At 56.1% G+C, this 57,671-nt stretch carries 45 protein-coding genes and 1 pseudogene (2 of these 46 cut by a window edge); 15 read left to right on the top strand and 31 right to left on the bottom strand.

Features of this window, described 5'->3' with window-relative positions; genetic code table 11:
• Positions 1 to 551: the 3' portion of an LrgB family protein gene (locus VAE57_RS00865; RefSeq protein ID WP_322820028.1), read on the top strand. It extends 172 nt beyond the left edge of the window; 551 of the gene's 723 nt are visible here — the last part of the coding sequence; its start codon lies beyond the left edge, outside the window; the stop codon is at positions 549 to 551.
• A gap of 116 nt (positions 552 to 667) precedes the next feature.
• On the opposite strand, the gene VAE57_RS00860 is transcribed toward VAE57_RS00865, so the two are convergent.
• The 6 genes from VAE57_RS00860 to VAE57_RS00835 all read right to left on the bottom strand — a co-directional run bounded on the left by VAE57_RS00860 (position 668) and on the right by VAE57_RS00835 (position 5,339).
• On the bottom strand, positions 668 to 1,075 hold the full coding sequence (locus VAE57_RS00860; protein ID WP_012258955.1) for a hypothetical protein: 408 nt from the start codon (positions 1,073 to 1,075) through the stop codon (positions 668 to 670).
• 270 nt (positions 1,076 to 1,345) lie between these two features.
• On the bottom strand, positions 1,346 to 1,606 hold the full coding sequence (locus tag VAE57_RS00855; RefSeq protein ID WP_322820027.1) for a YkgJ family cysteine cluster protein: 261 nt from the start codon (positions 1,604 to 1,606) through the stop codon (positions 1,346 to 1,348).
• A gap of 448 nt (positions 1,607 to 2,054) precedes the next feature.
• Entirely contained in the window at positions 2,055 to 2,771 is a 717-nt protein-coding gene (gene trmB / locus VAE57_RS00850; RefSeq protein ID WP_322820026.1) for a tRNA (guanine(46)-N(7))-methyltransferase TrmB, read from the bottom strand.
• Positions 2,772 to 2,833: 62 nt separating this feature from the next.
• The gene (locus VAE57_RS00845; protein WP_322820025.1) at positions 2,834 to 3,376 is read right to left on the bottom strand and encodes an NUDIX hydrolase; all 543 of its coding nucleotides are present in this window, start codon (positions 3,374 to 3,376) and stop codon (positions 2,834 to 2,836) included.
• On the bottom strand, positions 3,348 to 4,655 hold the full coding sequence (locus tag VAE57_RS00840; protein WP_322820024.1) for a HAMP domain-containing sensor histidine kinase: 1,308 nt from the start codon (positions 4,653 to 4,655) through the stop codon (positions 3,348 to 3,350). Before VAE57_RS00840 ends, VAE57_RS00845 begins: the two co-directional genes overlap by 29 nt.
• A gap of 36 nt (positions 4,656 to 4,691) precedes the next feature.
• Positions 4,692 to 5,339, bottom strand: coding sequence for a DedA family protein (locus tag VAE57_RS00835; protein WP_322820023.1), 648 nt, complete (start codon positions 5,337 to 5,339; stop codon positions 4,692 to 4,694).
• Between the two features lie 225 nt (positions 5,340 to 5,564).
• Here VAE57_RS00835 and VAE57_RS00830 point away from each other — a divergent pair, with 225 nt between their 5' ends.
• Complete coding sequence (locus VAE57_RS00830; RefSeq protein WP_322820022.1) at positions 5,565 to 6,650, top strand: zinc ribbon domain-containing protein; 1,086 nt, start codon at positions 5,565 to 5,567, stop codon at positions 6,648 to 6,650.
• A 25-nt stretch (positions 6,651 to 6,675) separates the two neighbouring features.
• On the opposite strand, the gene mfd is transcribed toward VAE57_RS00830, so the two are convergent.
• Both mfd and VAE57_RS00820 read right to left on the bottom strand, forming a co-directional pair.
• A complete protein-coding gene (mfd, locus tag VAE57_RS00825; protein WP_322820021.1) occupies positions 6,676 to 10,233 on the bottom strand; it encodes a transcription-repair coupling factor in 3,558 nt (1,185 codons plus the stop codon).
• Positions 10,234 to 10,325: 92 nt separating this feature from the next.
• The gene (locus VAE57_RS00820; protein WP_322820020.1) at positions 10,326 to 11,240 is read right to left on the bottom strand and encodes a DMT family transporter; all 915 of its coding nucleotides are present in this window, start codon (positions 11,238 to 11,240) and stop codon (positions 10,326 to 10,328) included.
• A gap of 224 nt (positions 11,241 to 11,464) precedes the next feature.
• On the opposite strand from VAE57_RS00820, the gene def reads away from it, so the two are divergent.
• From def to VAE57_RS00795, 5 genes are all read left to right on the top strand, one after another.
• Positions 11,465 to 12,031 carry a peptide deformylase gene (gene def / locus VAE57_RS00815; RefSeq protein ID WP_322820019.1) on the top strand — a complete coding sequence of 189 codons (567 nt, stop codon included), beginning with the start codon at positions 11,465 to 11,467 and terminating at the stop codon, positions 12,029 to 12,031.
• A gap of 44 nt (positions 12,032 to 12,075) precedes the next feature.
• A complete protein-coding gene (locus tag VAE57_RS00810; protein WP_322820018.1) occupies positions 12,076 to 12,627 on the top strand; it encodes an HD domain-containing protein in 552 nt (183 codons plus the stop codon).
• A gap of 27 nt (positions 12,628 to 12,654) precedes the next feature.
• Positions 12,655 to 13,089, top strand: coding sequence for an RpiB/LacA/LacB family sugar-phosphate isomerase (locus tag VAE57_RS00805; RefSeq protein WP_322820017.1), 435 nt, complete (start codon positions 12,655 to 12,657; stop codon positions 13,087 to 13,089).
• A gap of 145 nt (positions 13,090 to 13,234) precedes the next feature.
• Positions 13,235 to 14,098 carry an SDR family oxidoreductase gene (locus VAE57_RS00800; protein WP_322820016.1) on the top strand — a complete coding sequence of 288 codons (864 nt, stop codon included), beginning with the start codon at positions 13,235 to 13,237 and terminating at the stop codon, positions 14,096 to 14,098.
• 903 nt (positions 14,099 to 15,001) lie between these two features.
• Positions 15,002 to 16,075 (top strand): HD domain-containing phosphohydrolase, encoded by a 1,074-nt coding sequence (locus tag VAE57_RS00795; RefSeq protein WP_322820015.1) that lies wholly within the window; start codon positions 15,002 to 15,004, stop codon positions 16,073 to 16,075.
• Positions 16,076 to 16,552: 477 nt separating this feature from the next.
• On the opposite strand, the gene VAE57_RS00790 is transcribed toward VAE57_RS00795, so the two are convergent.
• The 6 genes from VAE57_RS00790 to VAE57_RS00765 all read right to left on the bottom strand — a co-directional run bounded on the left by VAE57_RS00790 (position 16,553) and on the right by VAE57_RS00765 (position 23,701).
• Positions 16,553 to 17,164: an SH3 domain-containing protein gene (locus VAE57_RS00790; protein WP_322820014.1), complete on the bottom strand. Its 612-nt coding sequence runs from the start codon at positions 17,162 to 17,164 to the stop codon at positions 16,553 to 16,555.
• 91 nt (positions 17,165 to 17,255) lie between these two features.
• A complete protein-coding gene (locus tag VAE57_RS00785; protein WP_322820013.1) occupies positions 17,256 to 18,194 on the bottom strand; it encodes a DUF3445 domain-containing protein in 939 nt (312 codons plus the stop codon).
• Positions 18,187 to 19,146, bottom strand: a complete 960-nt coding sequence (gene mmuM / locus VAE57_RS00780) for a homocysteine S-methyltransferase (RefSeq protein WP_322820012.1) — start codon at positions 19,144 to 19,146, stop codon at positions 18,187 to 18,189. The genes VAE57_RS00785 and mmuM overlap by 8 nt, the downstream gene beginning before the upstream one ends.
• Before the next feature lie 851 nt (positions 19,147 to 19,997).
• Positions 19,998 to 20,777, bottom strand: a complete 780-nt coding sequence (locus VAE57_RS00775) for a glycosyltransferase family 2 protein (RefSeq protein ID WP_322820011.1) — start codon at positions 20,775 to 20,777, stop codon at positions 19,998 to 20,000.
• Between the two features lie 2 nt (positions 20,778 to 20,779).
• Positions 20,780 to 21,832 (bottom strand): Holliday junction branch migration DNA helicase RuvB, encoded by a 1,053-nt coding sequence (gene ruvB / locus VAE57_RS00770; protein ID WP_322820010.1) that lies wholly within the window; start codon positions 21,830 to 21,832, stop codon positions 20,780 to 20,782.
• 210 nt (positions 21,833 to 22,042) lie between these two features.
• Complete coding sequence (locus VAE57_RS00765; protein ID WP_322820009.1) at positions 22,043 to 23,701, bottom strand: DEAD/DEAH box helicase; 1,659 nt, start codon at positions 23,699 to 23,701, stop codon at positions 22,043 to 22,045.
• Between the two features lie 239 nt (positions 23,702 to 23,940).
• Between VAE57_RS00765 and VAE57_RS00760 the strand changes: the two genes are divergently transcribed.
• Together VAE57_RS00760 and VAE57_RS00755 are read left to right on the top strand one after the other, a co-directional pair.
• Positions 23,941 to 25,254, top strand: a complete 1,314-nt coding sequence (locus tag VAE57_RS00760) for a response regulator (protein ID WP_322820008.1) — start codon at positions 23,941 to 23,943, stop codon at positions 25,252 to 25,254.
• A gap of 90 nt (positions 25,255 to 25,344) precedes the next feature.
• Positions 25,345 to 25,602: a hypothetical protein gene (locus VAE57_RS00755; RefSeq protein WP_322820007.1), complete on the top strand. Its 258-nt coding sequence runs from the start codon at positions 25,345 to 25,347 to the stop codon at positions 25,600 to 25,602.
• A 269-nt stretch (positions 25,603 to 25,871) separates the two neighbouring features.
• Here VAE57_RS00755 and VAE57_RS00750 read toward each other — a convergent pair whose 3' ends face one another.
• The 4 genes from VAE57_RS00750 to VAE57_RS00735 all read right to left on the bottom strand — a co-directional run bounded on the left by VAE57_RS00750 (position 25,872) and on the right by VAE57_RS00735 (position 34,656).
• Entirely contained in the window at positions 25,872 to 26,213 is a 342-nt protein-coding gene (locus VAE57_RS00750; RefSeq protein ID WP_322820006.1) for a hypothetical protein, read from the bottom strand.
• A 642-nt stretch (positions 26,214 to 26,855) separates the two neighbouring features.
• Positions 26,856 to 30,644 carry an Ig-like domain-containing protein gene (locus VAE57_RS00745; protein ID WP_322820005.1) on the bottom strand — a complete coding sequence of 1,263 codons (3,789 nt, stop codon included), beginning with the start codon at positions 30,642 to 30,644 and terminating at the stop codon, positions 26,856 to 26,858.
• Between the two features lie 207 nt (positions 30,645 to 30,851).
• Complete coding sequence (locus VAE57_RS00740) at positions 30,852 to 31,049, bottom strand: hypothetical protein (RefSeq protein ID WP_322820004.1); 198 nt, start codon at positions 31,047 to 31,049, stop codon at positions 30,852 to 30,854.
• A gap of 79 nt (positions 31,050 to 31,128) precedes the next feature.
• Positions 31,129 to 34,656 (bottom strand): tetratricopeptide repeat protein, encoded by a 3,528-nt coding sequence (locus VAE57_RS00735; protein ID WP_322820003.1) that lies wholly within the window; start codon positions 34,654 to 34,656, stop codon positions 31,129 to 31,131.
• A gap of 267 nt (positions 34,657 to 34,923) precedes the next feature.
• On the opposite strand from VAE57_RS00735, the gene tyrS reads away from it, so the two are divergent.
• Complete coding sequence (tyrS, locus tag VAE57_RS00730; RefSeq protein ID WP_416208417.1) at positions 34,924 to 36,111, top strand: tyrosine--tRNA ligase; 1,188 nt, start codon at positions 34,924 to 34,926, stop codon at positions 36,109 to 36,111.
• Between the two features lie 11 nt (positions 36,112 to 36,122).
• Here the strand turns inward: tyrS and VAE57_RS00725 are convergent.
• From VAE57_RS00725 to VAE57_RS00710, 4 genes and pseudogenes are all read right to left on the bottom strand, one after another.
• Positions 36,123 to 36,450, bottom strand: a pseudogene (locus VAE57_RS00725) (nucleotidyltransferase family protein).
• Entirely contained in the window at positions 36,431 to 36,868 is a 438-nt protein-coding gene (locus VAE57_RS00720; protein ID WP_322820000.1) for an HI0074 family nucleotidyltransferase substrate-binding subunit, read from the bottom strand. Before VAE57_RS00720 ends, VAE57_RS00725 begins: the two are co-directional and overlap by 20 nt.
• 57 nt (positions 36,869 to 36,925) lie before the next feature.
• Complete coding sequence (locus VAE57_RS00715; RefSeq protein ID WP_322819999.1) at positions 36,926 to 37,576, bottom strand: thiamine diphosphokinase; 651 nt, start codon at positions 37,574 to 37,576, stop codon at positions 36,926 to 36,928.
• On the bottom strand, positions 37,576 to 38,193 hold the full coding sequence (locus VAE57_RS00710; RefSeq protein ID WP_322819998.1) for a LysE/ArgO family amino acid transporter: 618 nt from the start codon (positions 38,191 to 38,193) through the stop codon (positions 37,576 to 37,578). The genes VAE57_RS00715 and VAE57_RS00710 overlap by 1 nt, the downstream gene beginning before the upstream one ends.
• Before the next feature lie 110 nt (positions 38,194 to 38,303).
• On the opposite strand from VAE57_RS00710, the gene glgA reads away from it, so the two are divergent.
• Entirely contained in the window at positions 38,304 to 39,530 is a 1,227-nt protein-coding gene (gene glgA / locus VAE57_RS00705) for a glycogen synthase (protein WP_322819997.1), read from the top strand.
• Between the two features lie 678 nt (positions 39,531 to 40,208).
• Here the strand turns inward: glgA and VAE57_RS00700 are convergent.
• A complete protein-coding gene (locus VAE57_RS00700) occupies positions 40,209 to 41,855 on the bottom strand; it encodes a glycosyl hydrolase (RefSeq protein WP_322819996.1) in 1,647 nt (548 codons plus the stop codon).
• A gap of 95 nt (positions 41,856 to 41,950) precedes the next feature.
• Positions 41,951 to 43,828 carry a sigma-54-dependent Fis family transcriptional regulator gene (locus tag VAE57_RS00695; RefSeq protein ID WP_322819995.1) on the bottom strand — a complete coding sequence of 626 codons (1,878 nt, stop codon included), beginning with the start codon at positions 43,826 to 43,828 and terminating at the stop codon, positions 41,951 to 41,953.
• Positions 43,829 to 44,270: 442 nt separating this feature from the next.
• On the opposite strand from VAE57_RS00695, the gene VAE57_RS00690 reads away from it, so the two are divergent.
• The 4 genes from VAE57_RS00690 to VAE57_RS00675 all read left to right on the top strand — a co-directional run bounded on the left by VAE57_RS00690 (position 44,271) and on the right by VAE57_RS00675 (position 48,868).
• Positions 44,271 to 45,521, top strand: a complete 1,251-nt coding sequence (locus VAE57_RS00690) for an SH3 domain-containing protein (protein ID WP_322819994.1) — start codon at positions 44,271 to 44,273, stop codon at positions 45,519 to 45,521.
• Positions 45,518 to 46,354 (top strand): PolC-type DNA polymerase III, encoded by an 837-nt coding sequence (locus VAE57_RS00685; RefSeq protein ID WP_322819993.1) that lies wholly within the window; start codon positions 45,518 to 45,520, stop codon positions 46,352 to 46,354. The genes VAE57_RS00690 and VAE57_RS00685 overlap by 4 nt, the downstream gene beginning before the upstream one ends.
• 395 nt (positions 46,355 to 46,749) lie before the next feature.
• Complete coding sequence (gene rpoD, locus VAE57_RS00680) at positions 46,750 to 47,895, top strand: RNA polymerase sigma factor RpoD (protein WP_322820036.1); 1,146 nt, start codon at positions 46,750 to 46,752, stop codon at positions 47,893 to 47,895.
• Positions 47,896 to 47,974: 79 nt separating this feature from the next.
• The gene (locus VAE57_RS00675; RefSeq protein WP_322819992.1) at positions 47,975 to 48,868 is read left to right on the top strand and encodes a DMT family transporter; all 894 of its coding nucleotides are present in this window, start codon (positions 47,975 to 47,977) and stop codon (positions 48,866 to 48,868) included.
• A gap of 35 nt (positions 48,869 to 48,903) precedes the next feature.
• On the opposite strand, the gene VAE57_RS00670 is transcribed toward VAE57_RS00675, so the two are convergent.
• From VAE57_RS00670 to VAE57_RS00640, 7 genes are all read right to left on the bottom strand, one after another.
• Entirely contained in the window at positions 48,904 to 49,716 is an 813-nt protein-coding gene (locus tag VAE57_RS00670) for a slipin family protein (RefSeq protein ID WP_322819991.1), read from the bottom strand.
• A gap of 53 nt (positions 49,717 to 49,769) precedes the next feature.
• Complete coding sequence (locus VAE57_RS00665) at positions 49,770 to 51,041, bottom strand: NfeD family protein (RefSeq protein ID WP_322819990.1); 1,272 nt, start codon at positions 51,039 to 51,041, stop codon at positions 49,770 to 49,772.
• A 1,113-nt stretch (positions 51,042 to 52,154) separates the two neighbouring features.
• Entirely contained in the window at positions 52,155 to 52,367 is a 213-nt protein-coding gene (locus VAE57_RS00660) for a DUF951 domain-containing protein (RefSeq protein WP_322819989.1), read from the bottom strand.
• Position 52,368: 1 nt separating this feature from the next.
• Positions 52,369 to 53,565: a nucleoside triphosphate pyrophosphohydrolase gene (mazG, locus tag VAE57_RS00655; protein ID WP_322819988.1), complete on the bottom strand. Its 1,197-nt coding sequence runs from the start codon at positions 53,563 to 53,565 to the stop codon at positions 52,369 to 52,371.
• Positions 53,562 to 54,470 (bottom strand): peptidylprolyl isomerase, encoded by a 909-nt coding sequence (locus VAE57_RS00650; RefSeq protein ID WP_322819987.1) that lies wholly within the window; start codon positions 54,468 to 54,470, stop codon positions 53,562 to 53,564. The genes mazG and VAE57_RS00650 overlap by 4 nt, the downstream gene beginning before the upstream one ends.
• Before the next feature lie 115 nt (positions 54,471 to 54,585).
• Positions 54,586 to 56,409 (bottom strand): translation elongation factor 4, encoded by a 1,824-nt coding sequence (gene lepA / locus VAE57_RS00645; protein ID WP_322819986.1) that lies wholly within the window; start codon positions 56,407 to 56,409, stop codon positions 54,586 to 54,588.
• A gap of 551 nt (positions 56,410 to 56,960) precedes the next feature.
• Positions 56,961 to 57,671, bottom strand: partial view of an ABC transporter permease gene (locus VAE57_RS00640; protein WP_322819985.1) — the 3' portion only. It continues 126 nt past the right edge of the window; only the last 711 of its 837 coding nucleotides appear in the window; the start codon falls outside the window, past its right edge — the gene reads right to left on this strand; its stop codon occupies positions 56,961 to 56,963.

The raw sequence follows: 57,671 nt of genomic DNA, 5'->3' as shown, positions 1-57,671 counted from the left end.
TTCTGACCGACACCCCCTACGCAATCTATTTTGACGGAGCGCAATTTGTTCACTTTCTGCTAGGGCCAGCAACAGTCGCGCTGGCGATCCCGCTCTACGAAGCGGAACGAACGCTCCGCAGAATCTTCTGGCCGGCCCTGACCGGGCTGGTCGTTGGCTCAGCAACCGGGATCGTAGTGGCAGTATTGAGCGGAAGGCTTTTCGGGTTATCAGACGTAACTCTACGTTCATTGGCTCCCAAATCGATCACGACGCCCATTGCAATGGGCATCGCCGAGCAGTTGGGTGGACTGCCATCGCTGACAGCGGTGATTGTCATCGTCACCGGGATGGTAGGGGCGCTCTTGGGCTGGGAGCTACTGGGGCTGGTCGGAGTTCGCGACGATAGTGAACGTGGCTTCGCACTTGGCCTTGCCTCACACGGCCTCGGTACTGCCCGGTCGTTACAATTCAGCAGCGAAGCCGGTGCACTGGCTGGCCTGGCAATGGGGCTTAATGGCGCAATGACATCATTACTGGCACCAGTGCTTACACACTGGCTAGGGCTTTAAAAGATTGACAACAATGTCCAACTGAGCGCAGCGTAGAGTATCGAATTGTACCGTCGCTGCGCTCTGACAGCAAAACCAATGGACGGCTTCGGGACAGGCAGCATCAGGCCGCTCGATCACTGGCGCTCCATTGTACCATCAGGCAACCAGCGAATGCGAACACCATTGATCTCCGTCCATCCTTCGAGATCTTCCTCTTCCTCTTCTTGCGGAACGAGCACTGGACCACGATCCTGCGACCAGAGGATTAATTCTTCGATTGTATACCATCCTGCTCGATAACGTACCTGATCGGCAGGGTTGAGCCAGAAGCGAATCTGACCGTCCATCCATTGCCAGCGCTCGAGCGAACGCCATTCCTTACCCTGATCACTCAGGATAATCTTAACCTCCTCCAGCATGCGTAACAGTTCTGGCAACGAACGCGGCGTACTGTAACGCAGTTGGAGCAGGCGCTGATTGATTGCGTCCCGCAGCCGTTCGAGCTCAGGGATGCTCAAACGTTCCAGATCGAAGTCAGTCACTGCGGCTTCCTTTCCTGGGATGTCGATCCGGTCTACCGTAGCTGGTATGGTTCCGGCCCGCCTCGACACCCATACATAGAGAATCCTGGACCCGGTAGAGCGCACTGCGGTGTGCGTTGATCGTCTACCTGATCCTCACATGTATCATACCCCAATTTTGTTACAAGAATCTTTCCATGTGAGGGGGTAGCCACGATCTCTTCTCTGCAATAATAACGCAAATTCGGCCTATTGAGTTGCAACTTACGACCGATCCAGATAACATTTCAGTTATTTTTCAGGTTGGGTTATCAATTCGAGCGCCGTCAGTAACCGCAGCGCCTCTTGAGCGCTACGGCCACACATATCGGGGTGTGGCCGCAGGCTCACACATACCGCCGGACGTTCTGGTTTGCCGTACAGTGCGCACCGGTTATCAGCAGTCAACTGCACACAGCGCACACCAGCCGGTTTACCATTCGGCATCCCAGGAATTGGTGACGAGATTGAAGGTGCAATACAACATGCGCCACAACCAACGCGACACTCCATATCCACCTCCAGCGGTGACCGAGACCGCACTACCCTTACACAGCATCGTGAGTATGTTGGGTAGCCTGCCGGTGATTCCTCTTATACACAGCCAACATACGGTTGCCGACGGAAGCGGAGGCTACGAATGGTATATCTTTGTCTTACCCGTGACCAGCAGGGTCAACAGCGTGACACGCGCCTGGTCCAAAGCACGGCTGCTGCGGCAGCATGGCTGCCGCACTCCAAACACCGCGACACACGCATCGCGGAGCGTAGAAGGTTGCCAGTTCAGTGTGTCATTGAGGTGTGAATGGACGACAGGCTACACCGTTCCTCGCGGTCGATCTGAAAGCAGCATATGCTGTCTAAGGTGCGTTGTCAATATTCACCAAGCCATCACGACAGGATAGCTTGACAAACTCTGGAATTCCCCCCTTCCTCGCTCCTCGTTCCTATTTTCTATTTTCTATTTCCTATTTCCTCTCCCCTCTCCCCTCTCCCCTCTCCCCTTATCCTCCATCACCCGCTCGATCCGCAGACCGCTAATCGTGCGGCCGCGAGCGGCCCAGCGACGATGGTAATGCGACTCGAAGACTGCCAGCTCGTCGACCGAAGCCGGTATAGCACGCAAGACAGGAAAGGCAGGTAAGAGTTCTTGCATCAAGGTGAAGAGGGCTGGATGATCGGTGAGAAAGCTGAGATAGCCGCCAGGAACAAGCGTGCGCGCCGCACACGCCAGCAATTGCGGCGAAACGAGCAACTGATTACGCTGGCGGTTGCGCAGGAGTGGGGGTGGAAAGTGGAGAATAATGCTGTGCAATGCGTCAGTAGGGATGCGTTGATAGATAAGCCGGGCATCGGCATGAATGAACAGGATATTCGAGAGATTTCCTGCCATGGCCCGCTCAACGGCGCGGTAGAGTGGCTTGGCAACAATATCGATGCCCACAAAGCAAGAGGATGGCTGGGCGGCTGCCAGTGCACACAAGTACTCACCAGTTGCACAGCCAAATTCAAGCGTCAGTGGTGCATTGTAGCCAAACAGTCCCTCTGCGCTCACGGGCGGAAAGTGTTCCGGCGTATGGTAAAGTTCTTTTGCTGGCCACGAACGATAGTAGCGCGCCGCAATCTCAGGTGGCGGCACAGTAACGTGCAGGCGAGCTGGATAACGTCCTCTTCCCATAGGATTTAGAAAATAGAATCTAGAAAATAGAAGATAGGGATAGTCGGATGCGGTTTTGGTGATCACCGCCGTAAACGCAGCAGGGCCAGTGCGATGACGGTTGTCCAGGCCAGTACCTTAAACTCACCGGTGGCTAACGCCTGCTGCACATCATCTATCGATAATAACACCAGTTCTTGGGCTTCGAGATCATCGCTCTCGCCTTTGCCGACAAACGTCGCCTGGCGGGCGAGGAAGAGATGCGCGACTCCGGCGCCCCGGTTACCATCAACCGCATAGCGCCCCAGGCATTCCCATTCAGATGCAACGTAGCCGCTCTCTTCGCGTAATTCGCGTTGGGCTGCCAGCAGTGGATCCTCACCAGGTTCAAGGTATCCGCCCACCGGTGCCAGTGACAGCCCTTCCACCGCATACTTCTCTTGCCGAAACAGGACAAACCGCTGATCAACGGTGATCGCTGCCACATTCACATATTCTGGTGTAATGATCCACTGCCAGTCGGGAATTTCACGCCCATCAGGCAATTCGATATGATGACGTTCAACGGTCAGAAATGGCGGTTGATGTAACACAATTTCACGATTGCGGAGTTTCCAGGCCGGCATATCCTCTTCCGTTCTCTTGCTTCCAGCGCGGGATTATCAACTGGACACGGGTACCTCCCGACGAATCAGGGTCAATCCGTAAATGACCATGGTGAACACGAGCGACCTGACGTGCAATTGCCAGCTCCAGTGTGTGGGCACGGCGCTTTTGGGCTGACAACGCACGGAGATCGGTGTTTGGGGGCAATGCGGGATCGATTATCTCGATCCAGACGTTATCATCATCGGCACCTCCACTGACCGTCATGATACTGCCAGCCGGTAATTCCCGTGCAGCCGAGACAATAAGACCAGTCAGTGCTGTGTGCAGTAGGCTTTCATCGCCGACTATCGATGGTAAAACGGGTAGGTTCACTACTACCTGAACCTGATCCGGTTGCGCAAATGCCCGCCGGGCCATCGCTACAGCGGCGAAAGCAACTGTTACCAGGTCTACCGGATGCGCAGCAGCGTGATCAAGCTGGGCAAACCGTTGCAAACGACGGGCACTGCCGGCACCGGTTTCAGCAGCAGTTTCGATCATTTGCAGATCGCTGATCTGCTCGTCGATTGCATCGAGTTCGAGAAGTTGGGCACGACCCAGGATCACCGTCAGCAGATTGTTTAGGTCATGGGCAATGCCGGCGGCTGCCAGACTCAACACCCGTGATCGAGTGATTGCCGGATGGGCAATCGCCAGCGCCAGCTCGATGAAGTGCACCTCGTCAGGCCAAAACGGTCGTAAGCGACCATACTGTTCCCCTTGATGTTCAAAGGTGTACGGAATGGTCACCTGCGCCTTTGTCATCGCTTGTGGGATAAGCCCCAGGCTGCACGATAACACCTCACTCAGTAACGCAAATCGCTCTTCGCCAGCAGCGTAGCGCACGTTGATCTGAGCAAGCAAATGCTGCCAGATAACCTGACGAACTGCCATTCGTCGGATATAGATACCCTCAACCAGCAAGGCAAGCTGGTTGAGCAGCGACGACGATATGGAGGTGTCCGAGGGCAAGATCAGACCGCTGACGGTACGCCCGTGCGAAGTCAGTGGCACCCAGAAGCCATCAAGGTTATCGGCTCCATCGATAGCCGAGGCAACACTCAGAGGCGTTGCTGTTGCCGGCAACGGCCAAAACGGAGTTGGTTGGGCGGCACCATCGGCAATCATCCAGGTCGTCGGCCCAATCACCAGCCACGTTGCTGTCGGTAGCAGCGGAGCCAGTGCACAACACAACTCACGTTCGGTGACCGTAAGGGGTGAGAGCTGCTTCAATCTGGCTTCCTGATCTGTGACCAAACTATCATCCTGGTTCATAACGACGAAGCCAGCCAGTTATTCACTCTGGTTCAGTATCGGTTTGTGCAAACCGCGGAGTCGCTGCACAACAAACACCACTACAGCAATAGCCAGTACCACCAGCACCAGCTTCTGATACTGATCAACGATCTCAATCACAAATTCCCAGTTGGCACCCAGAATAACACCACCAATGGTTAGCAGCGATGTCCAGATCGTCGAACCAATGGTGGTAAAGAGCAAAAATCGGCCCAGCGGCATGCGATTCATACCAGCCGGCAATGAAATCAGGCTGCGAATGATCGGGATGACCCGGCCACCCAACACGATAATATCGCCATGAGTGGTAAAGGCATGAAGGGCTTTATCGAGGTCTTGCTCGGAGAGCAAGAAGAAACGACCATAGTGACGGAAAAAGGGTCGTACCAGCGGTTCACCAGCCAGCATGCCAATGTAGTAGAGAATAATTGCCCCCAGAACTGAACCGAGCGTTCCCGCAGCAATAGCCAGAAAGAGGTTCATCTCTCCGCGTCCTACCAGAAAGCCGGCAAACGGCATTACCAGCTCAGACGGGATAGGCGGAAAGAGGTTTTCGGCCAACATAACCAGTGTGATCCCAGGATAGCCGATAGCAAGGATGATGCTTTCAATCCAAAGTCCGAGTTGTTCCAGTATCTGACCCATTCTATTCTCCGTTTTAGTTATCGTTTCGCACCAGACTGTGCTGTTTGGTATGGTAGATGATGGATCGGTTGGCGTCAAGCGGGCGGGAAGGTGATGAGACTTTACAATACCGTAATGACTGGCCGGACACGATCGTTTATTTATTCACACGTATAGACGGTACGTAACCCAACAGGCAAGTATAATAAAAGCCAATCTAATGTCCCTACCAGCTCACGAGGCCGTATGAACAGCGTTCATCGTTCACCACGCTTTTGCCCAAACTGTGGAGCACTCTTGCCCGCCGGCAACCCGCGCTTTTGTATTGAGTGTGGGCATCAGCTTCAGCCATTGCCGGCATCGGAAGCAACACTGTCTTCTCCAGGCAGTGTCATGACCGTTCGCTTACCGAACGCCCGTGTCGAACAGAGTGTGATCGGTGGCACAATCCGATTGCCCTCGTCTGGAGCTATTCCGCCGGGTATGTGGGTGCTCGATGAACCACCCGGCGCGCAGCATGTTGTAGCCATCTACGCACCATTACGGGCGGTTGTTGGGGGATGGAGCGGCCTGAGCGGCAATGGCTGGCGCCGCGAAGAGCGCTATGCCATCTCCGGTTCACGTATGGTACATACCTTTACTGCTGAACGAGTCTGGTTTCCGGCCCCAGGTTGTGGTGGTGGCCTTCAGCTCCATGTCACGATTGCGGCGACTGCCGAATCCGAAGAGGGCAAAAGTCGGCTCGGCTTTCGTTACCGTGAAGGAAGTAATCCGCCAATGCAGGTAATCCGCGCTGAGTGGCGCAACGCGAATGGAGAGGTGATTCGGCATCAACCGCTACCGGAGATACAAATTATGGCACCACCGCGCGTCTTGCGTGTGTCAGATTTTCGTGAAACTATTAGACAGATGTCTACTGACGAGATGAAGCACTGGCTTGCCGGTAGCGCTGTGCAGGGAACATACCGCCTTGTGGGGGGCAATGTTCAGCAACGAACGCCGGCCGGTAGAGGACTGGTACTGACCGAAGTCACAAGCGACACAACGAAAAGGCGAAGCTGGTGGCAACGCCTGCTGGCGCCCGGTCCTACACGGTATTACATTCGGGTTGAGTATCCGCTTATTATTGGGTTGGGTGAATGGAAGCGACAGGTGAAGCAGATGACGCACGAAGCTGCCGGTCTGGGGCTTGATATCGAGACTGATGCCGTGATTGAGTGGTGGCTTGATCGGTACGCCTATGACGGGGTTATCTTCCACGGCGCTGCGCAGCGCTATCAGTTCGACCAGGTTGTCGTTGTCTTTCGCCGTGGTCAGCTCGCCGAAGTGTAAAGACGGTGGCTGTACTCAATGAGTATCAGGTACCACTGTAGCCGGCCAGTAGCTCTACCACCGCCAGGAGTCGCTCAGGCCATTGCGATCCGAGGAGACGGCGATCAAGACGGATCGATTGCGGCCCAAAGGCAATCGCGGCATCACGCGGAAACCGTCGGCGCAATCGTTCGCGCACGCCCGCAGCGAGCGGTGTTGCCAGCCGGATGAAGAAGACATCGCCTTCGGTTGTAATTGAGGCCACACCGGCCTGTAACGCCAGTAGTCGAATCTGCAACCACAGGATCAGGTGTAACACCGGTTCGGGCAACGGCCCACCGAAGCGGTCGATCAGCTCCTGGCGCAACCCACGAACTTCATCAAGGGTTGTTGCATCAATCATGCGTTGATAGACGGCCAGCCGCACGGTTTCATCGCTGATATAGTCGGGCGGCAAGTAAGCAGTAAGCGGCAGATCAATCGTTACCAGTGGCGCTACCAGCACACGTTCCGACACGTTTGGCGCACGCAGGCTCTCGGCCATTGCCGCTGGCGTAACCGAAGTATCGGTCACCGTTTCTGTCAGTTCATCTACATCCTGCTTCAGTTTTCGCACAGCCTGTTCAAGCAACCGCGAGTAGAGATCAAAACCGACAGCAGCAATGTGACCCGACTGTTCAGCACCAAGAAGATTTCCGGCACCGCGGATTTCCAGGTCGCGCATGGCAATCCGAAAACCGGCGCCGAGTTCGGTTGCTTCCTGAATTGCTTCCAGGCGCAAACGTGCGTCGTTAGTCATGATGCGAGCGACATTGTACAGCAGATAGGCATAGGCGCGGGTTGCACCGCGCCCGACCCGACCACGTAATTGATAGAGCTGGGCCAGGCCGTAATTGGTCGCATCGTCGATGATAATGGTATTGGCATTCGGCACATCAAGACCGCTCTCGATAATCGTGGTACAGACCAACACATCATAGCGACCCTCGAAGAAGTCGATCATTACCTGCTCCAGCTCGCGCTCGGCAAGCTGGCCATGGCCGATTGCAATGCGGGCTTCCGGTACGAGCCGGCGCAACCGCTCGGCCATGTGATAGATACTCTGCACCCGATTGTGGACAACGTACACCTGTCCTTCGCGTTCGAGTTCACGCCGGATCACCTCCTGAATGAGGTGATCATCGGTCGGCACCACGTAGGTCTTGATCGGGATACGGTCTTCGGGAGGCGTGTCAATCACACTCAGATCACGAATACCGGCCAACGCCATATGCAGGGTGCGCGGGATGGGAGTGGCGGTCAGGGTTAAGACATCCACTTCTGTGCGCATCAACTTGAGGCGCTCTTTGTGACGGACACCAAAGCGTTGTTCCTCATCAATAATCACCAGGCCAAGGTTACGAAAGACAACATCGTTGGAGAGCAGCCGATGAGTGCCGATAATAATGTCGATCTTACCCCGCGCCAGATCGCGGATAATTGCATCTTGTTCTTTCGGCGAGCGAAACCGCGAGAGCATTTCAACCGTCACCGGAAAGGCTGCCATGCGCTTGCGGAAGGTGTCGAAATGTTGCTGAGCCAGTACAGTGGTCGGCACCAGGATAGCTACTTGTTTTCCGTCTTGAACCGCCTTGAAGGCAGCACGTAAGGCAACTTCAGTCTTGCCAAAGCCAACATCACCACACACCAGGCGATCCATCGGCGTTGGCTTCTCCATATCGGCCTTGACCTCGGCAATTGCCCGGAGCTGATCATCAGTTTCCAGATAGGGAAAACTGGCTTCGAGTTCACGCTGCCATTCGTTATCGGGGGAAAAGGCGTGGCCGGCTTTAAGCTGACGCTGCGCATAGAGGCGTAGTAACTCTTCGGCCAAATCCTGCACCGCAGCGCGCACTTTGCGTTTGGTACGCTCCCAGTCCTGGGTGCCGAGACGGGTCAGCGCTGGTGGGCCATCACCGGCGCCGATATAACGAGTTACCCGGTCGATCTGATCAACCGGCACGTAGATTTTATCTTCACCCGCATAACGAAGCACCAGATACTCGCGCTCGACTTCACTGACGGTACGACGAATCATGCCGTCGAAGATGGCAATACCGTGCTCGATGTGCACCACATAATCGCCCGGCTTTAGCGTACGCAGAAATGCGGCGCGATCAGTTGTGCCGGTTTTACGACGACGCTCGGCGAGTGGCCGGCGCTGGCGCACACCAAAAATCTCACTGTCGGTGAGCAGGGTCAGGTGAAGATCGGCGAGCGTGAAACCGGCTTCAAGTCCGCCATGAATAGGCACGAAACGTCCACTGACTGTTTCCTGTACCAGCCGCTCATTCACCAATTCTTGCAGGCGCGCCGCCTGTGCCGTAACTGCGACCACCAGCTCACCGCCTCGTACCTGCTCAACAACCGTATCAATCAGGCGGCGCAATTGCCCACCGTATAGCGGCGGAACACCAAACGATAACGGGGGCAAAGCGTCAGGATATGCGTTGTGGCTTAAATCCGCAACGATAAGCGTCGTCGAGTCCCTTAGGTGCAATTCATTCCAGCGCAGGTAAGGGCGCGGAAAGTCAGGCGGCAACTCACCCAGAGCCAGTAGTTGAGCACGGTAGTCAGCAGCCTGCATATCAATTTCATCAGCATGCTGGGCAAGGAGATGACCTTCCGCCAGGGCAACCATGCTCTGCGGTGGCAGGTAATCCAGCAGGGTCGCCGTCTGATTGTAGAAAAACGGGGCATAGAAGGCCCGTCCCTCAAAGCGCTGACCACCGGCGAGTTGTTCACGAGCAACAGCCCATTCATCACGGACTTCGCGACGAAGCTGACTCAGATCAAGAGTATCAATCCGGCGCAGTGCCTCAGCACGGCGCCAGAATGGAATCTCGTGGGGTGGGCCAATCTCGGTCCGCTCCAGGCGCTGCTCGCTGCGCTGGGTTGCCGGATCAAACCGACGCAGACTGTCGATTTCGTCATCAAACCACTCAATGCGCAACGGCAGTTCATCGCCTGGAGGCCAGACATCAAGGATCGCGCCGCGCCGACTCAGCTCACCCGGCTCTTCAACCATCGCCACCCGTTGATAGCCGTTGTCAAGTAGGGTTGCCACGGTCTGCTCAATCGACACCTGCATCTCACGCTGAAGCCTGATCGTGGCGTTCGCCAGATCAGACGGTGGTAATGTCGGTTGCATCAACGCCTTCACCGAAGTTACAATCACCCCGGCAAAGGAAGCTGCCTGCAACCCACGCAACACAGCCAGTCGTTGCACAAGTACATCGCGGCCGGGAGACATCTGCTCGTATGGCAACGCATCAGCAGGAGGGAAGAGCCAGACCTGATCCGACCCTAACCACAGCCGGAGATCGTCGGCTGACCGGAGCGCACTCTCGGCACTGAGGGTGACATAGAGGGTTGGCGTCGTGCGGTAATAGGCCAGTGCAGCAATCAATGCCGGACGGGCAGCCGCCGGCACCGGCGCAATCGTTTGACAGCCAGGGCGCAGCGATGCTGCCAGCGCTGCAATGCCCGGCAGGTCAGCCAACACTTTACCGAGTGACTGAACACTTGTGAGCTGATGGTATGTGGCTGGCAATGGTGTTACCATTGATAACCTGAACACACAACGAACCGCCGACCGACGTACCGGCGGTTGCAAAGATTTACATTTTAGTATAGTACCACGAGAAACGGCATTGGTTACCGACGGCGGGTCAGCAAGACCCCACTGACGATCAGCAAGCCACCGACTCCCTGTACCCACGTTGGCTGTCCACCGATGAGCGGCCAGGCGATGAGAGTTGCTACAAGCGGAATGGCACAGCCGTAGATCGCCGTGCGCGCACTGCCGGCCACACGCACACTATTATTCCAGAGGACATAGGCCAGCACCAGAGCCAGTAAGGTTGCGTAGGCCAGGGCGAGCCACGCTTGCATGCTCACCTGCGTCCATACAACCGTTGACCAATCTGGTATGCTGATGAGGATCATACCCGGCACACCGGTTACCATCGTCCAGGTTGTAATCGCCAGCGGGGATAGACCCTGACCAAGAGTACGGACGCCGAGGGTGTACATCATCCAGCAGAACGCAGCACCGAGCATCAGCAGATCACCCAGTAATCCCTGACCACCGAGACTCAGACCACGTTCGGCCACCACCAATGCTACCCCGCTGATCGCCAGCGCAATCCCAACTGCCATGACGCGACGGATCCGCTCAATACCGAGCAACGCTGCCGCCAGAGCAACCAGCGCCGGCGTTGTAGCAATAATCAGCGAACCGTTCGCTGCTGTTGTCAGGGTCAGGCTATAGGTGAAGAGCGCCTGATAGATCGTGTTGCCGACTACACCAATCCAGGTCAACTTCCAGAACGTGTGCCGATCAGGGAGTGCTCGTTGCCCTTCACGCCAAAACATAAAGCCCACCAAAAGCACACTTGCACTTGTAAAGCGTAACGTCGCAAACACCAGCGGAGGAATCTCGATCAACGCAGCCTTCACAATGCTAAAATTCGCACCCCAGATCAACACAACCAGCAACATCGTCAGATCGGTCGGGGTCAAACCGGCAAACAAAACCGGCTGTTCAACGCGGGTGGTGGTGGTTGTCATACATCCTCGGCTTCCAGAAATGCAGCTTACTCTTCGGATAGGGTACCACAGACATATCTGTCATAACCAGCATCTCCAGACGGATATTTGGCTTGTCAAAGGAGTGAGGAAGTTCGTAATTCACCCTTTCATTTCACCACCTGACAACCTTGCCGCAAACCTCACGCTGTCGTAGAATGGAGGAAGTAACTGATTGAAGCCTACGGGCAAGGAACACACATCATATGGCTATTCGACGTATTCTGCGGATTGACGATGCTGAGGATCGCAAGATCCTCAAGATGCAATGTCGCCCAGTCAAGTTGCCAGATCGCAGTCTCAAGCAACTGGTGGCCGACATGTTTGAGACCATGCGCGCTGCCCACGGAGTTGGGCTGGCCGCGCCCCAGATTGGTATTCCCATCCAGCTTTGTATCATTGAAATCCCTGCCGAATATGAGGAGCGTGCCGACGGCAGTGTGGTTGAGGTGGCACCAGCCGAACCATACGTGCTGATTAACCCGCGCATTGTCAAGATGAGCGGGGAAGAGGTCATGCGCGACGAAGGCTGCCTCAGTCTACCCAGCTGGTACGGGATGGTGCCGCGTCAGACCTGGGTAACGGTTGAGTTTCAGGATCTGAACGGTAAACACCACCGCTTGCGCCGCGCTGGTGATCTATTGGGTTGGGCCATTCAGCACGAAGTTGACCATCTCAACGGTATTCTCTTCACGGAACGGATCCGTGACCTCAGCACATTGCGCGATATTACGAAGGAGCGTGACGCGCAACCGGTTGATCAGGCTCCATAGCCACGGTGATGCGCCACGTGACACCTGGCCTGATCTGAAGCGGTATGCAAACACCTGATCTGGTACAGGCTGCACTCTTCTTTGCTGCCCAGGCGCACAATGGCCAGTTGCGCCCCGGCAGTACCTGGCCGTACCTCGTGCATCTGTGCGACGTCGCTCTTGAAGTGGCGACAACGCTGATGATTGAGCCAGGACATGACACAACGCTGGCACTTTGTTGTGCACTTTTGCACGATGTGCTTGAGGATACTGATACTGACGAGGCACAGTTGACGCAGTTCTTTGGGCCGGCGATCACGGCGGGAGTGCGGGCACTCACAAAAAACCCGACCCTCCCCCAGGCCGAACGGATGGCCGATAGTCTGCATCGCATCCAGCATCAGCCGCGTGAAGTCTGGCTGGTGAAGCTGGCCGACCGGATCAGCAATCTATCAACACCACCTCCTGACTATTGGTCGGCAGAGCGAATCGCTGCGTATCGTGCTGAAGCTGAACTCATTCTTGCAGCCCTCGGTTCGGCCAGTCCACATCTGGCTGCACGACTCCGGAGCAGAATTGAACAGTATGGTGCAGCCTCTCCCATTTTGGGACAGTGAAAGCCATACAGAGGGAAAGGATGTCGTATGCGGATTGCTGTAGGTAGTGATGAACGGACTTACATGACCGATGCGCTCATCGCCGAACTCAAACAGCGTGGTCATGACGTGATCTTGTTTGGACCACTTGCCGGCACATCTGACCCATGGCCCGATGTTGGACGGGCAGTTGGCGAAGCTGTGGCTGCTGGCCAGGCCGATCAGGGTATCGTGTGCTGCTACACCGGTACCGGGGTGAGCATCGCTGCCAATAAAGTACCCGGTATCCGCGCTGCTCTGTGCCACGATGCGCAAACGGCAGCAGGAGCACGAAAATGGAACGACGCGAATGTGCTGGCCCTGAGTCTGCGTACCACAACACCTGAACTGGTGCGCGAAATCCTCGATGCCTGGTTCGCCACCGAATGCCCACCAGAGGAACAGGTCACGATTGACCGGCTACGCACGTTCGATAAGGTGTAAACCCACTTTGTGCTTCACCTTTATCCTGAAAACCATGATCAGGCAAATAGCGCCTGTACCTGTGGTATAGTACAAAAGGATGCACGTGACACGAGAAGACCCCGGTTGATGTACCGGGGTTTTTGTATGAATGAGGCAGGTGACGATGGAACAGACAATGCAAGGAAAAACGGTGATTGTCACCGGTGCTAATTCGGGTATTGGTTACGTTACGGCACGCGAACTGGCTGCGATGGGAGCACGCATAATCATGGTTTGCCGTTCGCAGAGCAAGGGCGAAGCGGCCCGGCAACGGATCCTGCAAGAAACCAAAGGAGCACCAGAACCAGAGCTAGTACTGGCTGATTTTGCCTCACTGGCATCAGTACGCCGTGCTGCCGGTGACATTCTGGAGCGCTGCCCACGGATCGATGTCCTGATCAACAATGCCGGCCTGTTTGTCTCGGAACCCCTGGCCAGCGTCGACGGTTACGAAATGACCTTTGCCGTCAATCACCTGGCCCCCTTCCTGCTCACCAACCTGTTGCTCGAACGGATCATCGCCAGTGCACCGGCCCGCATCATCAACGTTTCTTCTTTCGCGCATGTCGCCGGCAGAATCACGATCCCACAGATCGCCTCTCCCCAGCGCCCCAACATTGCCCAGGCTTACAGTGACTCCAAGCTGTGTAACATTCTGTTCACAAACGAACTGACCCGTCGCTTGCATGGGAGTGGGGTGACTGCGAATAGCCTGCACCCCGGCGCAGTCGCCACCAATTTTGCCGCCGACGCCCGTGGTCTGTTTGCATTCTTCTTTCGCCTTGCTCGTCCTTTCATGCTCTCGCCGGAACAGGGGGCAGCGACCTCGATTTACCTGGCTTCTTCACCAGAAGTTGCGGAGATCAGTGGGCAATATTTTGTTCGCAAGAAGCCTGCCAAACCATCGGCAGCAGCGCAAGATGTAGCCCTGGCAAAGAGGTTGTGGGAGTTCAGCGAACAACTGGTGCGTGAGAAGGTAGCGGCGTGATGGGATCTCATTAGACCGCACGATATTGCGCAGATAACCAGATCGCGGCAATAGCGCAATAACGGTTGGGTGAAGGTAGTCCTTCACTTATGCGAATGCTGTTCACCATAGCCCAGAAGACTGGCAGGCAGGTAACTCAACAACGTGTCAACGATTGTTGAAAAGCACGGCGTTGAGACAGCGTATAGCAAATCTGGTGCAGCAAAGGTCATAGCGTGATCGATGGTGGGCAGACTGGCAGCATACTCGCCAGGGTTACGTACCGGCAACGGTACACCCTGCGACCTGCACCTGCCGGTGCGTGCGGCGGAAGCGTAACTTCCACACACCAAACAATGCGCTACAGGCAACCCAACCCGAACACCGTATCCACGCCGGCGCGTGATACCACAGGGTGTACGACGGAAACGACCTCCGCAGTTACTGCCGGCGTGATGGTACACTCGAGAACGATGACTTCTATTCAACCAGATTGGATATTACCCAGAGCGACAGCGATGTGTGAATGGGCGTGAGCCACCCGTTTCCGGTACACAGGCAGAAGCGGGAGCTACGCTGTTGCCTGCCTGTTGATGCGATGGTGTCTAATATCGCAGCCTTCCCCAATACACTCCGCTCGCAAACAGTTTGATATGGAACTATCGATAAAAAGCATAATGGCTTTGGTAATATGATAGTAATCGTACTGGTCTAAAATGAGTAAAGGATTTTTACCGCGAAGTTCAAAATATGTGATGATCGATCAATTGCTTTACGATGTCGTTACTGAACACAGCCAGGCTATTTATCAGACGTAGTTGAGCCAGGATGTTATCAGTGCGATTTGAAACCGATATACCGCATCACGCCATGCTACAATAAACATCGCAGCAACATCCGTTAAGCCGGAAAGCATCATAGCCTATGCAGAGTCAACCCTACAACGTGTTGGTCATCGATGATGACCCCAATGTGCGCGATATTCTAAGCAGTCTGCTCAAACGTGAACGCTGTATCGTCCGCACCGCAGCATCAGGGCAAAGCGGCATTGCGGCTGCCCAGGCCGAGTTACCCGATCTGATCCTGCTCGATGTCATGATGCCCGATCTCGACGGGTTCAGTGTCTGCCGAATGTTGCGTGAAGATCCGCTGACGGCTGAAGTTCCCATTATTATGATTACTGCACTTGATGATCGGGCTTCGCGGTTAGAAGGAGTAAAGGCCGGTGCAGATGAGTTTTTATCCAAACCAGTCGAATTGAGCGAGTTGCGCCTGCGGGTGCGCACGATGCAGCGGATCAACCGCTACCGCCGATTGATCGAAGAGCGCGAGCGCGCAGCAGCTCAGGAGCGTCTCCTGACCGAACAGGCCCGGCAGGCAGCCCAGGCTATTGCGGATGCATATGATCAAACCCTGATCGGTTGGTCACGTGCACTTGACCTCCGTGACAAAGAGACAGAGGGGCATTCACAACGGGTCGCTCAACTTACGCTGGCTGTGGCGCAGGCACTCAATATTCCCCCAGAAGAGCAGATCAACATGTGGCGCGGTGCGATGCTCCATGATATTGGCAAAATTGGCGTACCTGACGCCATTTTGCACAAACCGGGGCCACTCACCGAAGAAGAATGGGAGATTATGCGTCGCCACACAACTTATGCCTACGAGTTACTCTACCCGATTGCTTACCTGCGCCCCGCTCTGGACATTCCATACTGCCATCATGAAAAGTGGGATGGTACCGGCTACCCACGAGGCTTACGCGGCGAACAGATTCCACTTGCGGCCCGTATCTTTGCCCTGGTTGATGTTTGGGATGCGCTGACAAATGATCGACCGTACCGCAAGGCGTGGAGTCGTGAGCAGGCCTGGCAATACATTCACTATCAAAAGGGTAAACATTTTGATCCGCAACTGGTTGATCTTTTTCTCTCCATTGCTGTGCCTGACCTGACGAAGGTGATGGAACGCCAGGTTTCTGGAGGGAAAGAAGATTAGCGGTTAACTCAAGTTGCCACCTTTTTCACCACAGAGGCACAGAGGAAGGGCATAATCCGAGTGCTGTGCTACCTTGGGGGGTCGTGACGTAGCGTGTGTCTATGGAAACTGGCTGCTCACCACAGCATGCATACGGTTACGTCACTGATAGCGCGTCACGCCTTTTCTCCTTCCAGGTGTGAAGTACAATACCCCAACCCTCACCCGCCCCCGCTGGGGGCGGGAATTACCGGTGTTGGGCACCTTCCGGCATACGCGACTTTATTCAGGGTTGCGATACAACGCTGGCAGCAGGCAAGGCGTGCTGTTTCAGGTGGAGGGTGAGCGGAATGCGTGCACTTTCGGGGTGTCTGTCGACGCCTTACGGGGGTATAGCACCGGGATCATCCTGGATAGCGTGGCATGACTCCGATCACACCAGGGTTGATAGTAGCCGGTAAGGGCACGGCATACCGTGCCCTTACGAGCTGACCTTGTTTACTGAGCCGGGGCAAGAAAATCGACAGCGACGAATCCTTCCAGGCCATCAGGGGTACGTACCGGTCGCCAGACAAAATCAGCACCGACAACATCATCACCGATCTGCTCAAGGCGAGTGCCATCGGGAAGCGTAGCAATCGGCTGGTTATTGCGATTGGGTTGAGGGCGGAGGAAGAGTCCCTGACCACCAGTATTGACGACTACAAAGAAGCGAGGAGCGGGTGTTGGGGCTGCGGTGGGAGCTAAGGTACCGGTACCACTCTGGATATCAGTAGCGGTTGTGGGTTGTTCAAGCATAGGGGCAGTAGGAACACCTAATGGCGCCTCCCGACGATCACCCCGTAGGAGAGACAACGACAAGATAAAAATCAGGACGATGAGTACAAGACCTCCAATCATATACATCCAACCCCGTTGTTGTAACCACCGAATCAAAATCTGGGTAAAATTACCGCTGTATGTAGTACCACTGGCAGCAGATGTCGGTCGCCAGCGCGGCGCAGACGCTGTGGCGTCCAGACGTTCAGTACGTGCTGTGTCACGTCGCTGAGCCGCATCACCTGGTCGCGGATCAGTACTTCTGGTCTGCCGTTCTGGATTTTCTCTCATGAACGTCTCCTCTATTCGCCTCATCGCCGACATATGATAGCATATCTTTGTCTGGCAACTCAGCCTGTACGGCTGATCGATGTGTGGCAGACTATGACACCAGATCGCACAGTCGACGATCCAGATACTCCAGAAGTGGATGCAGGTAAGGGGTAATTCCTTTATAGTCGAGGATGGCCGGATCGAGCTGGCGGAGGAGCTGAGCCATGGCAGCCGTCCACTGCGAATCGCTGGTCAGTTGTGCCAGCGGGGCCACGTAGGTTCGTACTGTGAACAAGACTACCGGATGACGAACAAGGCGAACGAGCGTCTGTCGCTCTACACGGTAAAAGACACGTTCACCGGCATTATCTGCGGTTACTGTGCTCTTCTGTTGATCGAGTGGACCAAGGCGCGGCGAGAGATCGAGATCGGGAAGCACCGCCAGTGACCAGTTGCGCCGCCAGACCGGACGCTGTGATTGCAGTCGACTTATCAATTGATCAGTTGATCGGGCCAGTTGTGCGACGAAACCAGGCACTGGCCCGTGAATAGCGGACAGCGGTAACCCCATCTTATCGGAGAGACACCAGCGGTTGGGAAAGCAGAGCTGACCGGCAATCAGCGGATGCCCGGACGCTTCATCGACCGCTATCAGCAGCAAATCTTCCTGAACCTGACGACCGAGCCAGTCGATTGGCCATAGGCCGAGATCGTCACCAATCCGAATTGTTGACACCTGATTGGTTAGACGATTTTCCCACTCCAATTCTGCACCACGCTGTCGCAGCACGAACCACTCAGGGTAGGAACAGTGTAGTTCTGCTAATCCCCATTCTAACAGTTCCCACTGTGCCGGCAGACTCTCAGGGTATGCCTGCACGTAGTATGAGTGATCGGCAGCTAACAATGCCCGTTTCAGCATCAATTCGGCATGATAGTGAGCAGGATCGACATGAAAAACCGGTGCGCCGTGCAAGGGGTATGCACCGACTCGTAATACCTGCGGCGAGGGAATGACGAAAGGATCGAATGGCCATGCTTCAATCATGATTCACCCCGGCAGCGGCCCAGGCAGCCAACGCTCGGATATGTTCAGGAGTGGTCCGGCAACAACCACCGATCAGCCGTGCCCCCACAGCGTACCATTGCCTGGCCTGGGTCACAAAATCGCCAATCTCAGTCGTACCAATCCAACATTGCCCAACCGGATCATAGACTTCTCCCGAATTAGGATAGACCACAATCGGCTTGTCGGTAACAGACCGTACAGCGCGGATAAGATCGGGAAGGAAGCGAGGAGCTGTACAGTTAACCCCAATTGCAGCCACCTGGGGATGGGCAGCAATCTCAGCAGCACATTCGGCAATTGGTTCACCCTGAGCAGTGTGAGCACCATCGCGAGCACTAAAACTAATCCATGCGGTCAGGTACGGGAATTCGGGCAAGAGCGCAACTAATGCCCGTGCTTCGTCGAGACAGGGAATCGTTTCACAGGCAAAGAGATCGGGTTGAGCAGCCGCAAGAGCAGCCATGCGAGGTCGATGAAACTCAATCAATTCAGCCACAGATAAGCCGTAGTTACCGCGATATTCCGAGCCATCGTGCAAAAATGCACCATACGGGCCTACCGAGGCCGCAACCAGTGGTCGTAGCCGCCCTTCGCGATTCGCCGGGTCAGCCCAAAACTGATCACGTGCAGCCTGGGCCAATGCGACCGAGCGCTGTAAGAGCAGGATTGCCTGACCTGGAGCGATGCCACGTGCCATAAAACCGGGAATCGTTGCCTGATAACTCGCAGTAATGGCAACATCAGCACCGGCCGCAAAATAGTCGGCATGCACAGCCTGAATCAACGATGGATTCTCGATCAATACCTTTGCCGACCAGAGCGGATCAGCGAGATCGCAACCACGCCGTTCTAGCTCCGTAGCCAGTGCCCCATCGAGGATCAGGAGTGGACGTTGGGCAAGGGCAGCAGTTATCGGATTTGTCGAACTCATCTTGACCATCTCCCCCTTCGGCGAGGAATAGGCTTTGCGAATAGCTTCCTCCTTCGTGGCTTCGTTGCAAAAATGGCACCGGCTCCAACCTGAGCCAGATGTTCTGCCTGGTCAGTCAGATCAGCCCTGTGCCGATAGTAAGTGTCTGGTCCAGGCTTCAGTTCGGGTTACAGTTCCTGCACAACCGGACAACGAACGGTGAGTGCACTCTTATCTTTATCTTACCTGTGTCATACCAACTCTTGCTCGACAACATGCACTGTTCAGATGTGATTCTCGTGCTGAAGCGCTACCAGGTACCACCGGCAAGTCGCTAGTGCCCGTAGGGGCGACGCATGCGTCGCCCCTACGGGCATCCGGCAGCGCATCGTTCAGGTGCCACATCAAGGTGATAGTCGGCTAGCGTGTCGTGATCTCTGCAAATGGCATGTAACTATCTACTTTCATCATTCCAGGGTAACTGTTCGCCAAGTGCGAGATCATGTCCGGGCAACACCGGGGGTTGCCTCCTTAACTAACCCAAATGCTCCCTTTGTCACCACAGAGACACGGAGGACACAGAGGATGGATATAACCCGGTTGCGACCATGAGGCGTGACGTAGCACGTCCATGGGAATTGACTGCAACCCACATCATTCGCACGGTTACGCCATATGGTGTTGCGTACAACGTCGTGCTGTTCATCCTGACAGTCAGCCTCCGTGGTCTGCGCACAGCATAGGTGGCAACTCGAGTTAACTAATCATACCACAAGACATCTACCAGGGGTAAAAGCATGTTGTAATAAAGGGTGAGAAATAGTGATGATTCGCATACTAGAATTGTTGGGAAGTGCGGCAAGATTCGCAGGTCACGGTCGTGAAATATGCCGTAATTCGTACAGCATACAAAACTTCACCACTTCGTGCCAGGCCAGAGTGGCGCAGAGAAACAGCCCCAGCCAGCCATCGCGCCAACCACCGAGCTTAACATAGCGGCGCCAGAACTCACGGGCCGGCGCACCGATCAAATTACGCAGCCGCATCCGTCTGCCATGCCGATACAGCGTTATCGCCTCGGCAAGCGCGTAGCGGGCCTGTTTTTGCCACAATTCATCAAGCCGTTCGATATTGAGATGGAGCAGATGCCCGCGCAGTGTCCCGACGGTGCCGTTCAGCGTTGCCACTTCGTGTACTGCGACCTGCTCATCGTAATGAGCCGCATTGCGCCGCAGCAGGCGAAGCTGAAAATCCGGGTACCAGCCGCCACCACGCAGACGCCGCCCAAAAAACAGGTTGTAGCGGGGAATCCGGTAACCGACAAGGTCGGGCGGAGGGGTTGTCTGCAACCATGTGGCAAGTTCGATGAATAGTTCCGGCGTCAGGCGCTCATCTGCATCAATGAAGAGTACCCAATCGCCCCGACACCGGCGCAGCGCGAGGTTCCGTTGGGCACTAAAGCCACGCCATGGCTCAATCAACACCCGGCAACCGTGCTCTGCGGCAATCGCCGTGGTAGCGTCACGAGTCTGGGCATCCACGATAACGACCACATCATCGCTCAGGCCGGCGATGCTGCGCAGACAACCGGCAAGATGACGCTCTTCATCACGGGCAATGATGGCAATCGAAAGCAAGGAATGGTGCAGCATAATCAAAATAGTATTGCCTGTTGCGGCCCGCTCTCGTCATCAGTCGGTAGGGAGCGTTCCGGGTAAGGCAGGCCAAGATGTTCGTAAGCCCGCCGGGTTGCAATCCGACCGCGTGGGGTGCGCTGCAAGAAACCAAGTTGCAGCAAAAAAGGTTCGTACACGTCTTCGATAGCATCAACCTCTTCGGCCAGTGCTGCGGCGAGGGTACTGAGACCGACCGGGCCACCGTTGAACAGTTCAATGATTGCCCGGAGCAGACGACGGTCATTCTCATCAAGGCCCAATTCGTCGATCTCAAGCTGGGCCAGCGCATCCCGCGCCACCTGAAGCGTGATCGCACCGTCGGCTACAACCTGGGCATAATCGCGCACCCGGCGCAAAATTCGGTTCGCAATCCGTGGCGTCCCTCTGGCGCGACGACCAATTTCGCGAGCACCTTCAGGGCTGATGGGAACGCCAAGAATGTGCGCCGAACGGCTGACAATTTCGGTCATCGCGTCATCAGAATAGAAGACCAGCCGATGCACGGCGACAAAACGGTCGCGCAGGGGTGAGGTGAGTAACGCCAGACGGGTGGTGGCACCGATTACGGTAAAGCGGGGCAGACTGAGACGCAAGCTACGGGCACCGGGACCTTTGCCAACCACCAGATCGAGCGCAAAATCTTCCATCGCCGGATACAGCACCTCTTCAACGGCCCGATTCAGGCGATGCACCTCATCGATAAACAACACATCATTGGCCTGGAGATTGGTCAGGATAGCAGCCAGATCGCCGGCCCGTTCAATCGCCGGCCCACTGGTAATCTTGATTTTGGCACCCATTTCATTGGCTACCACATTTGCCAGCGATGTTTTGCCCAATCCCGGCGGGCCATAAAAGAGGGTGTGATCGAGCGACTCATTCCGCCCACGAGCGGCGGCGATGGCAATCCGCAGTTGCTCGACAACCTTCTCCTGGCCGATAAACTCGCTGAGGGTGCGGGGACGAAGGCTCTTCTCAACCTGTTGGTCGTCGCTATCTGAATGTGGATTGACCAGCCGCTCGGCGCTCATGCCCATCCTTTCCACCATTGTTCGCACAGGTGTACGCATCTCGCCACTGATTATAGCATAGCCCGGCGATACTGAAAGGAAAGAAGCGGGCAAGCGCCCGCTTCTCTCTGCAATCTGGCAGAGCCGTGGTATAGGAGATGGCAATGCTAGAGCGTTTGGATGACGGACGTGGATTGAAGCTGGTCAATCCCCCCGATCATAGCCAGCCGTTCAGGCTGCCACTGCCGCCTCTGCCAGGAGCACAGCCCGGACACGCTGACCGCGCAACGTTGTCCGATTAAGTGCCTGGAGCACCTGTTGGGCTGCCCGGCGCGGTACTTCGACGATGCTGGTCCGTGCTCGAATTTCGATCTCGCCGATGCTGCGTCCGGGCAAACCGGACTCGTTTGCAATGGCGCCGACGATGTCGGCAGGGCGAATCTGATCATTGCGACCAAGGTTGATCTGCAAGCGCACCATCGTCCGCTCAGCACGCTCGCTGCGTGCGTCGGCTTTGGTGCGTGGCGAACGCGCAGATCGTTCTGAGCGTTCACGCTGCGGACGCTCAGCAGGCGGTGGGGCGAGCCGGGTAATCGTATCAACCTGATCGGTCTGATCTTCGTTCAAGAGCAATTTCAACGCAGCGGCAGCTACCGTGCGCAGATCACCTGTGCCAGCCAGTTCGTCGACCATGGTGGTGTAGCCGGCAAGCGCAGGATCGGCCATCGCCGCCCGCAACTGATCGACCAGCGCCGCACGACGGCGGGCCGCTACATCGGCCAGCGTCGGCATCTGGCAGCGCTCGATCCGGGTGCGTGTCACCCGCTCGATGATCTGCAACATGCGGCGCTCGCGTGGGGTGATAAAGGTGATCGCCACTCCTTCGCGCCCGGCTCGTCCGGTGCGACCGATCCGGTGTACGTAGCTTTCGGGGTCGGTGGGTACATCGTAGTTGATCACGTGACTCACCTCAGCGATGTCAAGGCCGCGGGCTGCAACATCGGTTGCCACCAACACATCAAGTTGCCCTTCGCGGAAACGCCGCATCACCCGATCACGGGCGGCCTGGCTTAAGTCGCCATGCAGCGACTCGGCTGCGTAGCCCCGGCCTTGTAGCCGTTCACCAATATCATCGGCCTCCTGGCGTGTTCGGCAAAACACAATCGCCAACTGGGGCATTTCGGCGTCGAGTACCCGGCAGAGAGCATCGAGCTTGTCGCGGGCCAGCACTTCGTAGTAGGTTTGCCGGATACGCGGGGTTGTCAATTGCTCGGCAGCAATGCTCACCCGCACCGGCTGGCGAGTATAACGCAGGGTCAGGTTTTGCACTGCTGGTGGCAACGTCGCCGAGAAGAGAGCGGTCTGCCGTTCCGTTGGGGTCAATTGCAAAATCGCCTCCAACTCCTCGGCGAAGCCCATATCGAGCATCTCGTCGGCTTCGTCAAGTACCACCATACGCAGGTGATCAAAGCGCAGACTGCCACGCTTCAGATGATCGAGCACTCGTCCTGGAGTCCCGACCACGACCTGCGTTCCCTGAGCCAGCCCGCGCAACTGGCGTTCGATAGGTTGGCCACCGTAAATCGGTAACACGCGCAACGAACGGTGGCGGCCATAGCGATGGATCGCCTCTGCCACCTGGACGGCTAGCTCGCGGGTAGGGGCGAGGACAAGCGCCTGCACCACCAGCGCGTCGGTGACACGTTCAATCATCGGCAACGCAAATGCTGCCGTCTTCCCGGTGCCGGTCTGGGCCTGAGCGATCACGTCGCGACCGGCAAGTAACAATGGAATAGCCTGGGCCTGAATGGGTGTTGGTTCGTCGTAGCCAAGCCCGCTCAATGTGCTCACCAGCGCATCGCTCAGGCCCAACTCAGCAAAAGTCGTCATGGTATTCCGTTTCACATATCCACATTACATCGTGACGAAGATACGCCACGCAAGATCAAAATTATAGCATACATTTCTGATTTTGAAAGACCTTTTTTAAGCAAAGAGGGCATACAATTTTAGGATCAACGTCACCTTCACGGATCACCAGTGTGTGTGGTATTCTATAGTCATCAGAAAGATTTCGCTTTCATTGGGCATCTGCTCATATGATTCATACAATGCGGTAGGAGCGTGACATGACAGCACCGGCTCGCATTCTCGTTGCTGAAGATGAACCAGATGTGGGCATGCTCCTGCGGGAAATTCTGGTAAGTGAAGGGTACGAGGTAGAACTGGTACCCAACGGCCACCTCCTGGTGGAACGCGCCCAGGAACAGCCACCGGATTTGATCCTGGTTGATCTGCTCATGCCGTTGATGGATGGCCTGGAGGCAATCCGCCAATTGCGTAACGATACCCGCACGTCACATCTACCGATGCTCATCCGCACCGCACTTGGCGAATCGTCGCGTATTGTTGAAGGATTGGAGACCGGTGCCGATGACTACATTGTCAAACCATATGAACGCGAAGTCCTGCTGGCCCGTGTACGCTCACAATTGCGACGAGCATCGCAATTACCGGCCCGGAATCCGCTCACCGGCTTACCCGGCAATGTATCCATTCAGGCCGAGAGCAATCGTCAACTCCAGCAAGGGGCTAAATTTGCCCTGCTGTATATCGATCTCGATAATTTCAAAGCGTTCAATGATGTTTATGGGTTTGCACGTGGCGACAAAGCGCTGCACCTCGTGGCCAGTGTCTTACAGGAACAGTGTCCGCCAGGCGACTTTATCGGTCATATCGGTGGCGACGATTTTGTGGTGATTCATTTCGGTGATGACCCTGAGACGTTGTGCAAGCGTATTATCCAGGTCTTTGACCAGCGTGTTCGTACTCTGTACGACGAGGCTGATCTCCAACGAGGCTATCTGGTCGCCACAGATCGTTACGGTATTGTACGTCAGTTTGGAATTATTAGCCTGTCTATCGCAGTGGTAACCACTTACACACGCACCTTTCGCAATTATGACGAACTAGGGCGGGTTGCGGCAGAATTGAAGCAGGCGGCCAAGCAGATTGCCGGCAGTGCATACAAGATAGATCGACGAAGTGATGACTCAATACCCCCCTCCCTCAATGACCGCCGCAGTGGTTCATCTCCCGAAGCGCTCATCGTTTGTCACGATGACATTGTGCGCGCAGCAATTATCGCTACGCTCAATGTACGTGGCTATCGCCTGCTCATTGCCGATAACGAGATCGCAGCCCAGGGATTACTTGCACACAACCCTCATCCGGCGCTCATCGTGGCTGAAGTCCGGCGAGACACCCCAGTTCAGATCTGGCAACAAGTGAATCACAATACGATGCTGATCGCGTTGATCAACGATGACGAGGATGCCACCATCGCCCGGCAGGCAGGTGTGCAGGCTATCATTCGATTGGACGGCAATCCCCTCAATCTCTCTGACCAGTTGCAGGCAGCACTGACGACACTGGTGCGCTGAGGCCGTCGTTCCTGGCTGGTGAAGAGGCGGTGGATTAAAACCCTGCCTCAAGCCATGCCGGCGGGGGTATTTGGGCAGATGGAGCCTGACGTGCGGATGCTGCGACGCGACATCACCGACCGCACGCTCCTGCCCCGTGCCGTCATCGTGGACGGTCGGATGTTGCCGTCGAAGCCTGAACGCGGGGGACGCGCCGGCGACGATGGGCACAAACGACGCAAAGACACGAAGGTGCCTGGCTGTGGCTACGCTGGGGCAGGTGCTGGCAGTGGTGGTCGTGCCGGCCAACGACCACGACCGCGCACAGGTGGCGGCGCTGGCCCACCGCATGCAGGAGGTGACCGATGACGTGGTGGAAGTAACCTTCGCCAACAGGACGACACCGGTGAGCAACCGGCAGCCGAGGCCGCTGCTCACGGCATGCGCCTGGCGATGGTCACGCTGCCGACGGCCACGCGGGACTTCATCTTGCTGCCTCGGCCCTGGGTGGTCAAGCGCAGATTGGACTAGACGACGCACTTCCGTCGCCTGGTCGCGACGACGAATGTATGGCGGGACGCAGGCCGGGTTGCATGTCGTCGCCGTTGCCATCGTGTTGGCCCATCGGTTCGTCTCTTTCATAGTTCAAGGTTCATAACAGTCTCTAAAGTAGCCAACGGGAAGACTGCATTATTAAACTGAGCAGTACGCCCGTTGCAATCTATGCGAACCGTTAAGTACGGACTGCCTGGGTATTTGCGCAACACCACCTCCACCTCACTTCCATTGAGCCATGTGTGGGATTCTAAAGACCAGCTCCTGGCCGGCTCCCAGACAACGACTCTGCTGCCGTTCTTGACGATACGAAAAGAGTTAATCCAGTGCGACATGCGCACCTCTTCTGACATTACTTCAATCACGAAACTGCCGTCAGGCGACTCGAAACACTCGACATATTCATCATGTTTATTCACAGGCATACCCTCTTTCATGGGCCTAACGCCAGGCATTAGCTGCTGGCGGAGAGCTGGCAAAGGTGCGTGAGACCGGCACAGCTAATGAGCGAGAGAGCTTATCAAACAGTCAGCTACAGATAATGTCAGACTCCTTCACGACTAACCACGATGCGTGCAGATCAGACTCCGCAGCGCCTGGTCATATCACGGGCTGTGAAGTGCGCATTCCGCCACCGTTTGATCGTGTCACCATGCCGACGGTTCCACCGACCTTTTTCGCGCTCCAGTCCAACTGGTTCAGCGCCGGTGTTTTCCGCATCCTTCGGGTCGACGCTGGCGTTTTTCGTATCCTCATCGCTACGGTTTCGCGACGCTGTTTTCCGGTTGGGTTGCGAGCGGTATCGTGATCAATTATGCCCCCTGCCGCCCCGATGTAGCCGCATCCCGCAGTGCAAAAATGGCGTTCTTCCGCGTTTGCTTCCGGCGTTTCTCGCGTCATAGTCGCTGCGGTTCCTGCCGGGATCTTCCGCACACCACCGCACAAAAGACGGTTTTCTTCCACTACCTTTTCTGGCCAGGCTCGTGCGCCTGTCTTTGTCCAGCGCGGCTTCACGAGATGTTCAGCAGGGGAGAGGAACGATGAAACCTCTCCCCTGGAGCATACATTTACTTGACAACCAGCGGCAGGTTCACCCGATAGTTCACCTCACCCAGCATCGTCACCCCCCAGCGCTGCGGTTCGTAGGCAACGCTTCCCCGCGGCCAGGCCGATCGGGTGTCGTGGGCAACCAGCATCCGCACAAATCGATCCCACCCCCCAAAGCGGTCAACCGCTATCTGCATTTCCGCACTCCAACTGATAGTACCGGCACTCACCGCTCCGGTCATGCTCTGCGGGATCGGGTCAAAGACATCGTTCACACTGCCATTACCACGTCCGCTGCGGACAACGCCATCGCGTTGGATCAGCATAATCAGGTCGTCCGCCTGTTGCAGTGCATCGGCACTGTTGTTGAGATCGAATTTCAAGATGGCTGCTTCCGTGGCACTTGTGCTGAGCGGTAGGCCGCTGAAGCAGGCATACAGGTACGCTCCTACGCGCACAAACCGCACCTGCGCCGCTGTTGCCGAGGAAGTGCCTTCATTGTAGCGGAGTGATACAGGGTGTGGATCAGCGTTGTAGGCAGCATCTTCACAGAAACCATCGACAACCGGTGCAGTACTATCATCGCTGATCCGTTTGGGTGAAACAGAGAATTGAATAGTATCCTCACCACTACCGCTATCGCTATCAGTTGCCTGGAGGCGAGCCGTGTAGAGGCCGGGCGGCAGGTTGAGCAGGGTTAACTGCCCGCCATCACCGGTAATGCTGAGCGGGCCGGTAATCTGCCACTGCAACCGCGAGCCACTCAGAAAACCGTCTTCTGGATCGTAGGCCCGGCTCCGCAGGGTGATCGAGTCGCCCGGCGCAAATACAGGGCCGCCTTCCAGTAAGATCGACACCTCCGGTGTGCGACGTGCCACCGAGAACGCCGCAGATGTGGCAATCGCGGTATTCAAGCCATCGGTGGTAATAACCTGTACACGTGCTGTGCCACCCGGTAAACTGGCAATATCTACGTTGAGCGTATTGGCCGTCAGACCCTGAGCAATGACCGTCCAGGTGGTACCATTATCGGCACTGTAGCGCACCATATGATGCAGAACGCCACCATCCGGATCGCTGGCATTCCAGCTTACGGTCAGCGTGCGATTCACAGTACTGCCTGCGGTGGGCGCAGTAATCGACACTGTAGGCGGATTAGAACTGACATTCAGCCCACCGATACTACCACCTCCTACCTGAACAATCTCGATCCGGGTAGGACGCTGCGTCAGATCGAGGCGTTGGAAAAAGCCAATCAGATCCGGTTCCGATGTACCGGGCGCCGGATCACCGTCAACCTCGGCCACACGCAACGGTCGGTCGGCGAGCAGTGTTGTGCCGTTGAGCGCACGAATACGATAATTCGGACTTTCTACTGTACTGGCGTTGATCTGGGCAGTAACCTGACTGAGCAGTGGTTCGGGTAATTGGAACGACTCGCGCATTTCAGCAACCGTCCCTGAAATAAAGCCGGTGACGATGAATGAGACGGTGGACTGGGCAATCGAGACATCTTCCCCGCTGTCTGCGACCGCCAGGCTGCGATTGCTGATCTGGTTGAAGATGCCTTGCCAGGTATAATTCGATGTCCAGCGTGGTCGCGGCATAAAATGCGCGTATGACATCAGATCGCCGGTTGTCTCTGGCAAGAGGAGACTTGGCGGTTGACCAAACCTCCGACTCAGACCGGAGTCGAAACCGAGAAACTCATTCGGGCCAGAAGTACCGATCTGGCAGGTCGGATGCGGATATCCACCATCCACACCATCGGGTACACCCACCGGGCAGTTAATGTGCCCACGACCATACGCATGACTAATCTCGTGCGCCAGGGTTACGCCACCACCCGGCACATTCTGGGTAAAATTACCATTAGGGTTCCAGAAGGTGAAAAACAGCACCGTGTCTTCAAGATTCATCCCGTTGACTTCACGGTCGGGAAAATCCTGTGCCATCACGACACGCAGCGTCCTGCCACCATCGCTACACAGATTGCTATCGAAGAGAGTGTTGACCTTAAGTAGGACGAGCATCCATCCGCTATCGGCATTGGAGCGCGACAGACCAAACGGATCACTCTCAAAGAGATACCAGCGCGGTTTGCGCAATGGGTCACCGCCACGCATAAAGACCCGCAATTCATGCGTAGGCAACAACTGCTCTGCACGAATGAAGAAAGACTGGATGAAGCGCCGTGCCCCTTCATCGCGGGGCCACGCCGAAATGGTTACCCCACGCTCCGTACTGACCGGTTTGATGTCCAGACAGATCGGGGCTTTCCGCACAAACGAGACCGTCCGTGTCACTTCGTTATTTGCATAGCTGGTCTCAGTTTGCACACGGCGGGGATTGACGACAGCACGCAACTGTACTGTCCCATCTGCCCAGGAAGCCGGCAGGCGGAACCAGACGCCACTGTTGATGTCACGACGATCAGTTGTCGATCCGACACTACGCGCATTGCCGACGTAATACACCGGTTCAAGCGGCGAGTCGGGCAGCGGTGTGCCACCGCGTGTCCCGTACAGCAGGACATTCGGCCATAGATCGACCGTAGCCCTGGACGGTGAACTACTGAGAATGCGCGGGAAGACGCGCACAAACGTCTCTTTACCACTCACCAGGGGCACATCGTTATTCGGGTTTTGAACTATCTGCACCACTTCCAGGCCCGTCACATCCAGATCGAGCGTCCAGGTCGAAGCATTGACCGGCAAACGGTACATTGTGCCGTTCCAGCCGATATTCCAGAAGAGGTAACGGCCATTACTCGCCAGAGACAGAGCGGCATTATAGTTATCAGTAATTTGCTCTGGTGTACCACCACTTAACGCCAGCCGAAAGATAGGACCAGTAGACCCACGCACCTCTTGCCAGTAGACATTCAGGCTGTCGACGGCAATGACCGGTGCTGTGGGGGTACCGGTGTTGCCTCGATTCACCAGAGTCTCAATAGCGCTGGGATTGCTGCGTGGTGCGCGTTTGATGACGAGGTTAGCGAGGCTCTCTGCCCAGTAGATGTGAGAACTGCTAAGGGCATAGGAAGCAACACCGGTAATTCCAAGAAAGGTAGAGGTGAAGCCGGCACCGTCTGGAACAGTACGAAACAGGCTGCTGAAGAAGGTGGACACATAGTACGCACCGCCAGAACCATCGGCGCGCAATTTCTCAAAATACCCTGCACCGAAGCCACTGATGGTACGTGCGGCCATCAGTTGTACTGCACCACCCGATTTTGGCATGCGAAACAACCGACCCGAAATCGGCGGCGCAGTATTGCTCTCTATCCAGAAGATGTAGTTGGCGTCCACATCAATCTCGAAGCGCAGGGTTGAGGTGGTGTACGTTGTGCTTCCTATCACCTCTGGTGTCGTCGTGGTTGTGGCGCTACGCGGTAAGCGTTTGATCTGGAAGTCGCTACCGATCCAGTACACATATGTGTCGTCAACGGCGAGGTTCGATTTGATGAATGGTCCGGTATTACCGGCATTGTGCAAGAGACGGGCAGTGCTCATTGAAGGTGCGCCATTCGCAGTACGACTGGAGATTTGACACGGCTCAGCAAATTCTAACGTTGATGAGCAAGATGGTGGCGATCCAGGCCAGAAGACAACGCTGTTATGTAGCGTTAACGGAATATAGCTTTCCTCATTTGCCCAGGTGTCTGGAATGGTGGCAAGCGTTCCATTGACCGAACCGGCTTCCCCTTGTACCCCGTGCGATGCCGGCAGCGTATGCTGAGCAAAAGTCAACGACGCAGAGCTACCGATCAGGCTTATCGTAAGGATAAGATAGATGAGCTGTTTCATGGCAGATTCTCCTGGGTAAAGCAATTGTTGTCTACATCGTAGTTACTTCAGCATACAGAGGGTGGCGTCTACAAAGCGTCTACATGGCCGTGCATTTCATTCCGGCCATCCACTATCGCTTCGGCTCGCCAGGTGTGCTGTTGCCCGACACCAGCGGGGCTAGCCTGTCGGCGGGTTGGATGGTCGGCGGGTGAACGAGTCGGCGGGTCAAAATTCTGCCGTAATTCGGGCAAACCCCTGCTGGGCTGCCTGTCGGCGGGGAGTGGGGGCCTCTAGCCCCACCGGGGCTTCCACGTCGTGAGGGAGGGCTTTAGGCCCGCACGACCGGGCGGGAGAACGCGCCAGGCGCACTTCTGCTAGCCCCACCAGGGCTTCCACATCGTCAGGGAAGGCTTTAGCCCACACGACACCGGCACTGTCACGCTATCAGGCAGGCTTCAGCCCGCATGACATCTGAAATCAGTGCTGCCGTGGGGTGATCATCTCATACTAACATCGGCGGATCGGGCCAGACATCATTGTCGTAAGCGCACAGGATGGCGCGATTGAACGTAAACGCGGTGCGGTACTGTTCCTGGTACTGTGCCGGCAGTTGATATGCGCTGTGCTGCAAACATTCCACCGCCGACTTCAGCGCTGCGACCGTTTCAGTCATGCGGCCCTGAGCACGCAGAATCTGGGCCCGTGCAAACCAGACTTGCTGCGGGTTCTCAACCTGTGGTACCCGGATCAGGTCTTCGACAGCATCCAGGCTATGCCTGTCGGCAGCGTCGATATCGCCGAGACGTAAGCAGGTCATTGCCAGAAAGGCTCGATCAATACTGACATCGAGATGCCCCTGTTCTGCACGCAACGCCAGACCCTGCTCCATCATCCGGCGAGCTTCCATCAGCCGTCCTTGCTGGAGCAACGCTGCGCCAAGATTTGCCAGCGCTGCCGCCTGCTGAGCAGGCAGTGGAATGGCAACGGCCCGTTCATACGACTCACGCAGCCATGCTTCAGCATCGGCACCACGACCAACCCATACCAGTGCTGCCCCGATGTTGCTGGCGGCAACACACATCCCCCGGCCATCCTGGATACCCGCGAAGAGGTTGTATGCCTCACGGGCCATCACTTCCCCTTCGGCAAATGCACCCAGGCGTAGCAGCAGCGTCGCCATATTCACGCGACTGGCAGCCATACCCTGGTACAGATCGATGGCAGCATAGCCGGCATAGGCTCGTTGATAGGCTGCCAGTGCCTCATCATATTGATGTTGTCGCGCCAGCATCCGGGCAACCAAGACAGAGGCGGCAGCTTCCCGATCAGGAATACCACGTTGGGCAAAGAGTCGCTGTGCTTCCTGAGCGTAGAGCAACGCTTGCGAGAAGTTGTTACGGAGTGCAGCAATTGTTCCCAGTTGGAGCATGACCTGCGGCAGTAAGGGTGATGTCGGCTCAGACAACTGTACTGCCCGTTTGAGCGCACCCTCTGCCGCCGCAGGGCGCTCTCGCATCTGTTCAATATCGGCACAGATACACCAGTAACGAATCTGGGCATCGCGATCCTGGTGCTGCACGATCTGTTCCGTCTGACGGAGAACGTCCTCTGCTTCGCTCCATTGCTGCTGATGCGCGAGGGCGCGAGCAAGTGAGCACAGAATAGCACTATCACGATGCAGGGTGTGGGCCGCAGCCCGTTGCAACGCATCAACCGCCTCCTGCCAGCGATTACACGCCAGAGCATAGCGACCACGGCGCTGGTAAACCTCAATCCACCATTCGGGATGATCCGGGGTCTGGCTGACAAGCTGTTCAAGTGCGTCGAGGGTCATCTGTTGTTCTGATCGCAACCCATAGTCGTGCGCTATGGTTTCTTGCTCGCACAACAGATCAAACAGTGTCGGCCGCTCTTGGGCCAGTCCCAGGCCACGCTGAACCGCATACAAGGCTGCGTCGCACGCACAGATCGCGTGGGCACGGCGAGCAGACTGAAGCCACATCCGGGCAGCTTCTTCCGATTGCGCAGCCGCTTCCAAATGGTATGCAATTCGTGCCGGTTCTGCATTCATCTGGCGCAACCATAATGCGGTTTGCCGATGCAGTTGCTGACGACGCACCGGATTGAGTTGCGCAAGGATGGCCGCACGAATTTCAGGATGGGCAATGAAGTATTGATTCTCGGTTGTGCTGATCCAATCGAGTTGCTGAAAATATGCGCAGGCTTCCTCAACCTCATCACCGGTATAGCCACTCACCTGTTGAATAAGCAGGCCACTTCCACAACAGATCACGGCCAGCACCTCAACAATACGCCGTAGGGCGGCATCACACATCTGCAACTGGAGATGGACTGCTTCCGCAAGCGATGAAGGTGGTATAACCGAATCGGGAGCCATCGTGATGGCGCGTAAGGTTTCACGAATCGCCAACGCTTCGCCCTGCGTTTGCTGCCAGAGTTGCTTACCGACAGCAACACTCAGACCTGCATCCTGCGCCAGACGCAACACCGCCTGTTGATCAATGGCCGGAATGGTAAATGAACGCAGGCGATCAGGCATGCCTGCGTCGGCGATGATCTTCTTGATCGCGCTATCATCACGACAGGTGATGAGCAGTGACATTTTGATAGCGGATAGGGAGCGGATAAACCAGGCAAACGCATCGATGGAAAGTGGATCGGCCTGATCCACGTCTTCCAGAACGATAATGACAGGATCGGTACCAATGAGCGCCTGAAATGCACGCGGTATTGCCTGCAACAGCCGGCGATACGCAAGATATGGCACCGTTTCCGAAGGAGCACGAAATGGGAGTAAGCGCGAAAAGATCGCTCGTAGTTCGGGCAACAAACGCACAACCTCGTTCATCCAGGGATCGGGTGGTGCCGCAGCCTGCATTGTGGTGAATGGCTGATTGAGCCGATGACGCAAGGCCACATTAAACACATCACTGATCATTCCAAAGGGAATGTATATATCGAGCTGTGGCGCACTGGCTGTCCATATCTGTACCCCTGGCACCGAGGATCGAATCCTCTCCAGTACCTGCCGTACCAGATAACCCTTTCCGCTACCGGCTGCTCCTTGTATACAAACAACCTTCGGTGTACCGGCCAATCCCTCACGCAACGGTGTCATGAGTTCCGTCAGCGCCGGAAGATGAGTTATGCCTAAACCTGGTGGCCATTGACGCCGACTCACATCACTACTGTTGGTTCGGTATTTATGGTCACGAAACGCAAGATGGTAGACATCTTCAATCTGATCATTCAAAATCGCCTGATACAACGCCGAGGTCATGGCTTCCGGATCAAGTCCCAATTCTTCGCGGAGCAACGCTGTGCAGTATGCAAATTGATGAATGGCATCGGCACGTCGTCCGGTGCGGGTGTAGAGCCACATCAATTTGCGGTGTAACGCTTCGGAGAGCGGATCAAGTGCCAGCGCATGCTCGGCTGCTGTGATCGCCCGTTCAAAATGAGCAATCGCGGTGTAACCATCAACCAGACGACGCCATACATCGAGGTGGAGGCGAGCAAAGCGTTCACGTTGCTGCAATACCCAGTGTTCAAACTCTGTCGACTCGACGCGTTCTAACCCACTCAGCAATGGCCCGGTGTAAAGCTGCGTTGCTTGCTCGGCAACTCGAATACCCTCGCGATCAGGTAGTTCTGCAACCTGACCGGCCAACTGGACGAAGACACAGGCATCGATATAACACTGGCTGGTATCGAGTGAAAGGATATCGGATTTTCCCCCAGGTTCATCACGCAACACGTTATCGACGAGCGGGCCAATCGCCTGACGCAGATGCCAGAGCGAGCGACGAAGGCGTTGTCGGCCAACCGGTTGTGGTACATCCGGCCAGAGAACATAGGTCAGTTCATCACGGGTAACTGAGCGCTCACTCAGGGCCAGCATTGCCATAATTGCCAGCGGTTGACGGCGCCGGAAGTGAATGTCACGTTGATTGAAACGTAGACGTGGAACGCCGAATAAGCGAAATTCAATGATCGGTGCTGCATTCATAGATGTCTGATACGTATTTTGGGAACTGATCCGGACGCCCAATCATGCGAAACACGTTTTTACTTGCAAGCGCTGATATAACAAATCGATACTACCATTATAGCGATGTAGTATGTCGTCAGTATGACAATAGATTGACAACCATAACTGTACGGCTGCACCTTCCTGTGAAGTGCCCGAATACTCCCAACATCCGCGCTCGTTTTCCGCTTGACACACACCCCGCTCCCTGTTAGCATAAACTACGTTTGCAGTCTTTATAAAGCGCTGGGAGCGTCTGGGATGGATCTGTCCGAACTATTACGGCGCGGCGTTGCCGAAGTGATCGTCGAGAGCGAACTGCGTGCTCGCTTGCAAAGTGGAACGCCGCTGAGGCTAAAACAGGGCTTTGATCCCACCAAGCCCGATATGCACATCGGCCATGCCGTTGGTCTGCGCAAATTACGTGCTTTCCAGGAATTGGGGCATCAGGTGGTGTTGATTGTCGGTGATTGGACGGCACAAATCGGCGATCCAAGCGGTCGCGACGAAACCCGCACCCGCCTGTCGGCTGCTGAGGTACGGGCCAACGCCGAAACCTACATGGAGCAGTTCTTCCGCGTGGTTGATCGCCAACGCACCGAGGTGCGCTGGCAGAGCGAATGGTTTGGGCAATTTACGCTGGAGCATGCCCTTGATCTGGCCGGTCGCTTCACCCTGGCTCAAATGCTGGCCCACGAGACGTTCCGCAAGCGGTATGAAACCGGTGCGCCACTGACCATCCTCGAATTGATGTATCCCATGCTTCAGGCGTATGACTCGGTGGCGATCAAGGCCGATGTGGAATTCGGTGGTACCGACCAGAAATTCAATATCCTCGCCGGTCGTGAATTGATGGCGCAACTGGGCATGACCCCGCAGCAGGTGTTCCTCGTACCGCTCATTCCCGGCACCGATGGACGCAAGATGTCGAAGACGTTTAATAACACAGTCGATATTCGGATGCCGCCAGCGGAAATGTATGGTCGCATTATGTCAATGAGCGACGAGGTATTACCTCTCTATTTTGAAGTGCTGACCGATGTGCCGATGGCAGAGATAGACGAGATGAAGATGGCAATGGCCGCCGGACAGGTCAATCCACGCGATCTGAAGATGCGGCTGGCGCGTGAGATTGTGGCCCAGTTCCACGACCCGGCTGCTGCCGCTGCCGCCGAAGCCGCCTTCGTTCGTCAATTCGTCGAGCGCGAGATTCCCGAGGATATTCCAACGTTTACCCTCACAGCACCGAGCGGGATAGTTGAGGTGTTGGTCGCCAGCGGTCTCGCCCCTAGCAAGAGTGAGGCGCGTCGCCTGATTGACGGTGGTGGCGTGCGGGTTGACGGTGAACGGGTTGAGGACTACGCCCTAACGCTGTCGCCCGGTGCTAATGTCGTGGTACAGGTTGGTCGCCGTAAGTTTGTGCGCGTTGTGTAGGGGCAGGTTGTTTATCCTGCCCCTTTTGCTTCCTGGCATTGCTGTATACCACGCTGTATCAGCACGCTGTCGCGCGCGATGATAGCCCGAAATCCCGCATCAGTTGTGGCCCAATCTACAATATCAACCTTCCAGGAAATCTTCGGCCAGGCCCGCCAGCACGTCAAGCGCAAGCGGTTCATCGGTCATAATGACCAGATCAAGATCGGAGTATCGTCTGGCCCGTCCCTGCACCCGTGAACCGAAGGCCCGGACATCGTAGCGGGGAACGTGTTTACGCAGAATCGCGCATACGATAGCCAGATGCTCCGGTTGAACCTCAATTGTTTGTCTGTTCATTCCGTCTATCCAGAGCTTTCAATACTGCTTGCGCTTCGGCAAGCAGATCACCTGCGTGTTGACATACCATCAACGCTTTCGCACTGTCGTATGTGTGAGAAGTCATATTACGCAACAAGCGATAGCGAAACCAGGCTTCGACATCGGTGATGAGACCCTTTTCAGCCGCTGTACGGATGAAGTTACGAAAATGACTGATATCAACCTCTTCTGGAAAAGCAGCATCCAGTTCAAGCCGCCGCCGTATCATCTTGATACACAATTCGTACACGAACTCGAAGTTTTGCACGACACCGGCCATGATTGTCTGCTGAACCTCCGCGCTCTGCGCATCGAACCACGACCGATCATTCACGATACGCAGTGCAGCATCGAGGAATTGAATCACGCGAACCAGTGAGGATAGGTCGAGAAGCATTGCGCTATGTTCCTCAAAAACACAAGACTCTGTGTTGCGCCAGCGCAGACCAACTCTCTACACCGGCTCAGCCTGCGTCGTCAGCACCACCAGCAGCATGCCCTGCCCAACCGAAACTCGTGCCGGCAGGTTATTGATGACATTGCTCACGCCGCGTGCCCGGTCATGGTAGAGCGTTCCATTGGTAAGCGGATAGGCCAGTCCTGCGGTCGTGATACCGTGGGCATCGCCGCCAAACGGCAGCAACGAGACGGTATCACCCACGAGACCGGGAATCACACTCTCACGATCCACCAGCCAGATCTGTTGTGGAACGTCGAGCAGACGAACCCGGCGGCCACGCAGCTCCGACATTCCCAACAACATTACGTTCGCCAGCGATTGATCCCAACGTCCACCCAGTGCCCCGATCACGTCGATTCGGGTAGTACCCATGGCGGCTGCGGCCAGCAACGCCAGTTCGAGATCGGTCTCGTCTTTGTCGGGACGATGCCGTTCGATCGCTACTCCTTTTGCCTGATACGCAGTCAGTGCTTCCGCAGCAATTGAGTCAAGATCACCAATGATTAAGTGTGGCGTGTAGCCGCCGGCAAACAGGGCAGTACCGCCACCATCTGCGGCAATCAGCCGGTCGGCAAGCGTCAACAACCGCTGGTACGGTGTGAGATCAATTGCCGGTGCATTTGCTACAATCACTGTGTACGTCATCACAGGCCTCTACTCAACAAGGCAGCTACCCCAAAGCCGATAATCACCAAACCCGACACCAGATTGATCACCCGCAACACCGGCACAGTCACTCGCCCGCGTACCAGCGCAACCCCACTGCTTAACAACGTCCACCAGAGCGCCGAGCCAAAGGCAACCCCGGCAACCAGCGTCATCCCGTTGAGCCAGTTGCCGGCAGTGCTCAGACCCAAACTGGCAAAGATGACGGTGAAGATCAGGATGGTTGCCGGGTTGGTCAGCGTAAGCAAGAAGGTTGAGAGATATGCGCCGAGCAAGCCTCGCCTGGTGATGGTCGGTTGAGCAATAACCGGATCGGGTCGAGCGAGCATCATTGTCAGGCCGATCCAGATCAGAGCGATACCACCTGCAAGCTGAAGCAGGGAACTTAGCCCAAGCAGGATCAGGCTCATCGCCTGTAAACCCAACGCAGCAATACTGCCGTAGAGCGCATCAGCCGTGGCAGCGCCTAACCCACTGATAAAACCGGTCAAGCGCCCGTCGGTTATCGTGCGCCTGATGCAGAGCAAGCCAATCGGTCCGACCGGCGCCGCAATCGCCAGCCCAAACAAGAGACCGCGGACGAATAACTCAAGCATTGCCGGCATCCTCTCTGGTGCATGATATGCGATCCAGGTTGTTCTTGTTGTCGCAAAACCATGTATACTGAAGAAACGAGTTCATCATACCATGAGAGAAGAGGCTTGCTATGCCTGAATTGCGCCGTGTGGCCCTCTTTACGAATGAGTACCCACCGTATATCTATGGCGGAGCCGGTGTCCACGTCGAGTATCTGAGCCAGGCGCTTAGCCGGATGGTACCGGTTGAAGTTCGTTGCTTTGGCGACCAACACGTTGACACAGCAAACCTGAAGGTGCGCGGCTATCCACGATGGGAAGAGGCACGCCAGAATACCGATCCTCGCTTTGCCGGTGCGGTCGACGCAGTTGCTCGCTCACTGGCGATGGCAAAAGATACGCTCGACGCCAGTGTGGTTCATTGTCATACCTGGTACACCGATCTGGCAGGTCTGTTCGCCAGCAAGCTATGGGGGATTCCTTACGTATTAACCATCCACTCGCTCGAACCATTACGCCCCTGGAAGGTTGAACAACTGGGCAACGCCTACCATCTTAGCTCGTGGATCGAACGCACGGCGATTGAGCAGGCCAATGCCGTGATCGCCGTTTCTAAAGAGACTCGCGCTGATATTCTGCGCCTGTTCAATATCAATCCGGATCGCGTCCACGTTATCTACAACGGGATCGATCTCAACGAGTACCGGAAAACCAACGCAACCGATGCCCTGGAACGGTACGGCGTTGATCCAACCCGACCCTTCGTGCTCTTCGTCGGGCGGATTACGCGCCAGAAAGGGATTATCCATCTGGTGAATGCCATCCCTCACATCGACCCGACAGCACAAATTGTGCTCTGCGCCGGCGCTCCTGATACGAAAGAGATCGGGATCGAGATGGAGGAACGGGTCGCCGCCGTGAGCGCCCACCGCCCCGGTGTGATCTGGATTCGCGAGATGCTTCCTCGCCAGGATGTGATTCAATTCTACTCGCACGCTGCTGTCTTCTGTTGCCCAAGTGTGTACGAGCCGTTCGGCATTATCAATCTTGAGGCGATGGCCTGCGAGACGGCTGTGGTGGCCTCGGCGGTCGGCGGGATCAAAGAGGTTGTTATTCCCGAAGAGACGGGGTTACTGGTTGATCCCAATCTCAAGCCGGGCAGTTTCGATCCCGTCGATCCCGCCGCATTCTCGGCAGATCTGGCAGCTGCGATCAATCGCTTGCTGGTCAATCCCGACCTGCGTCATCAGTTCGGTCAGGCCGGTCGGCGCCGGGTCGAACAGGTGTTTAGCTGGGACGCAATTGCCCGCCAGACGATTGAGTTGTATCAAGCGGTGATTGAGTCGTTCGCGGGTTGAGGGGGAGGGTAGGAGGTAGGAGATAGGAAATAGGAGGTAGACAATAGGAAATAGGAAGTTGGAAATAGAGAGGCAGGATACCGAAGAGGGTGTGTAGAACTTACTGCATAAAAGCTGTGCTGTCGTGATCCCAGACGGTCGCCCAGGCGCATGAACGCTTACCAATCGCCAACGTTAGCATATCCTGCTTCCAGGCGTCTAGTAAGGCAGCGAGGAGGGCTGTCGACCATCGTCAATGCCATCACTCGTTGGATTGGTTGTCTTGTCCGTTTGTCATGCGCGTGTCGCAGCGTGTGGAGTGCGGTAGCCATGCTGCCGCACCAGCCGTGCTTTGTGCCGGGTGCGTGTTACATGTCCTGAACTCGTACCCACCGGCCCGCCAGTCAGGCCGCACCAGTCGTGCGTCGTGCCGGGTGCGTTACACGGGTAGCCGGGCTGGTCACCTGGATTGCGGTAGCCATGCTGCCGCACCAGCCGTGCTTTGTGCCGGGTGCGTGTTACGCTGTTGACCGTGCTGGTCAGGTGGATGCCACATCAGAACACTTTCCACGGCCAGTAGCGCGTGGAAGCTACGCTACCGCACCCAACTGTGCTCTTGACTGTCATCTCTGGTTAGCGTCCGGTCATCTATATCCTGACCGGTTCATCGTGTCGCCGGTATGGCGTGTGGTAGCCACTCTACCGCATCAACCGTACCCGGAGCGCCATCGCGGACGCAATGCCCGGTCGTGCACCACCGACCGGTAATCTGTGATGACCACTATCACCGGCTTCACCGACCAGTGCCGCAATCTCGCTAATGATCAACTCGCCTACACCACTCCACCCATCATACTGATCATCAACCACAATCGCCTGCAATGCCAGTGGTGCATCAGGACGCCGATTCCCCTCACCAGCAACATACCCGTACTGGAGCGCCCGATATCCGACTGGTGCTGATAAAACCTGCTCCACTTCCGGGCCAATCATCCCAACGGTCAGCGCAAAACGCTCGCCCTCGGCGTCACGCAACCAGAGCCGTAGATGATGCGCACTCCCATCGCCGGTCAGGCGCACGATCAATGCTCTGGTATAGTCAGGCAGCGCGATTGGCTCGCGCAACTCAAAGGCGACGTAATCATTGGTGCGGGTGGTGAAACGATACGAAATATGCAGACCATCCCGTGCTTGCCAGATCGAACCATTTGGTTGGGCAGGACGTAGCCATTCCACCTGCCGATCAAGCAGATGAATGGTCGTCGTTGGCATAAGCGAGTCCACCGTAGGCATAGATGCAGCCAGATCGCGCAAGGCAGCAGCTACCGGCTTGGCACGACTGAAATCGGCCCGCCCGCTGCCATACCCGAACAAGCCATACGTGTTGTGCGGATCATCTTTCAGCGCATACCAGAAAACATGGCTGACTCCGCCTTGCCAGAGGGCATAGTACGCCTGCGGCAAATAGGCCGCCTGCTGCGCAGCATCAATCAGCGCCAGCGGATCGCGGTCGCTCGCCCCACTTGCCCAGCCAAGTTCAGTTGCCCAGACCGGTTTCCAGCCGTAGCGAGCGGCAACAGCCCTCACACCATCAGCCGCAGCGATCAGGTTACTTTCTAGCGGGTTCAGCGGATCGACATAGGGATGGATAGCAAGCACATCAAAGGCATGCCAGCCACCATAGGCTGCAATCGCACGCAGAAAGCTTGTATCAAACGGATTAATCCCGCCCAGCACTATCGTCGCCGTTGGATCAATTGCCCGGATTGTCCGTGCTGTTGCGATCAGCAGGCGCGTATATTGCCCAGGATCAGGAGCCGGTCGCCAGAACAACGCTTGATCCGGCTCATTCCAAACCTGCCAGTGCTTTACGATGTGCCGGTAACGTTGCACAACCGCTGCCACATACGCCACAAATGCGGCCTCGTCTGGGACAGCAAACGAGATCTGGTTGGGATGATCGGTAGTATCAGGTGTGGCCCATCCAACTGCCGGCCCCAACACAGCCAGTATCTGCAAGCGCTGCCGGTGCAATGCCGAGAGTGCGGCGTCGCTGAATGTCCAATCCCAGGTAGCGGGATCGGGCTGAATTCGGTGCCAGTGCAAATCTTCGCGTACCCATTGCACACCGAGATCGGCCAGGATTGCCGCTGGAATTGGCATTGTAGCCGCATCGGGGTAACGGGTAGTGAGATGGCTGTTGATCCCAACCGCACGAGTCTCTGGCAGGGTGCGAACTGCAAACGGTTCTGTAACCCGATCCTGCGGGATGAGCGCGTCAGCACACAACAACCCGGCAATCAGGCACAGCATTACCAGACAACAAGGGCCGGTCAATTGTCGCATAAAGGGTCTCAACAATAGCGTTTGGGATGCTGCCAGACGGTAGTCCTGTTACATCATACCAGTTGCGTACAACCCGAACACAACCACCTGTCGGACTACGGTACCATATCCTCACGCGAAATTCGATAACGGGTCATCTTGCGCCAGAGTGTGGCCCGACTGATCCCCAACAACGCGGCTGCCCGGCCTAATCGACCGCCCGCCGCCCGCCCGGCCCGTAAGATGGCGTCTCGTTCACTCAACTCCTGGGTCTCGGCCAGACGCGGGCTGTCGGAGATGAGTAACGGTGTTGTGTGGCGGGCAATGGCCGGGGGCAAATCCGACACCGTGAGCACACTCTTGGCGTTCGTCTGCACCATCTGCTCCAGCACCACTTCCAGTTCACGAACATTTCCCGGCCATGGATAGGTCCGCAACGCTGCCAGTGCATCTGGATCGAGTGCCACTTGCCGCCCGAACTGTTCACTCAACCGCCGGATCATATGATTAGCCAGCAAGATAATATCGTCGCCACGCTGCCGCAGCGGTGGAATATCAACCACAAACGCACTCAGGCGTGCGTACAGATCGGCGCGAAAACGCCCCTCTTCCACCAGTTGCTCAAGACCATGACCGGTGGTAATCACCCGCACATCAACCGGTATCGGACGCGCTCCGCCGGTACGGATCACCCGCCCCATCTCTATCACTCGCAGCAGACTGGTCTGTTGATCGAACGAGAGCGCATCGATAGCTTCTAAATACAATACGCCACCATGGGCCAGCTCCAGCTTCCCAGGGCGTCCAGGCTGGCGATCTGTGCCCTCCACTCCAAACAACTCGCTATCGATCAACTGACGAGGAATTGCTGAACATGAGACGCGAATGAACGGGCCGCCAGCCCGACTACTGGCATTGTGGATCGCCTGCGCAAAAATCTCCTTGCCGACACCGGCTTCACCTCGCAACAAAATTGCCCCCCGACCGGCAGCCGCCAGCCGCGCCTGGCGCATTGCCTGCCGCATACTCTCACTCTGACCAACAATATCGCGAAACGTAAATGTCGCCCGCGCTCCAACCACTTGTTGCACGAGTTGACGCACACTTTCAGTTGGTCGCAGCGTGATCACACTGCCCAGGTAGCGACGGCTGCGATCCCACACCGGACGTACCCCACAAATAACCGCCTGGACCCCGGTCGGTGTTTGCCAGATCGCCTCTTGCTCTTCAAGCGTACTGAGCTGCTGGAGCGCAGCCGCAATCGCGGGTGGCGGCGAAATCACACTGGTCAGTGGGCGCCCGGCAGCCGAGCGGACATTGATACCCAGAATACTGGCGACACGCCGGCTCAAGCGCCGGATTTCCCCGTTAGGACCAACAAAGATCAACCCTTCGTTGATCGTATCAAGCGTCGCGTAGAGTTCGGTAAGCTGATCGTTCGCTTCGTTCAACAACCGTTCAGCGCGTAATTGACTATGAAATGCCTGCGCCGCTGCGATAACCATCCCAAGCGCATACGGATGCCACTCTTCGGCCATGCTGAGGATGGCTATCGCACCTAATGCCCGACCATCAGGGCTAAAAATCGGTGCCGCAGCCAGCGCAAATGCTTGCAACCACTGACAGTAGTGATCGTCACCGGTTGTCTGACAGGGCAGAGCTTCACGCAAAGCCAGATCAACTGCATTGGTGCCGGCATACTCCTCGGCCAGGGTGATCCCATATCCAATCCCATACTGCTGTGCCTGCATCATAATAGCGCTATCCCCGGCCATATCGATGATCGTTCCCTGATCATCACAAATGACCACCACAAAACCGGGATGGTCACTGAGTTGATACAAATCTTCTATTGACGAACGAACCAGGGCTTGCAGATGGCTCCACCCACTCAGATTAATCATCCCGGTTTGCGGTACACACGTCGGGTCAAGCCCACGTGCCTGACAACGTGCCCACGAACGCTGAATCGGAGGGAGGGATGGTGTCGCCATGGATAACCTCGTGCTACTATCCGGCTATCAATATTATAGAACTTATTTCATAAAGCAGTGCTATCGTGCAACCAGACTGTCGCACAGGTGCATGAACGCTTGCCAATCACCAACGACAGCCCGCCCTGATTCTGGCCCGTTGGCAGAGCGCAGCTCCGGTTGTGTCATCACGCGCTGAATTGGTTGCCTTGCTCGCCCATCACCCGCGTGTTGCGTCGTTTGGAGTGCGGCAGCCATGTTGCCGCGCCAGCCGTGCTCACGAACCGGCGCGTGGCACGCCGTTGACCCTGCTGGTCACGAGTATGATGTGTGTTCTCATCACGATCAGGTAGTTTGTCAATAATTAACGAGATAATCTTTACTATTCCTCCCAATACCAGTTGCAGATACTGCCAGATTCGCATATTATAGGCATCTGAAGCGATTGTATTCGAGGTTACGCATGCAAACAACGCTCAGTCAAATACCAACACCACTAGCCATCGGGCTTATCATTCTTGGACTTATCGTCATTCTGCTAGTCGTCATCCTGATTCGTCGCCGTCGTTATGCTCAGCAACCAGCACCTGAACTGGAGCTTCCTCCGGCAACACCGATTGATTACACAGCGGTACCGCTGGAAGAACCACAAAGCTGGCAAGATCGACTGCGTAATCTCTCACTGGCAGCCAAAATCCTTTTTCTACTGATCCCGGTATTGCTCTGTCTGGGAATTGGAATATTGGTGTTGAGCATCAATAATGATCAGACTGCCAGCCCACCGCCAACACCCACACCTTCACCGGTACCGGTCACCATTACAATAGAAGATGCCGCAATTGTCCGAGCCGATCCGCTGACCATCGGGGTGAGGGTGCGTAGTACCGGTCTGCCTGATGAAAGTGAGCTACAAGTCGAACTACGCGCCGACGGACAACCACTGCGCTGGATCGATCCTGCTCAGACCATTCGGATCCGCCGCGACCGAGGCGATTTACGCACGGCAAAGCTCCCTGATGGCGATCCAACACCGCGGGGACAACGCTATACCATCGTCGTCAGCACGCCAGACGGTAGCGTAAGCGCTGAAGCTGAGCTGGAGGTACTGACAAACTTTGAGGCTGCCTTCTACGGTGAAACAGGTGGCGTGGCAGAGGTACCGTCACCTACCGCATCACCAACGGCCACCCAGCCTCCAGCAGCGCAGGCAACCCCAACTCCACCACCGTCGCCAACGGCAACCCCTACCCCAACGTTGCCTACCGGCCAACCGGTTGCCGTCACCAATGGCGGGAATGTGCGTAGTCTACCCTACACAGGCATTAATAACGTGATCGGCGGGATCAATGCCGGTGAAGAGGTACAAATCCTGGCCCGCACCCCCAATGCACGATGGTATTACGTGCGTACTGTGCGAGATGAAATCGGTTGGGTCAGCGCAACCCTCATTGCCATCACCGACCTGATCGCTGCCGAAACGCCAGTTGCCAATGTCGTGACGGTCTTTGTCAGCGGTCCGCTCTACCTGGCTGCTGATCCGGCCAGTGCGCAAATTGATCGGGTTGAGGTCAATGAAGTGGTCGAGTTGTTTGAGCGCACTGCCGACGGCACATGGTATCGAGTACGCAATGTTCGTGACCGTGAGGGTTGGGTGCAGGCCAACCTGCTTGGAATTCCCGATGATGTCGCAGCGCAGGTACCGGTGACACAATGACAGGCATTGAACTACAACAACCCATTACAGACGTGCCGCTCCTCTTCTTCGATGTCGAAACGACCGGGCTTGAGATTCAGGCCGGTCATCGCATCTGCGAAGTGGCTATGCTCCGCTGGGAGCATGGCCAGGAGGTGAGCAGGATTAATACGTTGATTAATCCCGAACGTGAACTCGATTCGCAGGCAGCCCAAATTAACGGCCTTCAGCCGGCAGATCTGAACAATGCGCCTTTATTTACCGACATTGCCCCCCAAATTGTTCAGCTCAGTCAGAATGCGGTGCGTATCGCCCACAACCTTCCCTTCGACGAGTCATTTTTGAATATGGAACTCTGGCGGGCCGGTTATCCACCCTTTACCGGCCCGGCACTCGACACCCTCGAACTGGCCCGTCGCCTCGGCATCCGTCGCGGTTCACTGAGTCTGGCGGCATTGGCCGCAACGTTCGGCCTGCCGACACCCACTCATCGGGCAATGGATGATGTGTTGACCCTACGCGCACTCTTTGATCATTTCGTCAATGAAATGTTCAGCCTCGGTATCATAACTCTGGGTGATGTTCTTCGTTTTGCGCGTGGTCTGCGCCCCAATGACCCTGAACCGGAAGCCCCACCACCGCTGGCTGCTGCACTGGCTACCGGCTCTACTCTTCGCATCGTGTACACCTCTCACAGTAGTCCCCAACCCCTCGAACGCCGCATTCGCCCTATTGAGCTGGTTGTCGAGCCTAACGGTATCAGCGTGCGCGCCTTTTGCTACCTGCGTAACGATATTCGCAATTTCCTCCTTTCACGCATTAGCGCATATTTGCCCGATACGCAGACAGAGTGATCAGCTCAAACGGACAATAAGGTCGTTTATCGCATGCTTTTTCAGAATCAGTCCAAAGAGGGGGTTGACTCTGATACTCCAACAGTGCTATAGTTACGTTAGTTACGTCTAATGGGGTGCCACGTTTGCGTCCCTCTATCGCGGTGACAGCATGGGGTTTGAGGGCCTTCTCTCAACCCCATTCCTTTGCCGAAGCAACAGGGAGTACGCGACGTGTAAGGCCCGGCGTTTCAGAAGTGTCGCTGAGGCCTTTCAATATTCCTGAAGACGAAAAATCAATTGCAGCAGCCCGCCGTCTCATCAACGGCCTAGTGATGGTCGTCACGCCAGCCTGACGCCATCAACAGAGTACTGGTTGAACGATGTTGAGCAAAGCTACACCGGAGTCAGAGGCAATGATCGAGCAATTGCTCGCCGCAGCTCGTGTGCGTGGCTACATCACCCACGCCGACATTCTTGCTACTTTTCCCAACCCAGAGCACGACATTGCTGAGATCGATCAGCTTTATGCGATGCTGCAAGCTGAAGGGATCAAAGTAATCGAGTCAAGTGATGAACTCGATGGCCCGACCGATTTTGAACCCGATCCAGATGCTGATCTCATTGCTGATTTGCCTGATTTGGGCGATATTGCATTTGATGACCCGGTTCGCATGTACTTGCAAGAGATCGGGCAGGTACCATTGCTGACTGCCGAACAAGAGGTTGAACTGGCGAAAGCAATGGAAGCAGGTGCTGCTGCTCGCCAGCGCCTCGATCGCGAAGAGTACACCTCTGCCCGCGAGCGGTTCGAGCTTGAACGAGCAGTCCAGCAGGGCCAGGATGCCCGTCATCATCTTATTCAGGCAAATCTGCGCCTGGTTGTCAGTATTGCCAAGAAGTACACATCCTACGGCCTGACGATGATGGATCTCGTCCAAGAGGGAAATATTGGCCTGATGCGGGCAGTTGAGAAATTTGATTACAAAAAGGGTCATAAGTTTAGCACTTACGCAACGTGGTGGATCCGTCAGGCGATCACTCGTGCGATTGCCGATCAGAGCCGCACGATCCGCCTCCCCGTCCATATGGGTGAGGCGATCAGTCAGGTTAAGCGCATGTCTCATCGCCTCCAGCAAACTATGCAGCGCGAGCCGACTCCAGAAGAGATCGCCGATGCAATGGGTATCTCCGCCGGTAAAGTACGCCGCACGCTTGAGGCGAGCATGCATCCCCTTTCCCTGGAGATGCCGGTCGGGCAAGAGGGTGAAGGACGGATGGGCGATTTTATTGAGGATGATCGTATTTCCACTCCTGCCGAAGCGGCTGCTGCCTCGTTGCTGCGCGAGCAGCTTGAAGAGGTTTTGATGAAGCTACCCGAACGCGAGCGGAAGATTATTCAATTGCGCTACGGCCTCAAAGACGGTCGTTACCGCACGCTCGAAGAGGTGGGGATCGAGTTTGGGATTACTCGCGAGCGCATTCGCCAGATTGAAGCAGTTGCTCTCCGCAAGCTGCGCCACCCTCATCTTGGTAAAAAGCTCCGTGGCTATCTGGATTAATCACATTATCGTTCGCGCATAAGCTATGACAGCCCCCGTGACGATTGCACGGGGGCTATGTATGTACTGTGTGATGACTATGCAACGCCTCGATGAAGCACAACGTCCGCTCGATGTAGCAATGGTCGTGATCGCTGCACTTAGCTGGGGAACTATTGGGGTCGCGGTTGGCTGGCTCTACCGCTTAACGGAAACCAATTCCCTCTCGATTGGCTTTCTACGATTGCTCCTCTCGGCACCGGTACTCCTGATAACCGCCCGCCTCCTGGCCGGACAACAGGCATTCCGCATTCAACCGCGCCATCGCTGGACACTGGGGCTGATCGGTGGTGCCTTTGCCGGCTATCAGGTCGCCTATTTTGCCGCCATTCCCTACCTCGGCGTGGCAGCGGCTGTACTGATTAACATTTGTAGTGCGCCGATCTTTACTGCGCTCCTGGCGCGTGCGTTCCTCGGTGAAAGACTACGACCTGTAACCTGGCTGGCAATTGGTGGTGCCGTCGTTGGGGCTGCCCTCCTGGTTGGTGGTGCACCACAGGTGACATCCACCATCGATCTGCTGATCGGGACGGCACTGGCCCTCACCGCCGGCTTCTCGTACAGTCTGGTCGTGCTTGGTGCACGCCTGATTGCCACCGATTATCATCCGGTTGTGCCGGTCGCCCTATCCTTTACGCTGGGAGCCATCCTGCTGCTGCCGGCAGCACTCTCCACTGGCCTGGTGGTCGATTATCCCGTTCAGGGCTGGCTGGTGCTGATCTACCTCAGCATCGTACCCACGGCCATCGCGTATGCACTGTACGTGCGCGGCATGCGCAGTGTGCGTGCGACCACTGCGGCGACCATTACGCTCCTCGAACCACTTGGCTCGGCGCTGCTAGCCATTCTCCTCCTCGGTGAACGCTTTACCGCTACGGGCATTGTCGGCGCAATCCTGCTCATTGCCAGCATTGCCGTCATTGCACGCAAATAGGGGCGAAGTACGCTTCGCCCCTACCCCCTATACAGTTACGCCTCTTCACTCCGGACAATCCGCCGCTCATCGCTGGTGGCCCCATTGTTTGACGCCAGAAAGGTCTTGAGCATGTCAATCGGCAGCGGGAAGACAATCGTACTGTTCTTCTCGGTGGCAATCTCGGTCAATGTCTGCAAATAGCGCAACTGCAACGTCGTCGGTTCACTGGCCAGCACTCGCGCTGCCTCAGCCAGTGTGCGCGACGCCTGCAACTCACCATCAGCATGGATCAGCTTGGCCCGCTTCTCACGCTCGGCCTCAGCCTGCCGCGCCATCGCCCGCTGCATATTCTGCGGTAGCTCAACGTCCTTCACCTCCACAATCGTCACCTTAATCCCCCACGGCTCGGTCTGCTCGTCAATAATCTGCTGCAACTTCTGATTAATCTTCTCGCGTTGCGCCAGCAATTCGTCGAGTTCGACCTGACCAACCACGCTGCGGAGCGTCGTCTGCGCGATTTGCATCGTCGCCCGGATGTAGTCCATCACCTTTGTCACTGCCCAGTTCGGATTGATCACCTGGAAATAGAGCACCGCATTCACTTTAATCGTGACGTTGTCAAGAGTAATCACCTCCTGAACCGGCACGTCCATAGTGATCACCCGCATATCCACCCGTACCATCCGCTCGAACACCGGAATCACAAAGAAAATGCCCGGTCCTCGCGGCCCCATCAACCGGCCCAGCCGGAAGATCACCCCACGCTCATATTCAGGCACAATTTTGATTGCCGACAATAGAATCATCAGGGCAATAAAGGCCAGCACTGACAGACAGGCCAGCAAAAAGAACGTTGCACTTCCCATAGTCCTGCTCCTTCCTATCGAAATCTTGTGACAAGAGTCATGACACGCCACACTCACAATTGTGGCGGCGAAGATTCGCCGGCATCAATCCGTCGCACGGTCAACCGCAGAGCATAGATACCGGTGACACGCACAAATTCACCTTCCTCAGCAGTGCCATTTTCGCATACCGCCCGCCAGAGCGCACCTTCTACGAAGACCATGCCCTCTGGATCGAGCCGTTTGCGCACCTCAGCTAACCGACCGATCAATCCCTCTTGACCGGTCATGACCGGACGATTCTGGGAACGTAACGCCAGCCAGACCCCACTAATCGCAAAGATTGCAATCAACACTGCCACCAGAATGACCGCCCACAAGGCTACCGTAACTCCAGGTGCCTGTACTTGATCGAAGAGCGTTAATGAGCTGGCGATCATAATGCCCACCCCAATGACTGTCAACGTACCATGCGATGGCACAAAGAGATCCGCCGCAACCAGACCAAAGGCGATGAGAATGCCCAGCACACTGAGCCACTGCACCGGCAAGGCAATCATGCCCACAATCGCGCCGGCCAGTAAGATCACACCTAAACCGGCCAGAATACCGACCGTTGGACTGAGAAACTCTGCATAAAAAGCCAGCCCGGCCATAATCAACAGGATAAAAACGACGGTCGGGTTGGCCAGAACGAGCAAAACTGCCTCGATAAGATTCACTTCGACGATCCGTGGCCGTGGCCCAAGCGTTGCCAGTGTTACCTGAGCGCCATCGGCGCGGGTAATGACACGTCCTTCCAGCCGCAGCAGAAGCTCGTCTACATCACGCGCAACAATATCGATAATCGGCGGTGAACCCTCGATAGCCTGTGCTGCGGTTGCAATGAAACCACGGCGTAAGGCAGCATCAGCCCAACTCACATCCCGTTGACGGGCTGCCCCCCATTCTTCAAACTGCTGTAATTGCTCGTTAAGCAAAAGTTCCTGGGTCGTTTCGCTCACCCCCATTGCAGGGACGAACAACGGTGCCGCAAGCCCAAACCGGCTCTCTGGAGCCATTGCCGCAACATGCGCTGCCGCCAGTAACCACGTTCCGGCTGCACCAGCATCGTGACCTGCTGGACTGATAAATACAACCACCGGCACCTTCGCTTCGGCAATCTCTCCCGCCAGCGTGCGTGCCTCTTGCATGACTGCACCACGTGGAGTGAGCTGAATAATCAGCGCCTGGGCATTCGCCGCCTCCGCCTCACGCAGCGCACGGCGAAGATACCCGGCAGCATAGCTGCTCAGCACGCCATCGTACTCGACGAAATAAATCGGTTGCACCGATTGAGCTGCCACACTGCTTGCCAACAGTATCCATAGCAGCCCAACAAGTATCAACCGGTATGTCCAGGTGCACAATCTACGATCAGAGGTTTTCCCCTCAAGGAGTGAACAGTATTGTTTGAAACAGTATCTCATATAGACGTACAAACCTGATCTAAACGCGATATTGCCATCATACCTTGACTATCGCTAACCGGCAAGCAAGGGCAGCACTAAAGGCTGGTATACACGTTGTCAGAGACCGCAGATATATAGAACGGCGTTTCCACTTTCAGGCTGGATTGCCCGTGATGCATCTTCGGAGTGCGGAAACCACGCTTCCGCATCTTCCGCACGCATGGGCAGGTGCGGGTCGCAGCGCGTACCTGTGCCGCTCCGTGATCCTGGTGGGACAGGCTGTCAGCCTACCCCACTATCGAGTACGCTAAACTTATTTCATAAAAAGCTGTGACGTTGTGATACCTGATCATCGCACAGGCCCAGGAACGCTTACCAATCACTAACGACAGTATAGCTTGCTCCCAGTCTGCCGGTATGGCAGCGGAGAGTGCTCAAGGCCATTCACCGTGCAATCACGCCCTGGATTGGTTACCTTGCCCGCTCATCATACGCATTCGCACCGTATGGAGTGCGGCAGCATGGCTGCCGCACCAATCGTGCTCACGATCAGGTGCGTGTCGCGCCGTTGACCCTGCTGGTTACGGCGATGCTGTGTGTGCTCATTCACAGAAGTCTGTCAGTAATGAATTGAGATAACTTATCGTAGATGTTTTTTGAAATAAGCTCTATGTTGAAAGCAGCAACGCATCACGCTCACCACCCTTCACCCTGGCGCTGCCTTTGAACACGAATGTCCGTGAACCGGTCAGTGTGCCTGCAACGACCCACTCGCAGCCACCAGCAGCTCGCCCATCAGCACTTCAGCACGGCTATCACACCTGGACAGTACATATCTTTGAGAGAGCTGATATTACGTAGTCGTAGGGGCGCACGTCCGTGCGCCCCTACCGGCAGCACGATCCCGCCAAACAAGAGGTTCGACCGCCACACCATGGCTGTACATCACACCTGACACCACGCAAGGTATACGCGAAACACATCCCGCACGCGGCAACAATCCGTCACCTACTCAGCGCCCTGCGCATCTTCGCTCCGCACCACAAACCGCTTGATCCGGCGTTCGACCTCTGCGCGTGGCAGCAACACTCGCCGACCACACGTCTCACAGCGCAGACCGATGTCGGCACCCAGCCGCACGATCCGCCAGGTATCACCACCACAGGCATGTGGCTTACGTAACTGCACGACATCGTTAAGCGCAAGCGGTATGGGTTTCATCTTACCGTCCGTCACCAAGCGTCTTCGCTTCTGCCCACCAGGCCAGCATGTCAGCCAGTGAGCAATCCTGCAATGCACGCCCGCTTTGCGCAGCCATCTGCTCAACGAACTGGAAGCGTTGTTTGTAGCGCATAGCTGCGTCGCGCAAGGCTATCTCAGCATCCAGCTTCAACCAGTACGCCAGCGTTGCCAGCGCAAAGAGCACATCACCTAACTCAGCCTGTTGCGCCGCCGGATCAGCGGCAGTGCGCAATTCATGCAACTCTTCGGTGACTTTGGCCCACACCTGATCGAGATGTTGCCACGTGAACCCTGCACGAGTGGCTTTGCGTGCAAATTCTTGCGCCATCATCAGCGCCGGCAGTGCCACCGGTACGCCATCAAGCGCACTGTTACGCACCTTCCCCTTCGCCGCCTGCTCTTGCGCTTTAAGCTGATGCCAGTTGCGCAATACCTGTTCAGGACCATCAACCTCAGTTGTTGCAAAGACGTGCGGATGGCGGAACTCCAGCTTATCGGCCACCGTCCGAATGACATCTTCAAGGGTGAACGTGCCCGCCTGTCGTGCCATCTCGCTATGCACGAAGACCTGCAAGAGCACATCCCCCAACTCTTCGCACAGTTCCGTCATATCACCGCTGTCCAGCGCCTCAACCGCTTCGTAGACCTCAGCGATGAGGTATTGCCGCAGACTTCGATGGGTCTGACGCACATCCCACGGACAACCATCGGGGCCAAGCAAACGACTGACGACCCATTGCAGGCGCTCAAAACCCCGTCGATCATCGGCCAGCGCTAGAGCCGGAACCACGAGCGCCACCATCTGGGCATCCGAAAGGCTCACCGTTGGCAGATCACGCAACTGGCAGGAGTGCACAGTATCACCCGGTAAGGCAATGAACGTCAACGGGTGGTGATCGGGGTAGCGCTCACCAAGCACCGCGGCTAACAGATCACGATTAAAGGAATCAGCCGATCCCCAGATCAATGCCGGAGTATGGCGTGCCAGCGGATAGGGCAGGCGCGGCGGTTGATACCTGCCCAATTTCTGTTCTTCTACCCAGGGCAATACCTTCTGCGCAGCAGGCAACGGTGGCGATTGCAACACCGTATCGATGGTACAAACCTGCATTGATGCCGGATCGATCAAATGATTTGCTATTGCCACATTCAGTAGTGTAGAGAACGCATCGCTCATGGTGTTTCCGGGAAGGGTATCGGCAACGTATTGGGGTCAAAACCGGTTGCAATCTGCAACTCACCGCTCAGTTCGGCTTGCCGGCGTAGCTCTTCGTACCAGGGCACAAATGTCTCTTGATAAAACTGGCCGGCGTTGCGCCGTATGCGCAGATCGTCGAAGGACGAAAATCGACGCTGACTCTCACGCTCCAACACCTCAACAATATGAAAGCCAAAATCGGTTTGCACAATGTGCGGTGTATTGAGCGGCAGTGAGAAGATCGCTTCCTCAAACGGGGGCACAAACTCGCCACGTGGTGTCCATCCCAGATCACCGCCATTTGCCGCCGATCCGGTATCCTGCGAACGTTGGGCAGCCAGCGTTGCAAAATCAGCACCGGCCTGCAATTCGGCCAGCGTTGCCTGCGCCGTAGCCTCATCGGCAACCAGAATATGGCGTGCCCGCGCCATATCGGCGCGTGTATTGCGGGCAATCACAGCAAAGACGATCTGCTCACGTGCCAGCACGTTGCGCAAATCCTGCACCTCAGCCGGGTCGGCATCAGCCGGCAGACGAGCAGCAATTTCAGCATCGAGTGCTGCCGGATCAATCCCGATCCCATACTGGCGTGCATACTGCAACAGCAGCTCATTCTGGATCATTTGCTCGAAAATCTGGCGACGCAGATCATTCTCGACCACAATCTGTTCGATCTGCTCACGTGTCTGACCGCTGGACAGCGCATTCGCTACCCCATCACCAATCGCCCGCTTGATCTCAGCATTGACATCGGCAACGGTGAAGACTTGTGCTCCCAGCCGGAACGCAACCGGCGAGTCGACCGATTCCCACTGCTGGCCCTGAACGGCACTCTGACACCCGGCCAGCACCAGAAGCGCAAACAACCATAGCAGACGACGCATCGACGGCTTCTCCCCTAACACAGCACACCTGCTCACCAAACCGGGAACCGCTCAAGCGGCTCTCTTCACAAAAATACGAGGCGAATGTCTCTTCGCCTCGTTCATCCTCACACCCCTACCGCTCACGCTCGCTACCCGTTTCATTGAGCGACAGGATAGCCATGAAGGCTTCCTGGGGAATCTCCACACTCCCCACCATCTTCATGCGCTTCTTGCCCTCTTTCTGCTTTTCGAGCAGCTTCCGTTTGCGCGTGACGTCACCACCGTAACACTTCGCCAGCACATCCTTGCGCAAGGCACGGATCGTCTCGCGGGCGATCACCTTCGAGCCAATCGCCGCCTGAATCGGCACCTCGAACATCTGGCGCGGGATCAACTGTCGCAACCGTTCCACCAGATCACGACCGCGCTGGTAGGCAAAATCGCGATGCACAATCAGCGAGAGGGCATCAACCGGTTGCCCGTTAACCAGAATATCCAGCTTCACCAGGTCAGCTTCCTGATAGCCGGCCAGATGATAATCGAGAGAGGCGTAGCCTTGCGTGCGGCTCTTCAGTTGATCGTAGAAATCGATCACGATTTCGGCCAGGGGCATCCGATATTTCAAGAGCACCCGTGTCGGGTCAAGATAATCCATACTGATGAACGTCCCTCGTCGGGTCGTCACCAGCTCCATAATCGTACCGATATAGCGCACCGGTGCGATCACACTAATCTCGACCACCGGCTCCTCAATCGCTTCAACCCGCGACTGATCGGGCATCTCCGATGGGTTGGCGACGGTCACAATCTCGCCATCAGAAAGCAAAACCTGGTATTCGACCGAGGGTGCGGTGATCAGCAGATCGAGCTTATACTCGCGTTCAAGCCGTTCACGCACAATCTCCATGTGCAAAAGGCCGAGAAATCCGCAGCGGAAGCCAAATCCCAGCGCCGCCGAGCTTTCTGGCTGAAACGAGAGCGCTGCATCGTTCAGTTTCAAACGTTCGAGCGCTTCTCGCAACTCAGGATAGGCATTTGAGTCAATGGGATAGAGACCGGCGAAGACCATCGGCTTGGCCGGGCGATAACCGGGTAGCGGCTCGGCAGCCGGGGCGTCGGCCAGAGTGATCGTATCACCCACCTGACAATCGGCCACGCTCTTCAAGCCGGTGGCAATGTAGCCCACTTCACCGGCAACCAGTTCATTCAGCGAGGTCATGGCCGGGCGGAAGATACCGAGTTCAAGGGTTTCGGCCTGGGCACCGGTGCCCATAAAGCGCACCCGATCACGACTGGTGAAGGCACCATCAACAACCCGAACATAGGCAATGGCGCCCTTGTACGGATCGTAGTGCGAGTCAAAGATGAGCGCCCGTGCCGGCTGCTGGCGCTGACCACGTGGCGGCGGAATGCGCCGGACAATCGCCTCCAGAATCTCGGTAATCCCGATTCCTTCCTTCGCCGAAGCCATGATCGCATCCTCGGCGGGAATACCAATCACTGTCTCAATCTCCTGCGCCACCTCTTCGGGATGCGCACCGGGCAGATCGATCTTGTTGACGACCGGAATAATCACCAGATCATTTTCCAGCGCCAGATAGGTATTGGCGAGAGTCTGCGCCTCAATCCCCTGCGAGGCATCAACAACCAGCAATGCCCCCTCGCACGCTGCCAGCGAGCGGTTGACTTCGTAGCTGAAATCCACGTGACCGGGCGTATCGATCAGGTTAAGCTGGTAAAGCTGACCATCGGCTGCGCGATACTCCATCCGCACCGGCTTTAACTTGATCGTGATCCCTTTTTCGCGTTCTAGATCGAGCGAGTCGAGGAGCTGCTCGCGCTGTTCACGCTCGCTAATCGTGCGCGTTGCTTCAAGTAAGCGATCACTCAGCGTTGTTTTGCCGTGATCGACGTGGGCAATGATGCTGAAATTACGGATGTGCAGTTGATCTGACATGTGTGCTTCAATCGGCGGCAATACCGCAAATGTCCCTTCGTTTCTGCTATGCAGTATACCATAGACACGGCCTCGCTGTTGGGTATAGCTACACACCCAACTTTCTCAAGCTGAGCGATAAGGATTGAGCCGACGATCCTGATCTTCGCTAGAACTTATTTCACAAAAGCTGTGCTGTCGTGCTCCCAGACGGTCGTCCAGGCATAGGAACGCTTGCCAATCGCTAACAACAGCATATCCTGCCCCCAGGATGCCAGTATGGTAGTGAGAATGGCTGACGACCCTTGCCGGTGCCATCACGCGCTGGATTGAGTGCCTTCCCGCTTTTCATGCGTGTGGCGCAGCGTTTGGCGTGCGGCAGCATGGCTGCCGCGCCAGCCGTACTTTGTGCCCGGCGCGTGGTACGCGGTTGAACTGGCTGGTCACGGAGATGCCGTTTGTGATCGTCACAATCGTAGAGTCTGTCAGTCATTGATGAGATAACTTCTCAATGTTTTTTGAAACAAGCTCTAGCCCGACATAGCGACGACATCCTGCCGATCAGTGCAACCTCATACGACCCGCCGTCTCACCAGCCTCGTCCAAAGCCAGGCTCCAACCGTAACATCACGCTGTTCAAAGCTCACGATTGCCAGCAAATAGAAAACCAGCGCTGCACCGCTCAGTACGAGCAAATCACTCGCTGCCGGCCCACCGTCTAATGCGTCAGGCGTTGAAGGGCGATAGTGAAATGGCGACAATGGCTGCAACCACTCCAGATCAGGCGACATACCGACCAGGTTGTAGCCAAGAAAACTCACCACCAGCACGACCGTTGCCAGCGCCAGCGCCACCCGTCGCGAGGGAGTCACCGTGCCCAACCACAGACTGATCATTTGGAAGAGAAAAACCAATGGCCAGTGCGCGATGACCGCACGAAAGAGGTCACCAGCATCGAGATTAGTGGTGAGCTGAGAACGAATCGCCAGAAAGACCAGCGCGGCAGCGATGCCAGCCATCGTCAACACAGCCAGCGCAATCGCTGCCAGTTCCAACACCTTCGCCGTCACCAGTTGCCGGCGTGTCAGTGGTAACGCCATTTGCAATTCAAGCGTACCGGCATCTTCTTCACCTGCCAGCACACCGGTGCCGGTGACAATGGCCAACACTCCTATCAATACACTGAAAAAGTGGAAGATGGTTGAGCCAATATACCCCTCAAAGGTAGCCATACTGAGATTACCAAATGCCCGGTAGAGTTCAATCGCCTGCAAATCGAGGTT

This window comes from Chloroflexus sp. (genome assembly GCF_034434295.1).
GTDB lineage: Bacteria > Chloroflexota > Chloroflexia > Chloroflexales > Chloroflexaceae > Chloroflexus.
This window is presented reverse-complemented; position numbering and strand designations above follow the sequence as displayed.

Excerpts from the sequence above, each read along its gene's own strand:
- VAE57_RS00720 (WP_322820000.1), bottom strand. The coding sequence starts at position 36,868 with ATGCTTCTCGACCTATCCTCACTGGTTCGCGTGATTCAATTCCTCGAT.
- VAE57_RS00750 (WP_322820006.1), bottom strand. The coding sequence starts at position 26,213 with ATGCCTGTGAATAAACATGATGAATATGTCGAGTGTTTCGAGTCGCCT.
- VAE57_RS00700 (WP_322819996.1), bottom strand. The coding sequence starts at position 41,855 with ATGCGACAATTGACCGGCCCTTGTTGTCTGGTAATGCTGTGCCTGATT.
- VAE57_RS00855 (WP_322820027.1), bottom strand. The coding sequence starts at position 1,606 with ATGGAGTGTCGCGTTGGTTGTGGCGCATGTTGTATTGCACCTTCAATC.
- VAE57_RS00715 (WP_322819999.1), bottom strand. The coding sequence starts at position 37,576 with ATGACGTACACAGTGATTGTAGCAAATGCACCGGCAATTGATCTCACA.
- VAE57_RS00775 (WP_322820011.1), bottom strand. The coding sequence starts at position 20,777 with ATGCTGCACCATTCCTTGCTTTCGATTGCCATCATTGCCCGTGATGAA.
- VAE57_RS00675 (WP_322819992.1), top strand. The coding sequence starts at position 47,975 with ATGCAACGCCTCGATGAAGCACAACGTCCGCTCGATGTAGCAATGGTC.
- VAE57_RS00690 (WP_322819994.1), top strand. The coding sequence starts at position 44,271 with ATGCAAACAACGCTCAGTCAAATACCAACACCACTAGCCATCGGGCTT.
- VAE57_RS00795 (WP_322820015.1), top strand. The coding sequence starts at position 15,002 with ATGCAGAGTCAACCCTACAACGTGTTGGTCATCGATGATGACCCCAAT.
- VAE57_RS00785 (WP_322820013.1), bottom strand. The coding sequence starts at position 18,194 with ATGATTGAAGCATGGCCATTCGATCCTTTCGTCATTCCCTCGCCGCAG.
- VAE57_RS00820 (WP_322820020.1), bottom strand. The coding sequence starts at position 11,240 with ATGACAACCACCACCACCCGCGTTGAACAGCCGGTTTTGTTTGCCGGT.
- glgA (WP_322819997.1), top strand. The coding sequence starts at position 38,304 with ATGCCTGAATTGCGCCGTGTGGCCCTCTTTACGAATGAGTACCCACCG.
- VAE57_RS00760 (WP_322820008.1), top strand. The coding sequence starts at position 23,941 with ATGACAGCACCGGCTCGCATTCTCGTTGCTGAAGATGAACCAGATGTG.
- mmuM (WP_322820012.1), bottom strand. The coding sequence starts at position 19,146 with ATGAGTTCGACAAATCCGATAACTGCTGCCCTTGCCCAACGTCCACTC.
- trmB (WP_322820026.1), bottom strand. The coding sequence starts at position 2,771 with ATGGGAAGAGGACGTTATCCAGCTCGCCTGCACGTTACTGTGCCGCCA.
- VAE57_RS00670 (WP_322819991.1), bottom strand. The coding sequence starts at position 49,716 with ATGGGAAGTGCAACGTTCTTTTTGCTGGCCTGTCTGTCAGTGCTGGCC.
- VAE57_RS00790 (WP_322820014.1), bottom strand. The coding sequence starts at position 17,164 with ATGAGAGAAAATCCAGAACGGCAGACCAGAAGTACTGATCCGCGACCA.
- VAE57_RS00650 (WP_322819987.1), bottom strand. The coding sequence starts at position 54,470 with ATGCGTCGTCTGCTATGGTTGTTTGCGCTTCTGGTGCTGGCCGGGTGT.
- VAE57_RS00745 (WP_322820005.1), bottom strand. The coding sequence starts at position 30,644 with ATGAAACAGCTCATCTATCTTATCCTTACGATAAGCCTGATCGGTAGC.
- VAE57_RS00710 (WP_322819998.1), bottom strand. The coding sequence starts at position 38,193 with ATGCTTGAGTTATTCGTCCGCGGTCTCTTGTTTGGGCTGGCGATTGCG.
- VAE57_RS00835 (WP_322820023.1), bottom strand. The coding sequence starts at position 5,339 with ATGGGTCAGATACTGGAACAACTCGGACTTTGGATTGAAAGCATCATC.
- VAE57_RS00845 (WP_322820025.1), bottom strand. The coding sequence starts at position 3,376 with ATGCCGGCCTGGAAACTCCGCAATCGTGAAATTGTGTTACATCAACCG.
- VAE57_RS00695 (WP_322819995.1), bottom strand. The coding sequence starts at position 43,828 with ATGGCGACACCATCCCTCCCTCCGATTCAGCGTTCGTGGGCACGTTGT.
- VAE57_RS00765 (WP_322820009.1), bottom strand. The coding sequence starts at position 23,701 with ATGACGACTTTTGCTGAGTTGGGCCTGAGCGATGCGCTGGTGAGCACA.
- VAE57_RS00735 (WP_322820003.1), bottom strand. The coding sequence starts at position 34,656 with ATGAATGCAGCACCGATCATTGAATTTCGCTTATTCGGCGTTCCACGT.
- mazG (WP_322819988.1), bottom strand. The coding sequence starts at position 53,565 with ATGAGCGATGCGTTCTCTACACTACTGAATGTGGCAATAGCAAATCAT.
- def (WP_322820019.1), top strand. The coding sequence starts at position 11,465 with ATGGCTATTCGACGTATTCTGCGGATTGACGATGCTGAGGATCGCAAG.
- VAE57_RS00800 (WP_322820016.1), top strand. The coding sequence starts at position 13,235 with ATGGAACAGACAATGCAAGGAAAAACGGTGATTGTCACCGGTGCTAAT.
- VAE57_RS00830 (WP_322820022.1), top strand. The coding sequence starts at position 5,565 with ATGAACAGCGTTCATCGTTCACCACGCTTTTGCCCAAACTGTGGAGCA.
- ruvB (WP_322820010.1), bottom strand. The coding sequence starts at position 21,832 with ATGAGCGCCGAGCGGCTGGTCAATCCACATTCAGATAGCGACGACCAA.
- lepA (WP_322819986.1), bottom strand. The coding sequence starts at position 56,409 with ATGTCAGATCAACTGCACATCCGTAATTTCAGCATCATTGCCCACGTC.
- rpoD (WP_322820036.1), top strand. The coding sequence starts at position 46,750 with ATGATCGAGCAATTGCTCGCCGCAGCTCGTGTGCGTGGCTACATCACC.
- VAE57_RS00685 (WP_322819993.1), top strand. The coding sequence starts at position 45,518 with ATGACAGGCATTGAACTACAACAACCCATTACAGACGTGCCGCTCCTC.
- mfd (WP_322820021.1), bottom strand. The coding sequence starts at position 10,233 with ATGGTAACACCATTGCCAGCCACATACCATCAGCTCACAAGTGTTCAG.
- VAE57_RS00810 (WP_322820018.1), top strand. The coding sequence starts at position 12,076 with ATGCAAACACCTGATCTGGTACAGGCTGCACTCTTCTTTGCTGCCCAG.
- VAE57_RS00660 (WP_322819989.1), bottom strand. The coding sequence starts at position 52,367 with ATGAAACCCATACCGCTTGCGCTTAACGATGTCGTGCAGTTACGTAAG.
- VAE57_RS00805 (WP_322820017.1), top strand. The coding sequence starts at position 12,655 with ATGCGGATTGCTGTAGGTAGTGATGAACGGACTTACATGACCGATGCG.